Source organism: Enterobacter cloacae complex sp. 394F7, from assembly GCF_057320385.1.
Map to the genome: position 1 here is coordinate 1 of NZ_JBXWCS010000002.1, position 57671 is coordinate 57671.

The window sequence follows — 57671 nt, forward strand, 5'->3', positions numbered from 1 at the left end:
ATGCGTAAGCTGGCGCAGGTGGCGTATGGCGTCCTGAAATCAGGACGCCCGTTCGATGCCACACTGCACGAGAAAAATGCTTGCGTGGCATAACAGTATCTACCTGGCGTACCGTAGGCCCGGTAAGCGCAGCGCCACCGGGCACACAATCAGTTCAGCTTCGCTTTTGAGAAATCACTGCCCATCAGGCTCACGCTGTAACCCGTGACGTTGCTGCGGGTTGCATAGAACGTTTTGCCGTTTGCCAGCGCAATCCACGGCGCCTGGTGATAGAAAATCTCCTGCGCCTGGCTATACAGCTTCGCACGATCGTCCGGGTTGCTGGTCAGTTTGGCTTTCTGCACCAGGGCATCATAATCCTTATTACACCAGCGTGCAGCGTTGGAGCCGGTTTTGATGCTATTGCAGCCCAGCAGGACATCGGCAAAGTTATCCGGGTCGCCGTTATCCGACATCCAGCCGAACAGCGCGGAGTCATGCTCGCCTTTACGCATTCCGGAAAGATACTCTCCCCACTCGTAAGAGACGATTTTGGCCTTCACGCCCACTTTCGCCCAGTCGCTCTGGATCATCTCGGCAATACGGCGGGAGTTCGGGTTGTACGGACGCTGTACCGGCATTGACCACAGCGTGACCTCCGCGCCCTTCTCCAGTCCGGCCTGCTTCAGCAGGGCTTTCGCTTTTTCCGGGTCGTAGCTGTAATCCTTCAGATCTTTATTAAAGCCCATCATATTTGGCGGAATTGGAGATTTCGCGACCGTACCGGAGCCCATAAAGACGGCGTTAACGATGGCCTTTTTGTCGGTGGCGTAGTTCAGCGCCTGGCGCACCAGCACGTTATCAAACGGCTTTTTCTCGGTATTGAACGCCAGATACCCCACGTTCAGCGCATCGACGGAGTGCAGCGTCAGGTTTTTGTTGTTCTTAATGACGTCAAACTGCACCGGAGATGGCGCAGGAATGATCTGGCACTCATTGGTTTGCAGTTTCGCCAGACGGGTCTCCACGTTTGGCGTGATGGAGAAGATCAGGTGTTTGGTCGGGACCGGGCCTTCCCAGTAGTTCGGGTTAGCCACATAGCGGATCAGAGAATCCACTTTGTACTGCTGGAGTACATAGGGGCCGGTTCCAATTGGCCAGGTATCGACGTTCTCAGGCGTGCCTTTTTTCAGCATCGCATCCGCATATTCGGCAGACAAAATGGAGGCAAAATCCATGCCCCAGTCGGCCAGGAAAGCGGCGTTCGGTTCACTGAGGGTGAACTGAACATGATAATCATCGACCTTTTTAACGTCCTGGATCAGCTTATCGAGGCCGACGTCGTTAAAGTATTCGTAATTGCCCTGCGACACATTGTGATACGGGTGTTTAGGGTCTTTCTGACGCATGACCGAGAAAATAACGTCATCGGCATTAAAGTCGCGCGTAGGTTTGAAATATTTGTTGCTGTTGAACTTCACCCCTTTACGCAGCGTAAAGGTATAGGTCTTGCCGTCCGGTGAAATCGTCCAGGATTCCGCCAGAGACGGAACCGGGGTGTTTTTCACCGGGTCGAAATTGATCAGGCGGTTATAGAGTACCTGAGAGCTGGCGACGAATGACGGGCCTGAGCTGGCAATTTGCGGGTTGAACGACTCGGGGGACGCTTCAGAACAGTAAATAAGGGTGTCGTTGTTTGCCGCCCATGCGGCACCGGCTGGTAAAATAGCGCTCAGCGCAAGGGCGAGTAGTGTTTTCCCTGTAGACATGGTTATAACCCTGACAGTTTTATTATATAGGACAGTAATAACAGCACAGCCGCTATAACCTGGCAAATAACGAAACACTATCAGGTTATTCTAAAGCCGCGTTTTTCGCTGGTTTTACAGCCAGTGCCGAAAAAGGTGATTTGTCTTAAGTTCCATTATCCGTCAAGCACAACCGTCACGATCTATGCCGCAAGAAATCGGCGCTTTTAGCGTCTCTTCCTCCGTTTGTTTGCTTTCCGGTTTCGTTAAAGTAACGGTGTGAAGAAGTATATGGGATCAAATCGTGGCAAAAACTCTTTTACGCAGCGGTAATCTGGATGATTTTCAGGCCGTTGGCGGCGGCGGACAAGCCGTTTTTGAATCAGCGTTGCAAATACGTGAAGCACTCCGGTTGCGCAAACAGCAGGCCATTGTCGACTGTCTGGCCATTCCACAGGTCAACGACGGCGGTGACCGCGTGGACTGGTACTCCCCGGTGGAAGGTAGCGTCACCAGCTGGAAAACGGCCAATGAAGATGACCGTTTTCGCGCCCTGCGCTATCTGGAAAATACCCTTGCCAGCGTTGAATCGCTGAGTAAGAAATGCCTCCAGTCGCCTAAAACCGCACAACAGCTTTTTGGCTCCTTGTTGTCGAAAGCCTTCCAGTTCCCGAGCGAAAATTTCCTTTATCTGGTCGACGGTAAACCGGTCATTGCGTTCTGGGGATTTGTAAACCTGAACGAAAATGCACGCGATGACGTACTCGACTGCCTGCGCGAATCGCTGATCCCTGAGCCCGCGCCGGTGGTGATTGAAGATCCTGAACCGGAACCAGAACCGACCCCGGCCGTCACCTTTGAACACGCTGACGAACCTTTGATCGCCCCGGCCACGGTAGTGCGCATTACGCCTGAAGCGCTGTATGAGCCCGAGCCCGCCCCCGCCGTTGCGCCGCCTGTTGAAGAGCCTGCTCCTGCGCCCGTCGTGAAAAAGCGTCGCGTGCCCTTATGGTCGCTGCCGGTTGCCGCTGTGATCGTTGCCGCCATTGCCGCCCCGCTGCTGTGGCCAAAACTGGCCCCTTCGGCAGAGCCCGCGCCAGCAGCCGCCCCGGCACCGCAACCCGTGGCGATTGCCCCAAAACCGATTAAAGCGGTTGAACCACTGGCGATGAACCTGCCGCTGCATCAGGCTGAGGTGGTAGAGAATAAAGCGAAGGAACCCGATCCCGCTCCGGTGTCTGGCCCGGTGGTGATTGCCGCGATCCCGAAAGATGCCATGGTCATGGAGGCCGGTCAGGTCAAAGCGGGCTCGACGCGTTTCCTGAACGGCACCTGGCGCGCCATTCTTGACGTAAAAGATCCGGTGACCGGCAAACCGCCGTCACTGCGCTATCAGATCCAGAACAACAAAGGCTTCGCCCGTGTTGTGCATGGCGATAACGTTGTGTGCCGCGTAGAGGTTTTCTCCGGCCTGCACAGCAATGGCGAGCTGATGATTAAGAGTCGCGGCAATGCACGCTGCACAGACGGTTCCCGCTACCCGATGCCGGAAGTCTCCTGTAAAGCAGGCACCAGCGATGTCGCCGAATGCAATGCCCGTTATGATGCAAAAACCGTCGTTCCACTGACGTTTAAGAAAGCAGGTGCCTGATCCTATGCTGGTAAATCTTTGCGACTATAAACAGAGCGTTACGCTTATTGCCAACAGCGGTGTACAGTTCCTCGATTTCGGCCTGACCCCGCAGGACACCGCCAGCAACGGGCGTTTCGTGCGTAAAACCGCGAACGGCCCGCTTTTGCGCCTTGATTTCGACCTGGTTAACGGGCGTTACACCCTGCCCGGCACCGACGGCGGCCAGCCTGAGGTGGTCAAGCCTGAGACAACCATCGCGCTGCATCAGTCCCTGGCCGTGCTGGATGGCGTCTGGCTCCCCGTTCCGTTCCTGCGCTTCAACCCGCCGCGAACCTTTGTTGACGGCCCGGACAACTGGGCGCGCGTTCAGGTCCGCAAGCTGGAGACGCCGGACACCGCAGGCAACACCCATCGCGTCACCCTCGCCCTCGACAGCCAGATTGCGGAGCATGCCACCTCCGCGCTGTCGCCAGTGGAAAACGATATTCTTAACGGGACCCGCTTCGCGCTGGCCTGGCGCGATGCCGAAGTAGAAAATTTCCTCGACCAGACGTGGATAGATGGCTGGCTGCGCGAAGCGTTCACGCAGTACGCCTCGGACGTTGAACACCGTTCAGAACGCGATCTGCAACAGGCCATGCGCAGCTTTGAGTATCAGGCACACTGGCTGAATGTGCTGACCATGCTTGGTGAACAGCTCACCGTGCCGGAAATCAAATTTGTCACCCATACGCTCAGCACGCCTGCCATTCCGGTCGATTTGATCCTCGACGTGGGCAACACCCATACCTGCGGCGTGATTATTGAAGATCACGGCGACGCCAACGACGGTCTGCGCCAGACGGCCGAGTTGCAGGTGCGCTCTTTAAGCGAGCCGCAGTTCCTCAATGAGCCCCTGTTTACCAGCCGCCTGGAGTTCTCGGAAGCACGCTTTGGCAAACAGCACTTCTCGGTTGAAAGCGGTCGCGAGGATGCCTTCGTCTGGCCTTCTATTGTCCGGGTTGGCGATGAGGCGCGTAAGCTGGCCATGCAGCGTCTGGGGACTGAAGGTAACAGCGGTATCTCCAGCCCGCGTCGCTACCTGTGGGATGAGACGCCGGTGGTGCAGGACTGGCGTTTCAGCCAGATGAACAGCAAAACCCAACGCGAGCCGCTGGCGACCGCGTTCCCGCTGATGAACCTGATGAATGATGACGGCGAACCGCTGTTTACGCTGCCCCAGGACGAGCGTCTGCCGGTTTTCTCCCCGCAGTACAGCCGCAGCACCCTGATGACCCATATGCTGTGCGAGCTGCTGGCACAGGCGCTGGGCCAGATCAACAGCGTCGCCACGCGCTTGCGTCTGGGCTTCCCGGCGTCTCCGCGCCAGCTGCGCACGCTGATCCTCACGCTGCCCTCGGCGATGCCGAAGCAGGAGCGCGAGATCTTCCGTCGCCGCATGTTTGAAGCGATTGCAATCGTCTGGAAAGCGATGGGATGGCATCCGCAGGATGAAGACTTTGCCACCCGCAAGCAGCAGGATAAAAGCGTGGTGCCGGTGCCTGAGATCCAGATGGAGTGGGATGAAGCGAGCTGCGGGCAACTGGTCTGGCTTTACAACGAAGCGATCTCCCGTTTTGGTGGTCAGACGGAAGCCTTCTTCGCCTCCCTCGCCCGCCCGGATCGTGAACCCGAGCCTGGTGTCCAGCCGGGTCGCGCGCTGCGCGTCGCTTCTATCGACATTGGCGGCGGCACCACAGATATGGCGATCACCCACTATCAGCTGGATGACGGCTCCGGGAATAACGTCAAAATCACGCCACAGCTTCTCTTCCGCGAAGGGTTTAAAGTGGCCGGCGACGACACGCTGCTGGACGTTATCCAGCGCTATGTGTTGCCAGCCCTGCAAACGCAGTTGCAGAAGTCCGGCATTGCGGACGCGTCTCTGCTGATGGCGTCGTTGTTCGGTGACTCCGGGCGTATTGATACCCAGGCGGTATTGCGCCAGCAGACCGCACTTCAGCTCTTTATGCCGATCGGTCATGCGATCCTTGCCGCGTGGGAATCCAGCGACATTGACGATCCGCTGGCCGGTTTGCATGCCACCTTTGGCGATCTGCTGCCGCAGAAGCCGACCCGCAACGTGATGAACTACCTGCAGCAGGCAGTCGACCACGCTCTGCCTGCTGGCTCTGAAGCCTTCGACCTGTTTGCCGTGCCGCTGCATGTGAATTTCCGCGAAATGCAGGATGCGATGCTGGCGGGTCAGTTCACCCTGGCCTCTCCGCTCCATGCGGTGTGCGAAGCGATCTCTTATTACAGCTGCGATATTTTGCTGATTACCGGTCGTCCGGGGTGCCTGCCGGGCGTGCAGGCACTGATCCGCCATCTCCAGCCCGTGCCGGTCAATCGCATCGTATGGCTGGATAAATACCAGGTTCATGAGTGGTATCCGTTCAGCCAGCAGGGTCGCATCGGCAACCCGAAATCGACCGCCGCCGTGGGGGCCATGCTCTGCAGCCTGGCGCTCGATTTGCGTCTGCCGCGCTTTAACTTTAAGGCGGCCGATATTGGCGCCTACTCCACCGTGCGCTATCTGGGCGTGCTGGATAACACCGTTAACACGCTGCGTGAGGAGAACGTCTGGTATCAGGATATCGACCTGGATAAACCTGGCGCAAAACTCGACGCCCGCCTGCATTTCCCGCTGCGTGGTAACGTCACGCTTGGCTTCCGCCAGCTGGCGAACGCACGCTGGCCGGCGACGCCGCTGTACACCCTGAGTATCAACTCGGCGGAACTGGCCAAAGCGATTGCTGGCGACGGCGTGCTGAACGTGCGGCTTAAGCTCTGCGGAGGCAGCAAGCACGAAGGCCCGGAATCTTTCGAGCTGAGCGACGCCTGGCTGCAGGATGGAACCCCTGTCCCACCTGACGCCTTAACCTTCAAACTGAATACCCTGGCCGATCGCCGTCATAGCGGTAGCCACTACTGGATCGACAGCGGGAGTGTATACCTGAAATGAGTGCAACGATGACCACCACGCAGGCCTTAATCGGGTGGATTAACGAGACGCGCCTGCACGCCCCGGTGCTGGATAACGATGCCGACGCTCTGCTGGCCCGTATCAATGCGGCGCAGGCGCGGGAGCAGGCCATTGAACAGGCCCTGACCCGGCGGAGCAGCATTGGTCTGTATGGCCACTCCCAAAGCGCCAAAGCGCATCTGTTGCTGTCCCTGTGCGGCAACGGTAACGGGCGGCTGAACGTCACCCCCGGGCAACGCACGTTTGACTACTTCTCACATATCAACCCGGGACATACCCTGACCAACATGGCACTGCGCTTCACCACTGAAAGCACAGCGGTGGACGATGAGGCTTTCCCGCTACGTCTGAGCCTGGTCACCGAGGCCGAGCTGGTGCAGCTGTTTATTGCCCGCACCACCTTACACCCGCAGATCCGCGCCGTGGATAAAGCCGTTATCGAGACGCGCCTTGAGAAGTGGCGCGGCCTGCGTCAGCCGCAGGGTGTACCGGGCATAACGGCGCAGGAAGTTGGCGCGATTGCCCGCTTCTGGCAGAGCACGGTACCTGCCGCCAGACAGCAAATTGATGATGTGCTGTGGCATCAGTTTGCGCAACTGGTGCCATCGCTTGATCTCACCACCCGGGCCAGCGTCTGGTCGCTTTTGTGGGGTGAGCAACAGGAACTGACCCAGCAGTGGTTAAAGCTCGCCCATGTTCTGCACCAGACCAGCCACGCCAGCGAACTTGCCGCCCCGCTTAGCCTGCTGGTGGATAACTTTGGTCTGCCTGGAGAAGGCTTCCTGACCCATGGCACCTTTACCCTACCGGACGCTCAGGAGACGCTGCTGCATCCCCTGAACAACGGCGAGATGCTTAATGCCATTAGCCTCCCCGTCGATGTACTGGCATTCCTGACGCGTGAACTGGTACTGCCTGTCGAGAGCAGCGCGCTGGATAACGTCGATATTATTGATATCCCGGTCTTTGCAGACAACAGCGCCGATCCGCTAAGCCAGGCCAAATGTCAGTGGCTGCTGGAACACTATCGCCAGCAGCTGCAGCCAGATGTGCTGGTGATCTGCAATGCGACCGCGCAGCACGACCAGACGGCAAAAAAAGCAAAGGTACTGATGAACTGGGTCAAAGAGACGCAGCCTGCGGAGGAATCAGCCCTGCCGGGTCTGGTGTGGGCGATTACGCCTCACGACGCGCGTTTTACCACCCGGCAAAATCTCGATGAAGCGGTCCAGCATCTGCTGGGTAAACCGGGCCTGCGCTGGGGCACGCTGCAGGCGCTGGACAGCCACAGCATGCAGCGCGTCATCGAGTGGCTGTCTCAGGCCACGTTACCTGCCCAGCGACAGAAACGTCTTAACACGCTGAAAACGGCGCTGCGCCAGGAGCTGTCGGCTTTAATGCACAGCTATCTGGCACCGCTGGTTGAGGAGCCTGCAGCAAGACGAACTCAGGCCGAGAACATGGTTCGTACCCTGCAAAGCAGCGCTGCCCGCCACGGCGAATTGCTCGAAGGGCTTCTGCCTCCGCTCAAAGCCTTCGAAACGCTTCTGGCCGTCCAGCAACCGCGCGAGGAGCAGGTCAACGGTCTGTTTACGGATACCATCGATCTGTTTGCCGATCATGCGCAGGAAAGTGCCGGCACGTTCCAGACAAAAGATAAAGCGCGCCTGGCGCATAAAGTGTGGATGAACCATTTGCGTCAGTGGAGTCGTAATGACGCAGCGGCCACACGCCTGGGTCTTGAGCCTGCGGTGTTACAGCAAATTGCCGAGGTTCTGGTGGTCGCCAGCTACCGTCTTAACCTGCCTCAGCAGCTTCAGCGTATTGTTGAAACCGACAAGAGCAGCGCCGCACAGCTGCATGCGGTGATAGGTAATTTCGTTGGCTGGCTGGGTTACGACCAGACGCCTGTTGCCGAACGTCCGGCAAGCCGTATCCGTAAGGGGCAGGCAATCTTTGTTACGCCCGTGGTTAGCTGCGCCGCGCCGCGCCTGACGCGCCTGGGGGAACAGCCTGTCCATGCGGCTACCGCATACGTTTACGACTGGCTGGTTGCCCTCTATAGCCGGGCAATAGAGAACATTGATTATCAGCACCCGCATGATGTTCAGCCTGACGCACGTCGGGCACTTCGGGCTTTAATCATGTAGCAGTCTTTGTTGCCGGGTGGCGCTGCGCTTACCCGGCCAACATTCCGCAACGATAATCACGCCGCCATACACTCCGCTAACGTCTGCGCCAGTGCCGACGGGTTTTCCCACGACATGGAGTGCCCCGCAGCAGGGATGATTTTGACCTCAACGCCCTTCTGCTTCAGGCGCTCCACATCGTCATCCGGCAAAGAGAGCTCGCCGAAAATCAACGTCACCGGGCAAGGCAGCGACAGAAATTGCGTTTCCCAGTCTGGCTCAACGCCCGCCACCAGGCTCGATGCGCCGCGCCAGACAGCATAAGGTGCATTACTTTGGAGGCACCCGGCCCACGCCGTTTTTTCTGCACAGAGCATGGCCTGATATCCCTGTTCCAGAAACTGCTGTTCCGTTTGTGCGGCAATCGAGCGGCTGAACATCCCACCCCCGGCATGAAAATTGGGTTCCGACACCATCAGCCCTTTAACACGCGATGCCAGCAGCCCCGCCGCTTCAATGGCGATGCTGCCGCCCATGCTGTGACCGTACAGCCAGAAGGCATCGAGCTTGAGATGATCCATCAGTTCAGCCACAACGCGGGCCTGATCGGTAGTTTTGTAGCTGTAGTGCTCAGGCTTATCGCTGTAACCGCTGCCGGGTAAATCGATGAGAATCGTTCTGCCCCCGCCAAACTGAGAGTCACGAACGACGCGGGGATATTCATAGGACGAGGCGCAGCCCAATCCGTGGATGAAGACGACGGGATCGCCGGTGCCGGGCAAATCATGCCAGCGGACGGTGCAACCCGCATGTTGCGAGTAAAAACTGTTCATAAGCACTCCTTTTACGATGCACTGTTTATTTATACAGTTATCGTAGCGGGAATGCCATGTTCATCGTTTAAAAATGGAAGCGTGCTTCAGAAAAGCGAGACCAGCAGCGCAACGGGGAAGCTCATCGGCCAGGTCGACCCTACCAGAAACGCGCTGAGCAGGCGGATGCGTTTACGATCTTTAGACAGGAACCAGGTGATTAATGCGCAGATAGAAGCCATGATTGCGTAAAAAACCAACATCTTTTGATACAACGTCATTCTGTATTCCAGAGCCGAAAAAATAACCGCACGCAATATGCGTCATATGTTGATACAGATCAAGTTTTTTCGTTACACAATAACCACTTAAATATTAAGGCTAATAACAAATGAGTATCTTACATAACAATCAATGAGGTCTGGCAATAACATTCATTAATAACATGTATTTTAAATGCACATTTTGACAAATTCCCTCTCACGATTAGGAGTCTAATAAAGACAGATATTCATGGGAGGCAACATGCTACGTATTCCACAGCGCTGTATTCATACCCGTTCCACCCCATTCTGGAATAAAGACACCGCCCCCGCCGGGATTTTTCAGCGTCATCTCGACACGGGTACCCGTCCGGGTATTTATCCTCGGCTGACCGTGATGCAGGGTGCCGTGCGTTACTTAGGCTATGCCGATGCGTTGACTCCCGAGCCTGACAGCACATTAATTATCGAGGCCGGGCATTTCGGTGTTTTTCCGCCTGAGAAATGGCATCACATCGAGGTGATGACCAACGACACGCTGTTTAATATCGAGTTTTTCGTCGAGCCAGAGGTGCTGAAATCGCTTTAAGCAAATGACATTTAAGAGGAAACCATTATGCTACGCATTCCTGAGAATTTTGTTCATACCCGCTCCACGCCATTCTGGAACAAAGACACCGCGCCCAAAGCCCTCTTCACCCACCATAATACGAAAGCCAGCGTATATGGCCGTTTGTCGGTGATGCAGGGGGCGGTGCGCTATTTTGGCTTCCCGGATGCAGACGCGACCAAACCGGATCTGGAGCTGGTGATTGAAGCCGGATCGTTTGGTATCTCACCGCCGGAAAAATGGCACCGTATTGAACTTTTGACTGACGATACGTATTTCAATATCGACTTTTTTGCCGACCCCGACGTTACGCTTCAGGGCGCAGGCATCGGTAAAGTGGTCAATACACATAAGGAGTAACGGCGTGGGCAAATCAACTTACACCGTGACCGTTACCAACAACAGTAACGGTGTCTCGGTGGATTATGAAACAGAAACCCCAATGGAGTTGCTCATTCCCGATGTCGCCGCAAACGTAGTGAAAGATCTGGTGAATACCGTTCGCGCATACGATACAGAAAATGAACATGACGTTTGTGGCTGGTAAAAAAACGCCCGGCAATAGAAGCTGCCGGGCATGACTTCCTAGTGTTTTATCATCACATGCCGGACAACGGTATAATCCTCAAGCCCATATACCGACATATCTTTCCCATAACCGGATAACTTCATGCCGCCGTGTGGCATTTCGCTTACCAGCATAAAATGGGTATTCACCCAGGTGCAGCCGTATTGCAGACGCGCACTCAGCCGGTGAGCTCGCCCCACATCCCGGGTCCAGACGGACGAGGCCAGGCCATATTGTGAATCGTTAGCCCAGGCCAGCACCTGGTCTTCGTCGTCAAATTCAGTGACGCTCACCACCGGGCCAAAGACTTCACGTTGCACAATGGCATCTTCCTGTTTTGCCCCGGCCAGCAGGGTTGGCTGGAAGTAATAACCCGCCCCCTCTTTTTTACTGCCACCCGTCACCACGCGGATATGGCTGAGCGCTTTGGCCTCCTCCACAGCCTGACAGACGCGTGACAGATGCGCTTGCGAGCTCAGTGGCCCCAGTTCGGTAGAGGCCTCTTCCGGCGCCCCCATCTTCAGGCTGGCCACCGCTGCGCCCAGTTTTTCCACCAGCGCAGCATAAATGCCCTTCTGGGCATAAATCCGGCAGGCCGCAGTGCAGTCCTGCCCGGCATTGTAGAAACCAAACGTCCGCACGCCCTCGACGACCGCATCCAGATCGGCGTCATCAAAGACGATAACCGGTGCCTTGCCGCCCAGCTCCATGTGGGTACGTTTTATGGATGAGGCGGTATGGCCAATGATGTGCTCCCCGGTAGCAATTGAGCCGGTGAGTGACACCATGCGCACTTTCTCATGCCCGGTCAGCGGATCGCCTACCGTTTTTCCGCGCCCGAACAGCACGTTCAGCACGCCAGCCGGGAAAAGATCCTTCGCCAGTTCGGCCAGTTTTAAGGCGGTCAGCGGCGTAATCTCAGAAGGCTTGATGACCACGCAGTTCCCGGCGGCCAGCGCAGGTGCCAGTTTCCACGCCGCCATCATCAGCGGGTAGTTCCAGGGGGCGATGGAGGCGACAACCCCGACCGGATCGCGGCGGATCATCGAAGTATGCCCGTCCAGATACTCACCCGCCGCCAGTCCGTTCAGGCAGCGGGCCGCGCCAGCAAAGAACCGAAACACATCGACCACCGCGGGGATCTCATCACCCAGCGCGCAGTGCAGCGGCTTACCGCAGTTCAGGGATTCGAGTCTGGCAAACTCGTCGGCATGCGCTTCAATAACGTCAGCCAGTTTCAGCAGGCATTCGGCACGCGTTTTGGGCGTGGTTTGCCCCCACTGTGCGAACGCCCGATCGGCTGCCTGCACGGCCGCGTCGACCTGCGCGGCAGATGCTTCAGCAATCTCCAGCAGAACCTCTCCGGTGGCAGGGTTATAGACCGGCTGTTTTTCCCCCTCGCCACTCACCAGTTCACCATTAATCAGCAGTCGTTTTTGCATAGCATTGTCCCGTTGAAATCAATGTTATTTCCCGCTCCCGGCGCTGTTCTCGCCGTCGCGGGTTAGCCACCAGGCTCCCAGAATGGGGAAGGTTGTCACCAGCATCACCAGCAGTGCGACCACGTTAGTGACCGGCACGTCACGCGGACGTCCGAGCTGGTTAAGCAACCACAGCGGTAACGTGCGCTCGTGTCCCGCGGTAAAGGTTGTGACGATAATTTCGTCAAACGACAGAGCAAACGCCAGCATGCCCCCGGCCAGCAGCGCTGACCCAAGATTGGGCAGGACCACGTAACGGAAGGTTTGCCAGCCATCAGCCCCTAAATCCATCGACGCTTCAACCAGGCTCCAGGAGGTGCGTCGGAACCGGGCAATCACATTGTTAAACACCACCACCACGCAGAACGTGGCGTGCCCGACAACGATGGTAAAAAAACCAGGCTCCAGATTGATGGTTTTGAAAGCGGTCAGCAGCGCCAGACCGGTGATGATGCCCGGCAGCGCTATCGGTAACAGCAGCAACAGCGAAATGGCGTTTTTGCCAAAAAACGCGCTACGCCACAGCGCCGCTGCAGCAAGCGTGCCAAGTACCAGGGCAATAGCCGTCGCTAACGTCGCAATTTTAAGTGACAACGTCACGGAATCGATGATGTCGCCACGCCCCGCCGCCACGCTAAACCACTTCAACGTCAGCCCCTGCGGCGGGAAGCTGAAGGCCGCGTCCTCAGTATTAAAAGCGTAGATGGCAATAATCAGCAGGGGGAAATGGAGGAAGATCACCCCGCCCCAGGCGGCCACTTTCAGGAACAACGGTGCGCGTTCAGAGTGCATCGAATGCTCCCAGACGTTTCACGAACGCCAGATAAAGCGAGATAAGCACAATCGGCACCAGGGTGAAGGCGGCAGCCATGGGCATATTGCCGATGGCGCCCTGCTGGGCATAGACCATATTGCCAATGAAATAGCCAGGCGGCCCTACCAGCTGTGGCACGATAAAATCACCCAGTGTCAGAGAGAAGGTAAATATCGAGCCCGCCGCGATACCCGGGATCGCCAGCGGCAGAACAACATAACGAAAGGTCTGACGCGGACGCGCGCCGAGATCGGCAGAGGCCTGCAACAACGAGGCAGGCAGCCGTTCCAGCGCCGCCTGCACGGGCAGGATCATAAACGGCAGCCAGATGTAGACAAAGACCATAAACCGCCCCAGCCCGGAGGTCGATAACGTGTTCCCGCCAATCGCCGGGAGCGTCAGAACAGAGACCAGGATCGGCTCCAGCCCCAGATGGCTGAGAAACCACTGCGCCACGCCATCTTTCGCCAGCAGTAGCGTCCACGCGTACGCTTTGACGATATAGCTCGCCCACATCGGTAGCATAACGGCAATATAGAAGAACGCTTTCCATTTGCCGCTGGTGTAACGCGCCATATACCAGGCCATCGGGAAGGCCAGAATGGCGCTGGCGAGGGTGACCGCAATCGCCATCACCAGCGTACGGATGATGATGTCGTAGTTTGCCGGGTTAAAAAGTGCCTGAATGTTCGCCAGCGTCAGGTCCGGCGTAACCGACATGGTGAAGTCATCAAAGGTATAAAAGCCCTGCCACAGCAGCGTAAGGAGCGATCCCAGATAGACGATGCCAAACCACATTAGCGGTGCCAGCAGCAGCAGGAATATCCCCAGCGACGGTTTGCGCCAGAAGTGCGCGGTCATGCGGCTTAGGGTACCGCGCGGTGCGGGAGGATGTAAGACGCTCATCGCCATTTCACCCTTCCTCATGCAGGCGGATCATGGCGTCGCGCGACCATGACGCCAGCACCGCCTGCCCCGGCTCAACACCGGTGTGCAGTGTGTCCGCGCTGAGATTGGCCTGGCTCACCAGCAGTTTTGCCCCCCCGGCAAGTTTCAGCTCCAGGCGCGTTGCCGCACCCTGATACTGGACAGCCTGCACCACGCCTTCAACCTGTACCTCACCGCTCTCATTGAGTCGGATATGTTCCGGTCGAAGCGAATAAGCGCCCTGCATGCCGCACACTTTCTGCGCCAGTGCCGCATCGAAAACGTTCGAGGTGCCGACAAAACTGGCCACGAACGGCGTACGCGGGCGCATGTATAGCTCACGCGGGGTATCCACCTGCTCAATGCGTCCGTTGTTGAAAACGGCGACCCGGTCGGACATTGACAGGGCTTCCCCCTGATCGTGGGTCACAAAAATGAAGGTGATCCCGAGTGCCTGTTGAAGCTTTTTCAGCTCGACCTGCATCTGTTCGCGCAGTTTCAGATCGAGCGCCCCCAGCGGTTCATCCAGCAACAGCACGCGGGGTTCATTGACCAGCGCACGCGCAATGGCAACGCGCTGACGCTGGCCGCCGGAAAGCTGCGACGGCTTGCGCGCAATGGCAAAGCTCAGCCCGACCTTTTCCAGCGCCTCCTGCGCCAGTGCATGGCGTTTTTTCTTGTCGATGCCTTTGACCATCAGCCCGTAAGCGACGTTATCGAGAATCGACATATGCGGAAACAGCGCGTAGTCCTGGAACACCGTATTGACGTCTCGCTCCCACGGAGGAAGCTCACTCGCTTCTTTACCGAAGATTGTGATTGTCCCGCCGGAGAGTTGTTCAAAACCGGCGATCAGCCGCAGGCAGGTGGTTTTGCCGGAGCCCGACGGCCCCAGCATGGAGAAAAACTCCCCGTCACGAATGGCAATGCTCACCCCATCCACCGCCCGTACGTCGCCGTACAGACGGGAAACGTCATTAAACTCTACCGCGTACGTCATGTTCTGCTCCCGGATGATTAACGGCCACCCATGATGGCGATGTAATCCTGCGTCCAGCGGCTGTAAGGCACATATTTGCCGCCTTCGGCGATCGGGGTTTTCCAGAACTTGATTTTGTCAAAAGCGTCGTAACCGTTGGTTTCACAGCCTTTCTCACCCAGCAGCGTACTGGCCTTACACCCTTGCGCCACCACCGGCAGAGAGCCAAACCACGCCGCCAGATCGCCCTGCACTTTTGGCGTCAGCGACCAGTTCATCCATTTGTAAGCACACATCGGGTGTTTTGCCTGAGCGTGAAGCATGGTGGTGTCTGCCCAGCCCGTGACGCCCTCTTTCGGGAAGACGGTCGCGATCGGCTGGTTTTCGGCTTTCAGGGCATTCGCCTGGTATGGCCAGGCGCTGGACGCCACCACGCCTTCATTCTTAAAGTCGCTCATCTGTACGGTGGTGTCATGCCAGTAGCGGTGGATCAGGGCGTGCTGATCGCGTAGCACTTTCAGAACCGCTGCGTACTGTTCTTCCGTCAGCTGGTAGGGGTCGTTAATACCCAACTGGGGTTGAGTGGCCTTCACAAACAGTGCCGCATCGGCAATGTAAATCGGCCCGTCATAGGCCTGCACGCGGCCCTGGTTGGTTTTACCGTCCGGTAAGTCCTGTTTTACAAACACCACGCTCCAGCTGTCCGGCGGTGTCGGGAAGGTTTTGGTGTTGTACATCAGCAGGTTTGGCCCCCACTGATACGGCGTGCCGTAGACGTTGCCGCCCACGTTAAACCATTCACCTTTAACGAGGCGCGGGTCGAGGGTTTTCCAGTTGGGGATGAGTTCCGGGTTAATCGGCTGAACGCGTTTGCCCATAATCAGACGGAGCGACGCATCTCCTGACGCGGTGACCAGGTCATACCCGCCTTTCGCCATCAGGCTCACCATCTCGTCCGACGTGGCGGCGGTTTTGACGTTTACCGCACAGCCGGTCTCTTTTTCAAACTGGGTTACCCAGTCATAATTTTTATCCGTTTGTCCCCGCTCGATGTAACCCGGCCAGGCAATAATATCCAGCCGACCCTCTCCGTCGCCAATCGCTTTCGGTGGCTCGGCGGCTTGCGCGGTCATTATGGCCATACCAAGCGCACACAGGCTGCTGCGGGCAAATTTTTTGCTCATAAACATTACTCCAGTCGCAATGAAAATTTAGCGGCAGCCGTGCCGTAAATATATCTCCCTCATTAAACGTAGACCGCGCAAATGCCCCGCACCGTGCGGCTTAAGGAAATTTCATCAAGGTGTGACCGAGGGCGCATTCCCCGTTAACTGGATTATAGACAAGGGGTTAGGCGTGAGAGGTGGTATGCAGATTTCGTATGATGCGACGCAGCAAAATGGTCGCCGCGGCGGCAAAAAGATAAGCAATGATTATTTAGCGAGAGACCGGAATCGTTATTTCAACATGCTGCTGATTAATTTCCCTAACTGAATAACGGCCTGCTCTTCCCGCTCTCCCCATGCCCAGGAGGTATTAAAACGGAAAAAAGGTGTCCAGACATCTGAGGTGGAAAACATCTTGCCTGGGGCAATACTGATGTGATGGCGTAACGCCTGTTCGCTTAACAGTCCTGCATCCAGCTGTGCCGGAAGCTCCAGCCACAAAAAGTAGCCGCTGTCGTTATGATGGATTTTGACGCCCGGCGGCATATGGCGCAAAAGTGACTGCCACGCCTGCTGTTTACGCTCGGCCAGCGTACGTCGCAGGCGGCGAAGATGGGCGTCGTAGCGTTTGGTCGCGAGGTAATCCACCAGCGCCAGCTGCATCGGGGAACTGGTAGAGAGCGTGCTCATCAGCTGAAGCTGCTGAATGCGCCGCGCATGTTTACCCGCCGCTACCCAGCCGATGCGAAAACCGGCCACCAGACATTTCGAAAACGAGGAGCAGTGCAGCGTCATGTCCTGACGATCCCATGCTTTCGCCGGGAGCGGCTTTTCACGGCCAAAATAGAGCTCGCTGTAGACATCATCTTCAATCAGCGTGACGTTGTGCCTCGTCAGCAGCGCCACAAGCTGCGCTTTTTTCTCCAGGCTGAGCGTAAAGCCAAGCGGATTTTGACTGTTGGTCATTATCCAGCAGGCCTTGACCGGGTAGTCATTCAGCGCCTGTTCAAGGGCATTGAGATCGATTCCCTCGCGCACGTCCGTCGCAATCGACAGGGCCTTCAACTTCAGGCGTTCCAGCGCCTGCAGCGCGCCGTAGAAACAGGGGTTTTCGACAATCACCCAGTCCCCTGGCTCGGTCACCGCCTGGAGACTCAAGTTCAGCGCTTCGAGCGCGCCTGCGGTGATCACGATCTCCTCCGGTGAGATATTCATCCCCTGCTGTGCATAGCGGCGGGCAATGGCGTGGCGCAAATCGACATTACCCGGCGGCAGGTTTTCAATCACGCTCATCGCCGTCGCGGTTTTGCTGACGTTCGCCAGCGAGCGGTTGAGTTGCTGAAGCGGGAAAAGACGCGGGTCGGGAAAGGCGGAAGCGAAAGGAACAACCGACGGGTCGCGGCTGGCCTGCAGAACGTCGAAGATATAGGTGTTGATGTCCACCGCTTCGTCGCGCATGACCTGTGCAGGTGGCGCTGGCTGTTGTGCGGTCGGGCGCGAGGCAACGTAATAGCCCGACTGCGGTCTGGCGACAATGCGCCCCTGACTTTCCAGCATCTGATACGCGTGGCCCACGGTCATAAAACTCATGCCGCTGCTCGCCACCTGCTCTCGCAGAGAAGGCAGCTTATCGCCCGGCAACCATACGCCAAGCTCAATCTGCGAGATAATTTGTTGCGCCAGACGCTGGTATTTTTTCATCAGATTCTCCTTAATGCCGACAGTGTATATCAGCAGGAGAAAAAGAGAAGATTTTGCTAACTGTTATGGTTTATGAAATGAATTACTTACGGTACTCGGTCACATGATTGTGTGCGAGACGCGCCGCGGCCAGATGGTCGAGTGTAATCATTGGCGATTTGCAAAAGATGCATTTTGCGCCGAAGGGATTTTTCTCAGACACATCAAAGGCTGAAGTACGGTACTGCGAGCCATGACAGCATGGGCAGCGAAAATGGATATAAGAAGTCATAGGATTCTCCTGTAAACGTAAAAACGTAAATTACTCATGAGCCGATCAGGCGATAATGGTTTGAAACAAAACTAATCGGAATGTAGATAAAGACCCAAGAGAGGCTGCGGAGAGGCACAACGTGATGAGAACTGCTTTATAAAACTACGTCAGATATTTATTTGGACTCAAAACCAGAAGACCATTAACGCACGGTGCCGACGACAAAGCAAGCGGTTTAATGCATAAAATTCATTAAAAAAATATTTTTATGCCCTATAAGTAAGTATATCAGATGGCAAAAGCGGGAGCTTTTTGCCAACTGTTATGGTTAAATTTCGCGTTTCTGCGTCTGATAGTCTGATCTGCGCCTCTGTACCATAACAGCACACCGTTTGACATTGAGGCTGTGCATGTTTGGTTTAGATGCTTTTCACCTTGCACGGATACAGTTTGCCTTTACCGTATCCTTCCACATTATTTTCCCGGCAATCACTATCGGCCTGGCAAGCTATCTTGCTGTGCTTGAAGGGCTGTGGCTGAAAACAAAAAATCCGGTCTGGCGATCGCTGTACCACTTCTGGTCCAGGATTTTTGCCGTTAACTTTGGCATGGGCGTGGTCTCCGGGCTGGTGATGGCGTATCAGTTTGGCACTAACTGGAGTGGATTTTCGCAGTTTGCGGGCAGCATTACCGGCCCGCTTCTGACCTATGAAGTGCTGACCGCCTTTTTCCTTGAGGCCGGATTCCTCGGCGTGATGCTGTTCGGCTGGAATAAAGTCGGGCCTGGGCTGCACTTCTTCGCCACCTGTATGGTAGCGCTGGGGACAATTATCTCCACCTTCTGGATCCTCTCCTCCAACAGCTGGATGCAGACCCCACAGGGCTATGAGATCGTCAACGGGCAGGTCGTTCCGGTAGACTGGTTTGCCGTGGTCTTTAACCCCTCCTTCCCTTATCGTCTGCTGCATATGTCGATAGCCGCCTTCCTCAGTAGCGCCCTGTTTGTTGGCGCATCGGCGGCATGGCATCTGCTGCGCGGAAACAATACGCCTGCCATCCGCGCTATGTTTTCTATGGCGCTGTGGATGACCCTGATTGTGGCCCCCATCCAGGCAATGGTCGGTGATATGCACGGGCTGAACACCTTAAAGCATCAGCCTGCCAAAATCGCCGCCATTGAGGGGCACTGGGAAAACCCACCGGGGGAACCTACCCCGCTACTGCTGTTTGGCTGGCCGGATATGGAACTGGAGCGCACCCGCTTTGGCCTTGAGATCCCCGCTCTTGGCAGCCTTATCCTGACGCACAGTCTGGATAAACAGGTTCCGGCGCTCAAGGAGTTCCCGAAGGAAGATCGTCCAAACTCCACCATTGTCTTCTGGTCGTTCCGCATTATGGCGGGCTTAGGCATGCTAATGCTGCTGCTCGGCGTGGTGGCGCTCTGGTTGCGCTATAAAAAGCGCGTTTACACCTCGCGCCCCTTCCTGTGGTTTGCCCTGCTGATGGGGCCTTCAGGGTTGATCGCCATACTGGCCGGATGGGTGACCACCGAGGTGGGACGCCAGCCGTGGGTCGTCTATGGGCTTCAACGTACCCGGGATGCGGTATCCGCTCATGGCGATCTGCATATGAGCGTCAGTTTGCTGGCTTTCTTCGTTGTTTACACCTCGGTCTTCGGCGTCGGTTACAGCTATATGGTGCGCCTGATTAAAAAAGGGCCTCAGCCTCACGAATCGTTCGCCACCGAGGCCGATGGACGTCCGGCACGCCCGCTTTCCGCAGTTACCACTGGCAATAAGGAGCAGCCATAATGGGTATCGATCTTTCCATTATCTGGTTTGTCATCATCGTCTTCGCGACGCTGATGTATATCGTGATGGACGGTTTTGATCTGGGGATCGGCATTCTGTTCCCGATGACGCAAAACCCGGACGATCGCGATGTGATGGTCAACAGCGTCGCCCCGGTCTGGGACGGGAATGAAACCTGGCTGGTGCTGGGTGGCGCTGCCCTCTTCGGTGCCTTTCCGCTGGCCTACGCGGTGATTATCGATGCCCTCACCATTCCGCTGACATTAATGCTGATCGGTCTTATTTTTCGTGGCGTGGCGTTTGAGTTTCGTTTTAAAGCAACGCCAGCGCACCGTCCGTTCTGGGATAAGGCCTTTATTGGCGGTTCACTTCTGGCGACGTTTACCCAGGGCGTGACGGTGGGTGCCGTCATAAACGGGTTTGCCGTCACCGGGCGTGCCTATACCGGCGGTCCCTTTGACTGGTTTACCGCGTTTAACCTGTTCTGTGGCGCGGGTCTGGTGGTGGCCTATGCGCTGCTGGGCGCCACCTGGCTGGTGATGAAAAGTGAAAATGCCCTGCAACAGCGGATGCGCGAAGTTTCTAAAATGCTCTTAATTGTGCTGCTGGCCGTTATCGCGGCGATCAGTCTCTGGACCCCGCTGGCGCACCCGGCCATCGCCGCGCGCTGGTTTACGCTACCTAATTTGTTTTACCTGTTGCCGGTTCCGGCTCTGGTCGTCCTGCTGAGTCTGTATCTGTGGCGCTGCCTGAATAATCGGCAAAGCCATAACCGGCCATTTATCCTGACGCTGGGGCTTATTTTTCTCGGCTTTAGCGGGCTTGGGATCAGCATCTGGCCGCATATTATTCCACCGTCGATCACCCTGTGGCAGGCGGCCGCGCCGACACAAAGTCAGGGCTTTATGCTGGTAGGTGCGTTGTTGATCATTCCCGTGATTCTGGTCTACACCTTCTGGAGTTACTACGTATTTCGCGGAAAAGTACAGCATGGGGAGGGTTATCACTGATGCAACAGCCTGTCTGGAAACGATTGCTGTGGCTGGCCATTATCTGGGGCGGCAGCGTACTGGCGCTGGCGGCTGTCAGTATGTTCTTCCGCATGCTGATGACGGCCGCCGGGTTTAAATCTCACTGATCTTGTCCCGGGCAACCGCTGCGTTGCCCGGTCTTCTTCCCGCACTTTCAGATAAACCCCATTAACGCACGCCAGCGTATCGTTAAACTGGTAAATGATTCACAGTATTTATAGTTCGAGAAGAAAAATGAAAAAACTCATTGCGTTAAGTGTTATCAGTCTTGTCCTCGCCGGCTGCGTTAATCCGGGTAAAGCGTCTGTTCAGCCGGAGCAGCTAAAGAACCACCGCTTTGTGCTGGAAAATGTGGACGGGAAAGCCGTGAAGGCCACGACAACGCAACCTGAGATCAGTTTTAGCGCGTTGCCCGATATCAGCCTGGTTAATAACATCAGCATTTCCGGCGTGATGTGTAACCGCTTCAACGGACAGGGAAAATTGTCCGAAGGGGAACTTAAGGTCAAAGGGCTGGCGATGACGCGCAAACTCTGTACCGAACCACAATTGAACGAGCTGGATCAGGCCATCGGCGACATGCTGCGCAAAGGGGCGCAGGTCGACCTGACTGAAGACCAGTTAACGCTGGCGACAGCCGACAAAACGCTGATGTTTAAACGCGCTGAATAATCAGTAGCTACCGCAGGATCCAACGGCAAGCGACTGTTCACTACAACGTTTGCCGTTTGGCAAGGCGCACATCCCGATCGCAGAGCCATCGAGCTGGCGGGCAACCGACAGTGAGCCACCAATCATCGCGCAGTTAGCTTGTCCAGAACTGGACATCGCGGCTTTCATTCCCGGCGTTACGTGTGCCGCCGTGGCCTGCTGAACAGGTTCGTTACTACAGGCCGACAGCAATAACGCGGCACACCCTACCCAAAACGCTGAACGCATGCTCTCTCTCCCATGAATAATGCGAAACCTATGCATAATAGGCATCACATCCCGTGCCGTCGAGAGCGGAAGTGCGTATTTATGCGCTGCTGAAACAATTTCTCGCAATTTTTTTGGATATTGTTGAACCTGAAGCTGTTGGCAGTATATTACTGCCTTACTCTTTGGGATTGCGTTAACAGGCTGGTTCATAAGGATAATAATCAATGCCGATTTACAATAAGTCGTTTTGCGTAGCCGTGCTCGCGCTGTGTTCTTTTCATGCCCGGGCTGAGCAGTGCTCACCCGAAAGCGTAAACAAAAATAAAACCAATAATTTCATTCTACTGCAACAGCAAATTAATGGAGCAATACCTAAAACGATTGAGACCAGGATTGAGAGTCCGGACGGTTACATCCGTACAACAATAAATGCGAGTTACAACCGCTGTGGCGAACTTCTTGGCGGCAGTATGCTGGAGGTAAAAACAGCAACCTATCCTCAATCTGTTCTTGTGATTACCAGTGCGATAAAACTCAGTAAAGCGGATTACGGCTGGCGCATCCTTGTCGATGGCAAAGGCATCGGAACGGACAAGCGCAACCAAAAATCGACACTGTTATTCCGTCATAATGTTGAAGGTATGTATTTGCTAAACAAAAAAGGGATTATCAGTAAAGCAGTTAACCGCGGCATCATTACTGCCACAACGCCGGGGGAGAAAGATCGAACCAGCATGGGCACCATTCTGTATACCCTCAATACAACAGGGGCTCTTACCCGTTCAGAAAACAAAAGTAACCTGGCGATTGAGAATTACCGCACGGAGTACGAGTACGACACGCATCATCGCCTGACAAAAAGGTACACACCTAACGTCGTGGATGAGTATGTTTACGATGATGCAGGTCGCCAGCTGACCTGGACGAACACCGAGACCTATTACACTATCGAAAAAACGGTGAATACCTGTAAGGAATGGGACACTAACGGGGAATGTATCCAGGCGGATATCGACATCACTATCTCCTCACCAGATAACGACAAAGGCAAGGCTTTTGAGTACAAACATAAAGCAGCCATGACAGCGACTTATGAATACTGGAACTGAATTATTTAAGATTTAGAAGGGTTTTTCGCCAAAAGTTTGATCTACTCATTGATGGTGAGAATACCGAGGACACAAATGCGAAAATCGCAAAATCCGGCCTTTGCTAAAATAAGGGAATAATATTCAGGGTCTGACCAGGTTTACGGACCCCTCTTTTTTTGCGCAATGTAAGGGTGTCGTCCTATGCAAACTATTGACGGTAATGGTGCAGTCGCGTCAGTCGCGTTTCGCACCAGCGAAGTTATCGCCATCTACCCGATTACGCCAAGTTCTACAATGGCCGAACAGGCAGATGCCTGGGCAGGAAACGGGTTAAAAAATGTCTGGGGCGATGTCCCGAGAGTCGTCGAAATGCAGTCCGAAGCGGGTGCGATTGCCGCGGTGCATGGTGCGCTGCAGACGGGGGCGCTCTCCACATCGTTTACCTCCTCGCAGGGATTGCTGCTGATGATCCCGACGCTGTACAAACTGGCCGGTCAACTTACCCCGTTTGTCCTGCACGTCGCGGCACGAACCGTTGCTACCCACGCGCTCTCCATTTTTGGCGATCACTCCGACGTGATGGCCGTGCGTCAGACCGGCTGCGCCATGCTGTGCGCCAGCAGCGTCCAGGAGGCCCAGGATTTCGCGTTAATTTCCCATATCGCGACGCTGAAAAGCCGCGTGCCGTTTATTCACTTCTTTGATGGTTTCCGCACCTCCCACGAAATCAACAAAATCGTGCCGCTGGCAGACGACACCCTTCTCTCGCTTCTGCCGCAGGCGGACATTGATGCCCATCGCGCCCGCGCACTCAACCCGGAACATCCGGTGATCCGCGGGACATCGGCCAACCCGGATACTTACTTCCAGTCCCGCGAGGCGACGAACCCGTGGTACAACGCGGTGTACAACCATGTGGAACAGGCGATGAACGATTTCGCTGCCGCCACCGGACGGGAATATAAACCGTTTGAATATTATGGCCATCCACAGGCGGAACGCGTGATTGTGCTGATGGGTTCAGCCATTGGCACCTGTGAAGAAGTCGTGGATGAACTGCTGACGCGCGGCGAGAAAGTTGGGGTGTTGAAAGTTCGCCTCTTCCGCCCGTTCTCAGCGAAACATCTGCTCTCTGCGCTGCCGGAGAGCGCACGAAGCGTGGCCGTGCTCGATCGTACCAAAGAGCCTGGCGCACACGCAGAACCGCTGTATCTGGACGTCATGACCGCACTGGCGGAAGCCTTCAGTAACGGCGAGCGCGAAACGCTGCCGCGTGTCATTGGCGGGCGTTATGGTTTGTCGTCCAAAGAGTTCGGTCCGGATTGCGTGCTGGCGGTGTTTAATGAGCTGAGTGAAACGAAGCCGAAGCCTCGCTTTACGGTCGGTATTTATGACGATGTCACTCATCTCTCACTGGCCTTGCCGGAAAACACCCTGCCCTCCGGCGCGAAACTTGAGGCACTGTTCTACGGTCTGGGCAGCGACGGCAGCGTTTCGGCAACCAAGAACAACATCAAGATCATCGGTAATTCCACACCGTGGTATGCACAGGGTTATTTCGTCTACGACTCCAAGAAAGCCGGCGGGCTGACCGTGTCCCATCTGCGCGTCAGCGAACACCCTATCCGCTCCGCGTATCTCATTTCGCAGGCTGATTTTGTCGGCTGTCACCAGCTGCAGTTTATCGATAAATACCAGATGGCCGAACGTCTCAAACCTGGCGGTATTTTCCTGCTCAACACACCGTACAGTGCGGATGAAGTCTGGGCGCGCCTGCCGCAGGAAGTGCAGGCGGTGCTTAATCAGAAAAAAGCGCGGCTTTTTGTCATTAACGCGGCGAAGATCGCCCGCGAATGTGGTCTTGCCGCGCGCATCAACACCGTCATGCAGATGGCGTTCTTCCACCTGACAAACATTCTGCCGGGCGACAGCGCCTTAATGGAACTGCAGGGCGCGATCGCCAAAAGTTACAGCAGTAAAGGCCAGGAATTGGTTGAACGCAACTGGCAAGCCCTGGCGCTGGCGCGCGAGTCGCTGTCTGAAGTACCGCTCCAGCCGGTGAATGCCAGCAGCCCGAACCGTCCTCCGGTGGTTTCTGATGCGGCTCCAGATTTTGTTAAAACCGTAACGGCGGCCATGCTGGCGGGGCTGGGCGATGCCCTTCCCGTCTCCGCCCTGCCGCCGGATGGCACCTGGCCGATGGGCACCACCCGCTGGGAAAAACGCAACATCGCCGAAGAGATCCCAATCTGGAAGGAAGAGCTGTGTACCCAGTGCAATCACTGTGTGGCAGCGTGCCCGCACTCTGCCATCCGGGCCAAAGTCGTTTCTCCGGACGCGATGGAATCGGCCCCATCCAGCCTGCATTCGCTGGATGTGAAATCCCGCGATATGCGCGGACAGAAATACGTTCTGCAGGTTGCACCAGAAGATTGCACCGGCTGTAACCTCTGCGTTGAGGTCTGCCCGGCCAAAGACCGACAGAACCCGGAAATCAAAGCCATCAATATGATGTCGCGGCTGGAACACGTGGAAGAAGAGAAAGTGAATTATGACTTCTTCCTGAACCTGCCGGAAATCGATCGGAGCAAGCTGGAGCGTATTGATATCCGTACCTCACAGCTGATCACGCCGCTGTTCGAATACTCTGGCGCCTGCTCCGGCTGCGGGGAAACACCGTACATCAAACTGCTGACGCAGCTGTACGGTGACCGGATGCTGATCGCCAACGCGACCGGCTGTTCGTCTATTTATGGCGGTAACCTGCCGTCCACCCCATACACCACCGACGCCAACGGTCGCGGCCCGGCATGGGCGAATTCGCTGTTTGAGGATAACGCCGAATTTGGTCTTGGCTTCCGCTTAACGGTGGATCAGCACCGCGCACGCGTGATGCGCCTGCTGGATCAGTTTGCCGATAACATCCCTGCCGACCTGCACGCTGCGCTGCACGCTGAAGCCACCCCTGAGGTTCGTCGCGAACAGGTTACGGCGCTTCGTAATGCCCTTCAGGGCGTTGACGGCGCAGAACAACTGGTGACCGACGCTGACGCCCTGGTTGAAAAATCGATCTGGCTGATTGGCGGCGATGGCTGGGCGTATGACATTGGCTTTGGCGGGCTGGATCATGTGTTGAGCCTGACCGAGAACGTGAACATCCTGGTGCTGGATACCCAGTGTTATTCCAATACCGGCGGACAAGCATCAAAAGCCACGCCGTTAGGAGCGGTAACAAAATTTGGCGAACACGGGAAACGCAAGGCGCGTAAAGATCTCGGCGTCAGCATGATGATGTATGGCCACGTGTACGTTGCGCAAATCTCACTCGGCGCGCAGCTTAACCAGACGGTGAAAGCGATTCAGGAGGCGGAAGCGTATCCGGGCCCATCGCTTATCATCGCCTACAGCCCTTGCGAAGAGCATGGTTACGATCTGGCGCTCAGCCACGACCAGATGCGTCAGTTGACCGCCACGGGCTTCTGGCCGCTGTACCGCTTTGATCCTCGCCGGGCAGAGGAAGGCAAGCTGCCGCTGGCGCTCGATTCACGCCCTCCGTCAGATGCCCTGGCTGAGACACTGCTGCAGGAGCAACGCTTCCGTCGCCTCAATGCGCAACAGCCAGAGGTGGCTGAGCAGTTGTGGAAAGATGCCGCCGCCGATCTGCAAAAACGGTACGACTTCCTGGCGCAAATGGCCGGGAAAGCGGAAAAATCCACCAGCGAATAATCCCCATGCCCGGCTTGTCCGGGCATTTTTATGCCATAAAAAAAGCCCGGTGTATTCACACCGGGCCAGACCAAATAATCCCTGAGCATCACGTTAAATGAATAAATGATATTCATGAAAATTATGGATAATAATCTTAAAGGCATATAACGGGGCAGACATTACCTGATTTACTGCATGATTAATAATTTTAATTTATTATGTTTTTCACTAAAACATTCATCAAACAAATTAACATTACCGCAGAAGAATTCCCTTTAGATTTTACTCACTTCGTAACAATTATAATTTATTACTCTTTCAGCGGAGTGATTTAGCATGTGACAACTCTCCGCAAAGGAAAGTTCAACAGGTAATTAAATAAAAACAACCGCAAAGGAATACCATAATGCAAAGAAAAGTACTGGCCCTGATGATTCCGGCTCTGTTAATGGCTGGCGCTGCGCATGCAGCAGAGATTTATAATAAGGATGGCAATAAATTAGATCTGTACGGAAAAGTAGATGGTTTGCACTACTTCTCTGATGACACGTCTAAAGACGGCGATCAGACCTATATGCGTTTGGGTTTCAAGGGCGAGACCCAGATCAACGACATGATGACCGGCTACGCACAGTGGGAATACAACATTCAGGCAAATAACACCGAAGGGTCTGACAACCAGTCCTGGACACGTCTGGCCTTCGCCGGTGTGAAAGTGGGTGACTACGGTTCCTTTGACTACGGCCGTAACTATGGCGTTCTGTACGACGTGGAAGGCTGGACCGATATGCTGCCAGAGTTCGGCGGCGACTCTTACACCTATGCCGATAACTTTATGACCGGTCGTGCCAATGGCGTAGCAACCTACCGCAACACCGATTTCTATGGTCTGGTGCCGGGTCTGAACTTTGCTCTGCAGTATCAGGGTAATAACGAAGATGCCAGCAATAACCAGGAAGGGACCAATAATGGTCGCGACACGCGTCATGAGAACGGTGACGGCTTCGGTATTTCTACCACCTATGATTTCGGTATGGGAATTTCAGCGGGGGCGGCCTATACCTCTTCTGACCGTACCAACGATCAGGTGAGAAATACCACCGCGGGCGGGGATAAAGCGGATGCCTGGACCGCGGGTCTGAAATATGACGCCAACAATATCTATCTGGCGGCCATGTATTCTGAAACCCGCAATATGACCCCTTACGGCGACAATGAAAGCGCCGTGGCGAATAAAACCCAGAACTTTGAAGTTACCGCACAATACCAGTTCGATTTTGGTCTGCGTCCGGCAATTTCCTACCTGCAGTCGAAAGGTAAAGACCTGGGCAACGGTCAGGGCGATCAGGACCTGGTTAAATATGCCGACGTAGGCGCAACCTATTACTTCAACAAAAACATGTCCACCTATGTGGATTATAAAATCAACCTGCTGGATGAAGATGACAGCTTCTACAAAAACAACGGTATCGGTACCGATGATGTCGTTGCATTAGGCCTGGTTTACCAGTTCTGATGATCAGAGCCCGCAGCATCATGCGGGCTCACCTTTTTTGAGGTTAGTCGCACAACAGCACGCTATCGCGAGATTGTTGAGGATAAGTTGAAAGACTGCGGGTTAGACTGCGCAGATATCCCCCTCATCATTAAGGATAACTGTGTTGTTTGGTCGTGTATCCCTTGCCCTACTGGCTCTTTTAGCGTGTTTGTGGATGGCGTTAATTTTCGATTTCCGCGATATTGTTGGGCACCTCGGCACGCTCTTAAATCATCTCGACAGGCATTAACAGTGAGCCTTTGAAAACAAAAAGCCACCAGCAGTGCCGGTGGCCGTGATACCCTTCGTGAATGCTATTTTTTCACGGGCTGAGGCTTTTTATCCCCTGATTCAGGCGCCTCACGTGGGTCGTCTTTTTCAACACTAAGCATAATGTCTCCTCTTTAAGATACCCACTTCCCACTATAGCCAGCGTTAGCACAATGTGGCCAGGCGGCTAGGACGCTTGTGTTGGCGCGCGTTTGCGAAAAGAGAGATAGCCAAAGACCCCACTTTCGCCATCCGCAGGATGGTTAACCCCATCCATCACCGTCACTTCCGCGAAATCGAACGGAGAGACGTTTTCAAAACAGGCGACATTTACACCGTATTCATTGGGATTGGAACGCCGCTGATGGAAGGTATAAATCCCGCAGACCGAGCAGAAGAAATGCCGGGCTGTACCGGTGTTAAAGCGGTACTCCGTAAGTTTATCCTCGCCTTTGGTGACGGTAATACCAGTTAACGGTGCAGAGACCACAACCGCCCCTCTCATCCGACAAAACGAACAGCTACAGCGACGGGCGGTATTTAACCCATCGGTTAACGCAACGGTGAATGCCACTGCACCACAATGGCATTGGGCATGACGGATTTCTGCCATCGTTTACACCCCTTTTCTTACCAGTTCAGCGGCCTTGACGAACACCTCATCCTCTACGCCGTCACCCTTTTGCCTGCCGAGTCTTAGCAGTTCATCAACAATGCTGTTACGATCGATCGGTTTCTGTGCCGAAACAAGCCCGATAACGGCAGCACCAATCGCCAGCCCAACTAACCCGGTTTGTTCATCTTTGTTCTTCATGTTCATGCTCCTGATACCACAAACAAGCGTAGCAGGATTTTAAAAACGCGGTGTCAGACCGTATTTCGGCGATTTGATATTTGCGGCCCAAATCTTGATATCGTTTTGCAGGAGAAGGGTGAAATCTGAATTCAGATGCGTCACCAGGGCATTGACGCTGGTTGCATCGACCACTGAAAAATGTTCAATTCTGTTCGACCCAACCTGAACACAGTAATATCTGGCGGGCAGCACTTTACCATTCACATTAAGCGGCAGCGTATTTTTTCCGCATTGACCTTCGGTGATGTATGAAACCACCAGATTAGCGGATTTTTTCCCGGGCTGAGATACGCTGACCATTACCGGAAAACCTTCCGACGTCTGCGTCATGTCATAAAGAACGGCATTTTTTATATACCAGGTATTATATTCCCGCTCCTGAAACGTCGACCAGCCAGGCGCTGAATAAAACATCAGCGCTGCCAGCATAATACATTTTATTTTCATGAGATGCTGTCGTCCGTGTTGTTGCACGTATTATTCAGAACGGACAAAAAACAGCAACCCACCAGGATTTGGCCTACTACTATTGGCAGTAATGATGCTCAATAGCGAACAACAAAACCAAAATGATACAGCGCCAACGTGGCCAAGATGCTCACGACCACAGACATCAAAAACCAGGTTTTGAACGGCTGCTTTTGCGTTTTATGGCGAAAGATCTGTTGACCCATAATGGCGCCGGGCCACCCGCCCACAACGCCGAAGACCAGTAAGGTTACTTCAGGTATTCTGCGCATTCCTTTCCGTGCTGCCATTTTATCGGCGCCGTAAATAACCATAGTCAGGACGTTAATGAGCAGGAACCATATGGCTACGGGCCAGGCGGAAAAGAGACTGCCGATAGCAGTACAGAGCAGCAGAAAAAAACAAAATTTATTCAATGTGTTAGGTCCAATCACAGGATATGTAAGCGTATTCAGAGAAGGCATTATACGGTATCTTGCGCATGAATCAGGTTTGGGTGACATTACGGGATACCCCGCTTTTGCAAGCGGGGTAAAAGCGTGAATGTGACTTAATTGTTTGACGCACCGAATTGCATTTTGTGAAGCTGTGCGTACACCCCATTGTGAGTCACCAATTCCGCATGGCTTCCGCGTTCAACGATAACGCCATCTTCAACAACAATGATTTCGTCAGCTTTTTCGACAGTCGACAGACGATGCGCAATCACCAGTGACGTACGGTTCTTTTGCAGTTCCTCGAGTGCAGACTGTATAGCGCGTTCCGATTCCGTATCCAGGGCTGACGTTGCTTCATCAAGGATGAGTATTGGACTGTCCCGCAACAGTGCGCGTGCAATAGCGATACGTTGCCGTTGCCCACCAGAAAGCAGTACCCCGTTTTCACCGATGATGGTATCAAGACCGTTATCCATCTTGTTGATAAAGTCCATCGCATTTGCCATACGCGCGGCATTCTCGATCTGGTCACGGGTGTACTGCTCCTTACGACCGTAGGCGATGTTGTTGGCAACCGTGTCGTTGAACAGGTGGACATTTTGCGAAACCAGCGCCACCTGGTTACGAAGCGACTGAAGGGTATATTCTCGCAGGTCGTGGCCGTCCAGCAGAATTTCACCTTCATCAATATCATAAAATCGCGTCATCAGGCTGGCGATGGTTGATTTACCCGAGCCGGAACGTCCGACAAGGGCAACGGTCTTACCGGCAGGTATGTTCAGGCTGATATTGCGTAGCGCTGGGGCCTCACGTCCCGGATAGGTAAACGTCACATTGCGAAACGCCACGTCCGCTTTTGCGCGTTCAAGTACACGCTTACCTTCATCTTTTTCCTGTTCGGAATCAAGAATAGTGAACAGCGTCTGGCAAGCGGCCATCCCGCGCTGGAACTGTGCGTTCACATTGGTCAGGGATTTAAGAGGCCGCATCAATGCAATCATCGATGTGAAAACGACGCTAATCGTTCCCGCCGTCAGGGTCGCCATAACACTCGGGAAGCTGGCAGCATAAAGAACAAACGCAAGTGCCAGGGAAGCAATAAGCTGAATAACAGGATCGGAGATTGACGATGCGGACATCATTTTCATTCCCTGCAAACGCATCTTATTGCTGACCTTATCAAAGCGTTTTGTTTCAACGTCCTGACCGCCGAAAATCAATACTTCTTTATGGCCTTTAAGCATCTGCTCAGCACTCGCCGTGACCTGCCCCATCGTATTCTGCATGCTTTTACTGATAGTGCGAAAGCGTTTGGACACCATACGAATAGTCACGGATATAACAGGTGCCAGTACAATCAGGATGATTGAGAGCTGCCAGCTATAGTAGAACATCATGGCGAACAAGCCGATAATTGACGCGCCCTCACGGATGACCGTTATCAGCGTACCTGATGACGAAGATGCGACTTGTTCGGAATCATAGGTAATACGCGACAGCAACGTCCCGGTTGACTGTTTGTCAAAAAACGACACAGGCATGCCCATCAAATGGCGGAACAATTTCCGGCGCACATCCATCACCACTTTGCCCGAGACCCAGGAAACGCAATAGCTGGAGATGAAGCTGGTAATACCGCGTAGCGTCATCAATCCGATAACCACAACCGACATCCATAACATGACAGAGCGGTCCATTTTGCCCACGCCATCATCCATTAACGGCTTTAGCAAAGACAGCATAAAAGGATCGCAGGCGGCATTTATCATTAATGCTAATGCCGCAACCAATAGCCCTTTCTTAAAAGGCGATATTATAGGCCAAAGACGGCGAAACGTGAGCCAGGTGGAAAGGTCTTTGTCAGTTTGCATACGGGAGCCTTAATAATGAGAGCCGTTGAGCATAACGTACAGTTTTAAAGGAACCACTGCACAACGGTATTAAGGGTATGTTGTGTTACTTCAACGAATATCTAACCACTCGCGAAAAATATTTTTTTGCCCTGTTCCGTTCATTATGTTTATTTTATTTTTAACTTTATTCCACCCTGTTATCCAACCATCCGTTAACATATCCCAACCCACAAAGAAATGAATAAAACAGAAGCAGATAAATCTTAATATTTACTGATTGCAGTTTCTTTCAACGCATATAAGTTTTCGCTTTGTGCATGTTGAACATTTGTTATAGTTACGACTAAAAGTAGCCACACTGTATATACGTGCTCCAGTTAAAAGACTGACAATCAGTAGCATTTTCAACCTGACGCACGTGAAACACTTCTCCTGCCGTATCTTTTATGCATGCTTCCTTCATTGATGTAAAAAGATGAAGATATAAGACACAACCCGCCAGGAAGCACCCAACTAAAAGACATACTTTTAAAACAGCCATCACCGTTTCCCTCCTGCTTTGTACGGGGAAAACAGCTTAATAGCCTGAAGATGAATAGACTCTCAACACAGTGCAGTTTAAGTGGCTATTCGTGCAGGTCACGCTAAAACTACGTATCAGCATGCAGGACCCCATCGTGAGGTCCTGGGTTGTTATCTACTACTTATGAAATCGCTGCGCTATGCAGCCTGAAGATGATAAGCAGAAATCAATAACGCCTGGTCGTGGTGACCGGTGCTCTGTCTGTCCAGTCGGGACGTTCACCAGCCATGATCGCCCGTTGCTGAGACGGTGTTACAGATTGCGTTATATCAGGCATTGGCTTATAAACCGGTTTTTCCGCAGGAGTGATAACCACATCAGAACTACACCCTGAGCACAATAAAATCATAAAACCAAAAGTACTTAAATTAAACACTTTCAACCCTTCCAGTGGGATATCATCTTAAGGGAATCGTTCGCCAGTGATTGTCTAATCCTAGCTGCCAGCACGTCAGTAAAGTCGCATGCGAGCTTCACATTCCCATACGCTAAAACGCAAGATAATAAGCAGCGATACAAGTTAAATCAATACTGATGCGAATGAAGAGCAACGGAAATAGTCATAAAGGATTACATCTATAAATAAGACGGATTTCAAAAAGTAGCACAAGATTAAACGCCACATATACGGGTACGCTGTGGCCGTTTATTGCTCTTTTTTTCTTTAAATGGAAATTCCCTTTCGTTGACGAAGCGTTGCAATTCACTGTTGTTAAATAATGCTGCATTAAAACGATTGTAACTATAAAGTTAATTAGAGGTTAATATGAAGGGTGGTATTTTTGCATTTTTGGCATTAGGTGTCGCGTTAGCAATAACAGGGTGCTCAAGTGATTATGTTATATCGACCAAAGATGGAAATATGATGACCACACATGGAAAACCAGAGCGAGATAAAGACACCGGTTTAATTTCATACGAAGATGCAGATGGCAGCATTCATCAGATCCATCAATCGGATGTGAAAGAGATTGTAGAAAAGTAACCACCTGATCTGTCCTTCCGTTTTACTGGCTCCGCCATTTTACTGAGCGGAGCTTGCCTGCCCTTACCCGCCGTATGTTATCTGTTTTAACGACCACGTCTCGCTGATGGCGAACAGAAAGCCGATTACGCTTTACCGCAAGTCGGCACAAGATCCTTCATCGCTGTAAAACGTGCTGGTATTCGCCGCCGGAATCCGTACCATACGCGACATACTTTTGCCCGCTGGCATTGACTGCCGGCGTTAACCCATCTTTCATAGCCAGACAGTTGCGGCATAGAATGCGTGGAAAATGAATGGCGAACAGGTGCTGATGCTTAACGCTAAGCTGGCACACTGAAAACTTTTGCCCCTGCTGGCTCCGAAGGTAGCAATAAATGCAAGACAATCAATCAAATACAAAGAAAGAACAATACAACCTGAACAAGCTGCAGAAGCGGCTGCGCCGTAATGTGGGCGAAGCCATTGCAGACTTCAATATGATTGAAGAAGGCGACCGCATCATGGTTTGCCTGTCGGGGGGTAAAGACAGCTACACCATGCTGGAGATCCTGCGTAATCTTCAACAGAGCGCGCCGGTGAAATTCTCCCTGGTGGCCGTAAACCTTGACCAGAAACAGCCGGGTTTCCCTGAGCATATCCTGCCGGAATATCTCGAAAAGCTGGGCGTTGAGTACAAAATCGTCGAAGAAAACACCTACGGTATCGTAAAAGAGAAGATCCCGGAGGGCAAAACCACCTGCTCTCTCTGCTCTCGTCTGCGTCGTGGCATTCTGTACCGGACTGCGACGGAGCTGGGCGCCACCAAAATTGCGCTGGGTCATCACCGCGACGATATCCTGCAAACGCTGTTCCTGAACATGTTCTACGGCGGAAAGATGAAAGGCATGCCGCCTAAGCTGATGAGCGATGACGGCAAACATATTGTCATCCGCCCTCTCGCCTATTGCCGCGAGAAGGACATTGAACGCTTCTCCCAGGCGAAAGCTTTCCCGATTATCCCATGCAACCTGTGTGGCTCTCAGCCGAACCTGCAGCGCCAGGTCATTGGTGACATGCTGCGTGACTGGGATAAACGTTATCCAGGGCGCATCGAAACCATGTTCAGCGCAATGCAGAACGTGGTGCCTTCTCACCTTGCGGATGTTGAGCTGTTCGACTTCAAAGGCATCAACCATGATTCAGAAGTGGTGAATGGCGGCGATCTGGCGTTTGATCGGGAAGAGATCCCCATGCAGCCTGCAGGCTGGCAGCCGGAAGAGGATGATAATCAGTTTGACGAGCTGCGCCTGAACGTACTTGAAGTGAAATAATCCTGTCGCGTCTCAGAGTCCGTCTGAGACGCGTTTTTTCTGCCGCTTATTTCAGCAATCTGACCCGGCAGGTTTTGCCTTTAATTTTCCCGTTTTGCAGCTGCTTCCATGCCTTATGCGCAACCGCCTGGCGGATTGCCACATATACGTGTGCCGGATGAACGGTAATCTTGCCGATATCGGCGCCATCCATTCCCATGTCCCCTGTCAGCGCGCCTAATACGTCGCCTGGACGCATCTTGGCTTTTTTGCCGCCATCAATGCACAGCGTTGCCATTTCGGCTTCGAGTGGCACAACGCGAACGTTCCCCGGAGTGTTCACCCAGTTAAGCTTTATCTGCAGCATTTCAGACAAGATATTGGCGCGCTGCGCCTCTTCCGGCGCGCAGAAGCTAATGGCCAGCCCGCTGTTTCCGGCACGTGCGGTACGCCCAATGCGGTGAACGTGTACTTCTGGATCCCAGGCCAGCTCGTAGTTAACAACCAGCTCCAGCGATTTAATGTCCAGCCCGCGTGCGGCGACATCGGTTGCAACCAGCACACGGGCGCTGCCGTTCGCGAAGCGAACCAGCGTCTGGTCACGATCGCGCTGTTCCAGATCGCCATGCAATGACAGCGCGCTTTGCCCGGCGGCATTCAGGGCATCACACACCGCCTGGCAATCTTTTTTGGTATTACAAAACACCACGCAGGAGGCAGGCTGGTGCTGGCTCAGCAATTTCTGCAGAAGCGGGATTTTGCCCTGCTGCGAGGTTTCAAAGAACTGCTGCTCGATGGCAGGCAGCGCATCCACGCTGTCGATTTCAATCGTCAGCGGATTTTTTTGTACACGACCGCTGATCGCAGCGATGGCGTCAGGCCAGGTCGCAGAGAATAACAATGTCTGACGATCTTCCGGCGCGAAGCGGATCACTTCGTCGATCGCGTCGCTGAAGCCCATGTCCAGCATACGGTCCGCTTCATCCATCACCAGCGTTTGCAGGGCATCCAGTGAAACGGTGCCTTTTTGCAGATGATCCAGCAGACGGCCAGGTGTCGCGACAATAATATGAGGCGCATGCTGGAGCGAATCACGCTGCGCCCCGAACGGCTGTCCGCCGCAGAGGGTTAAGATCTTGGTGTTGGGCAGGAAACGCGCCAGACGACGCAACTCACCCGCGACCTGGTCAGCCAGTTCGCGGGTCGGGCACAGAACCAGAGACTGGGTCTGGAACAGGGTGGCATCTATATGCTGTAACAGTCCAAGACCGAACGCTGCCGTTTTCCCACTGCCGGTTTTTGCCTGTACGCGAACATCGCGCCCCTCAAGAATGGCGGGTAATGCGGCCGCCTGAACAGGTGTCATCGTGAGGTATCCCAACTCGTTGAGGTTATCGAGTTGGGCGGCAGGCAGAACATTCAGGGTAGAAAAAGCGGTCACAATAGTCTCTCGTGGTCATCTTTGCGGTCAGATGGCGCGTATCCTCGCAGATCTCGGGGTTCGATGCGACAATTTAATCGGTTCTTCATCGGGCGGCGGGTCGGGCATAGGTTGCGGACGCGGAATGGGATCGGGCATAGGCGTTGGGTCGGTCGGGACCGGATCGGACTGCCGTGAATGAAGCAGTTGCAGCGCGAGTAGATGGTTCATCTTTCCCTCCAGTTTTTTGGATTGACCCTTTTAGGGTAGACCCTGAGAAACGGGAGGCAAAAAAAAGCCGACTATTAAAGTCGGCGTCGTACGAATCAATTGTGCTATGCAGTAATTCAAAAAAGGAAGTAAGACAATATGGAGCGCAACGCCCATCGCTTGACGTTGCATTCACCTGCGGGAGTAATAATGCACCTTACACGGTTTCTGTTTATTGACTTTGCTCAATTAAAAGAGCGTTTTGATCCGCGCAAAAGGTGGAAAAAGCGTAAATTTACAACCATTTACTACGATGCAACCACCATGCAACACCGCCAATCAAAGCAGCTAACATGACGCAAAACGCGGTAAAGCCGTAGCGATAAGCACCGCCGGGAATGCCGCCCAGGTTTACGCCAAACAGACCGGTCAGAAAGGTACTGGGTAAAAAGACCATTGCCATCAGCGACATCGTGTAGGTTCTTCTGGCCAGCGACTCCTGCATCACCTGTGCTATCTCATCGGCCATTACTGCGGTTCTGGCAATACAGGAATCAATTTCATCCAGCCCGCGCCCCAGCCTGTCAGCAATGTCCTGCATTCTACGGCGCTGGTCGTCATTCATCCAGCTGAGACGCTCGCTGGCCAGACGGGCATATACATCACGTTGTGGCGTCATGTAGCGGCGCATCACAATCAGTTGCTTGCGCAGTAACGCCAAGAAACCGCGCGGCGGTATCTGCTGATCGAGCAGGTTATCTTCCAGATCGATAATTTTATCGTGCAACTCTTCGATAAACTCGCTCGCGTGATCGGTAAGCGCATCGCAGACATCCACCAGCCAGCTTCCGCAGTCGGTCGGCCCGGTGCCCTCTTTCAGATCGTTTACCACGTCATCCAGCGCCAGCACTTTACGCTGCCGAGTGGAAACAATAAGCCCATCATCCATATAGACGCGCATCGCCACCAACTGATCCGGACGTTCATCCGTGCTGCCGTTAATACAGCGAAGCGTGATCAACGTACCGTCCCCCATCCGGCTCACGCGTGGCCGCAGGCTTTCCCCTGCCAGCGCATCACGCACGTTGTTTGGCAGCAATGGGGTGGATGCCAGCCAGTCAGCGCTGTCCGGATGGGTATAGTTCAGGTGTAACCAGCAGGGATGCGCGTGATCGATCACGTCGTTGTCTTCCAGCGGCCGGGCACCGCCTTTACCGTCAAACACCCACGCAAACACTGCGTCAGGAACGTTCAGTTCAGACCCTTTTATGCTCTCCACAACGCCTCCACCTTTTAGCTTTTCGTTGTCAGTCTAGCTTTCGGCAGAGGTTACGCAACCACTATGTTCCGCATGGCGCTGAAATCGCTCGGGAATTGTACGGGTAACGGCGGTGTCCCTTCAGGCGGAATGTCCTTGTCGCTGCGGGAACGCCAGCGGAACAACCGGTGCAGTTAACGAACTATCAGCCGCGTATCCCCCGTCGAGCCGGAAATTGCGTGTCCGTGACTGCAGTTCGATAACCTGATTGCGCAGCACGTCGGAGGATCCGTTAAGTTCCTCCGCCATCGCCACATTGCTTTGCGTAACCCTTTCCAGCTCTGATAATGCCAGCGTAATCTGTGAAATTCCCTTCTCCTGCTCGGATGTGGAACTGGAAATTTCATCCATCAGACGGCTGACATTGCCGGATCCGGCCACAATCTCACGCATGTTTTTTTCCGCTTCTGACACTACCGTCACGCCCTGTGTAACGTTATTGCTGGTGACTTCAATCAGCGTTTTGATGTTCTTCGCCGCTTCCGCGCTGCGGTGTGCCAGATTTCGCACCTCCTCCGCGACCACAGAGAAGCCTTTTCCGTGGTCTCCCGCCCTTGCCGCCTCAACGGCCGCGTTAAGCGCAAGGATATTGGTCTGGAAGGCAATCCCGTCGATCATCGAGATGATTTCCGTCATTTGCTGTGCGCATTCGGTGATCGATTGCATATTGTGAGCAACCTGCCCCATCAGCTCGCCCCCCTTACGCGCCTGAAGCGTTGCCTGATTGGCCTGTTCACTGGCGAGTCGGGTGTTATCAGCATTGTTTTTGGTGCTCGCAGCCATCTGCTCCATGCTGGCTGCGGTTTGCACCAGCGAAGCCGATTGCTGCTCCGTTTTCACTGATAGCTGCGCGCTGCGTGCGGAGAGTTGATCCGATAAGGTCATGGCGGTTTGTGACGACGCCCTGATTTCCCGGACCAGTGTTGCAATATTGCCCGAAAGGCTGTTAATCCCGGGAATTAAACGCCCTGCGCAGTTGTTGCCAAACTCGGGGATTGTCACGCCAAGATTCCCTGCCGTGACTTCTTCAATACTTTTTTTCACAGTATTGATCGGTGTCACAAGATATTGGGTCATGTAAATCCAGAGTAAAAAAAGAGCAATCACATTTATTACATTGAGCGTTATTAAGAGTGACGATGCGCCGGTAAATAGAAAGACGACAGCTGCGTTTAGCAAAAAAAGAGACAAAAGGAAATAGACAATGAAGGTTCTGACACTAATATTTTTTAGCATGATTATTCCCACAACTTAATATTTTGGTCGGCATTAAGGTTTATAGCATTCGTACTGGCGTTTGTCCTCACGAATAGCGGTACTTTGTCGTTTCGCAGTTAGTAACCTGCAATTTAACTTAAGTGAGATAAAAAAAGCGTATTGTGGGAAATATTGTGCCATGGATACTGTGATACTGGTCTGACACGAACTTAAGCGATACCATCACCTGCGGCTAAATGGGTTAATCACCACCCTATTTTAGAGACTTTGTTGCAATTAACTGTCCTTGTTTAGCTGTGCTTAACAAGTTAGAACTGAGAATATATTTTATATTGCTTACAGTTTTGCGTTTTAATAGTGCGGGCCGTTTTACGTACCCTATAACTAATATTGTTTGAACTCGCCTGCACGCAGCCAGATAAAGATCTGTCCCGGTTGGCGAAATCAGTAACCCCTTTGGCGTGGGATTGCATAATGCTCAATGTATCGTGGGACCCAGTGTTAATAGCCATCTCTTATCTTGTGGCCTTTATCGCCTCGTTTGTGGCCCTGGAGAATGCCGGGAAAATCCCGCTTTCCAGCGGGAAGGCCGCTCTGTTCTGGCGTTTTGCCGGAGGGCTTACGCTGGGCGTCGGGATCTGGTCGATGCATTTCATTGGTATGTTAGCGATGAAAATGCCCATGATCATGAGCTACAACCTCTGGTTAACCCTCGCCTCAATGGGCGTCGCGGTGGTGGCGTCTATGCTGGCAATGAATATTGCCGTGACGGGCGCTCGCCTTTCGCCCTTCAGACTGCTTCTCTCTACCTTAATTCTGAGCGCAGGCGTGGTGTCAATGCACTATATCGGTATGGCCGCACTGATGCTGGACAGCCCCATCATCTGGGATCACCCCATCATCGGTTTATCCGTATTGATTGCCGTAATGGCCTCCGGTGCCGCGCTCTGGTTGGCCTTTCACCTGCGGCATCAGCGAAAAGGGATCTTTATCAATCGCATTCTCGCCGCTTTAGTTCTGGGCGCTGCCATCTGTGCCATGCACTACACCGGCATGCGGGCCGCTCAGTTCAGTGATATGGCTCATCCCCTACCCGGCGGTATCAGCGAACTGGGATTATCGATAGGGGTGTCGGTCACCACGCTGTGCCTGCTCGGCATGATGTTGATTATCTCACTCATTGATTCCCACTGGCGTACCAACCGGCTCACGGACAACCTTCAGGCGCTCAATCGACAGCTTGAACTACAGGCACGGTTTGATGCCCTTACCGGCCTTGCTAATCGCCACCAGATGGACCTGCGCATGCAGGATTGCCTGCGCAGCGCGTTGCTTAGCAATAAACAATTTGCCGTGATCTTCCTCGACGTTGATCACTTTAAACAGGTTAATGACACCTGGGGACATAACGTTGGGGATGAGTTGTTAATCACCATTGCGCAGCGCATCACGGCGAGGCTTACCCGTGAGATGACCCTGGCAAGATTGGGGGGCGATGCTTTTATTCTGCTGGTTCCAGAATGTGATGACGACAAACTCCAGTCCCTCCTCTCAACGCTGCTCGACGATGTGCGCCGCCCGCTTTCCGTATGCGGGCATACGCTGAGTACAACGCTCAGCGCTGGCGTCAGTCGTTATCCGCAGGATGGCGAAACGCTGCATGAGTTAAAGCTAAAAGCAGATGCGGCAATGCAGTACGTTAAAAAGCAAGGCCAAAACGACTGGGCGGTCTACCGGACAGAGATGTCGACGGCGATCCCGGCTAACCCCGGTTTTTTGCAGGAACTCACGCAGGCGCTTGAGCGCGATCAGTTTGAGCTGTGGTATCAACCCACCTGGCACGCTGAAGAGAGAACTATCCACGGCTTTGAGGCGCTTCTTCGCTGGCGACATCCCGAACAAGGCGTGCTACTGCCGAATCTGTTTTTACCTTCGCTTGAACAGACGGGTTTAATTATTCCCGTGGGTAACTGGGCGATTGAGGCCGCATGCCGTCAGCTGTATTTCTGGACTGAACAAGGTTTTGCCCACTGGACGTTGTCTTTTAACTTATCCTCTATTCAGTTTGAACAGCCGGATATCTTTCAGACCGTATCGTCTCTGTTGCAGAAATATAATCTTTCTCCTTCCCGGCTCATCCTTGAGGTGACGGAGAGCACTGCCCTTAAAAATCTCGACCGCAGTATCGAATTACTGAGTGCATTCAACCAGGCCGGGATCACCGTCTCTATTGATGATTTTGGCACCGGTTATTCTAATCTGCTTATGCTCAGCGTGCTTCCGGCAAAAGAGCTCAAAATCGACAAAAGCTTTGTGACGTCAATGCTGGAAAATGAGAAAAGCCGCAAGCTGGTGGAGACCATTATTAATATTGCCCGGACCATGGAGATGTATGTTGTTGCCGAAGGGATCGAAACAGAAGAGCAACGAGCGGTGTTAACAGAACTCGGGTGTGATTATTTGCAGGGTTTTCTGTTCGCCAGACCTTTGCCTGCCGAACAGATCCCGTGGCTACTGCTGCAGATTAATTCACAGAAACAGATTATACCAATTGGTAAAATTCATTCGGAATCCGCTTTTGTTTCACAAAAAAATCATGCTACACAGGGTTAACTGGAGTATGGTTCAGAGGAGTCCACGCGAGTCGATTCCGTCGTGATCGTCAGGCATATTGTGCCGATGTACAGGAATTCCTTATGTCGCAAAATTATTTTGATGCGCTGAATGTCATTAAAACTCCCGTGTGGCTGGTCTCCCCCGTTTCTGGCCATATTATTTTTGCGAATACGGCCGCGGTTCAGGTGATGGGGGATAAAACGGTGGATGATCTGCGAAAAGGCGCTTTCTCAGCCAATGCGCAAGACGTGCTGTCGATGTATATCCCTGAGTTGAAAACGGACCAGGAGATTGTCGAGATCTGGACAGTCTGGCGCGACGGGCATGAAATCGCGTTGAGCTGTCGTCTTTCGCTGACCCACCATGCGCCGTACGGCGACATTATCGTTTTTGAAGGGATTTCACATCCGGCACCGACCGGGCGTAAAGCGAGCCGCTCCGCTACTTACCAGCGAAAAAAGCAAGGATTCTATGCTCGCTTTTTTCTGACAAACAGCGCCCCGATGTTACTGATCGACCCTGCTCGCGACGGCCAAATTGTTGATGCCAATCTCGCCGCGCTTAACTTTTATGGCTACTCGCACGAGGAGATGTGCAGCAAGCATACCTGGGAGATCAACACTCTGGGGCGCGATGTGATCCCAGTGATGAGCGAAATCGCCGCTCTGCCGGGTGGGCATAAGCCACTCAACTTTGTGCACCGCCTTGCCGATGGATCAACCCGCCATGTTCAGACCTATGCCGGACCAATTGAGATCTACGGGGATAAACTGATGTTGTGCATTATCCATGACATCACCGAGCAAAAAAGGCTGGAGCTTGAGCTGGAACATGCCGCGTTACAGGATGCCATGACAGGCCTGCTCAACCGGCGACAGTTCTATATTATCGCTGAGCAAATGAATCTCACGCACCTGCCTCTACAGCAGCAATTCAGTTTACTGCTGGTGGATACCGATCACTTTAAGAATATCAACGACGTTTTTGGTCATCTGAAGGGGGATGAAGTGCTCATCGCACTTTCACGTACCCTGGAGGCCTGTAGCCGGAAAGAGGATTTCGTGTTCCGCTGGGGATGCGAGGAGTTTGTCATTCTGCTGCCACGCACCTCTCTCGATACTGCAATACAAATCGCCGAAACGATCCGGGCAGCGGTTGCCCGCATCTCGATCCCCGGCCTGCCGCGATTTACGGTCAGTATTGGCGTGGCGCGGCACAACCAGGATGAGAGTATCGACGATCTCTTTAAACGGGTAGATGACGCGCTTTATCGCGCCAAGAATGATGGCCGAAATAAAGTCCTGGCGGCATGAAACTGGTGTATTGGATAAAGCCCCGCTACAATGCCCATCTTGATGAAAAAGACTATGGGTGGGTATCGTCTGCAATGGGAAGAACAGAAATAATCCTCACCATAATTATTTTAATGCTTATTATTTTCGGATTCTGGTTTATCTTCAGCGGCGAGATCTGGTTAGTGGCGGAATATATTGAAAACAGCATTTACCCCACTTTCGACGCGCTGTAACGCACGTTTAATCCGTTGTTTCACCTACCGAAATTATCAGGTATCGGCCAACTCAACAGGCGCGTAAGATATGCGCCGTTATCCTCCATTATGTTGGTAACGAATTGCTAAATCACTTGCTTATTTTGCCCGTGCTCTGACGGGCTTTTTTATTTCCGACATTTGCGCTACACCAGGCTATATCTAAAACGTCGTTATCAATAAAAGTGAGAAAATGATGAGCAAGAAAATCCTGATGCTGGTGGGCGATTACGCCGAAGATTACGAAACCATGGTCCCTTTTCAGGCCTTACAGATGATTGGCCATCAGGTTGACGCCGTCTGCCCGGATAAAGCGAAGGGTGACTATATCATGACCGCTATCCATGATTTCGACGGTGCTCAGACCTATAGCGAAAAACCGGGTCACCGTTTTATCCTCAATGCCGATTTTTCCGCCGTTAACGAGCAGGACTATCACGCCCTGCTGATCCCTGGCGGCAGAGCGCCTGAATACCTGCGGTTAAATGATGACGTACTGAAGCTGGTGCAGGCATTTGATGCCGCGCACAAACCGATTGCGGCCGTGTGCCATGGCCCACAGTTGCTGGCCGCCGCCGGGATCTTAAAAGGACGAACCTGTAGCGCCTACCCGGCCTGTGCGCCTGAAGTGCGACTCAGCGGCGGCGAGTACGCCGATATCGGTATCGATCAGTCTCACGTTGACGGTAACCTGGTCACCGCGCCGGCCTGGCCTGCGCATCCGCAGTGGCTGGCGAAATTTGCGAAGTTGTTGGAATAAATCATCCATGCTCCCGTCAACGGCAACGAGGCGGGAGCTACTTCAGTGTGTCAGTACCTGCTTCAGTACTATCGCCGCCAGCGCTACGGTCTCATCATTCTGACACCGACCATGCAAGCCTATGCGGTGTGGACGGCAGCATTATGGCAGTCTGATTCACTGCCATGAGACAGGGATTGTCTCACCTGCTCGACAATTTTGCGCTGGCTCTCTTCATTCACTGGATTAAAAACGACCATGCTCAGATCGGGTCGCCCCTCTACCATAAAGGTCGAAAATTCGAGATCTATCGCCCCGGCCTGCGGATGATTAATGCGTTTTGCCCCTTCAGCATGGCTGGTGACATCATTGCTGCGCCACCAGGCGTCAAATTCAGGGCTGCGATGAGAAAGTTCAGTAACGAGATTGTTGCTTTCTACGGATTGACCTGCCCGTGCCACATCCGCGCGAAAGGCGTTAACGACCAGTTTTGCCATCGTCTGCCAGTCTCCCTGTGCGCGACGTAACTCAGGATCGGTAAACATGCGGCGCATAACATTACGCTCCGCAAGCGGCAGTTTGCTGTAATCAGTTAATACACAGGCCGAGGCACGGTTCCAGGCAACTACATCCCAGGTTACGGTTTTAACAATTGCCGGAACGGTGAACGCGTCAAGGACTCGCTGCAGACGTGGCGCAATATCGACTGAAATGGTGATTTGCGTCTCAGGTGGATGGCCGAACGCCAGAATGAACAGGTGTTCGCGCTCCGTCGGGGTCAGACGCAGCCCGCTGGCGATGCGGTTAAGCACTTCCCGCGACGGCGACCCGCCGCGGCCCTGCTCCAGCCACGTGTACCAGACAGGACTGATATTGGCGAGTTGCGCAACCTCTTCACGACGCAAACCTGTCGTGCGCCGTCTGCCCTCTTCAAAACCAAACGCGGTAGGATCGAGGCGCAAACGCCGCGCCCGCAGGAAGTCACCCAGTGACTGCATTGCCGTTTGCATCGTCGTTATCCTGTTAAGTTGTATACCCTGATAATGTCACTACTTTTATCGCATGACTATAGCGTTACTCTGTTACGGAACCCTTATCTGGAGGTGCGTTATGCGAGTATTTCTTACCGGAGCCAGCGGCTTTATCGGCTCCCAAATTCTGACGGAATTGCTGACTGCCGGGCATAAGGTCACCGGGCTTGCCCGCTCTGACAGCAGTGCACAGGCGCTCAAAAAAGCAGGGGCCGATGTTCATCGCGGTACACTCGAACGGCCAGATTCAATCGTGTCCGCTGTTCAGCATGCCGATGCGGTGATCCATACCGCGTTTGACCATGATTTTCACCATTTTGTCGAAAATTGTAAAAAAGACCAACGCGTTATCCACGCCATCGGCCAGGCGCTAAAAGGCAGCGATCGGCCATTTATTATCACCTCCGGTACCGGTATTGGCGATGAAGGCGACGCGGCCCTGGCCCGGGAAGATCAGTTTAACGCTGCAAGCATGAACCCCAGGGTTGCGTCTGAAATTGCGGGCAACGCCCTGATCGCTGACGGTGTGAATCTGCGGGTGGTACGTCTGCCGCAGGTACACGATACCTCCCGTCAGGGATTCGTCAGCCTGTACATACAAAACGCGATAGAAAAAGGTGCAGTTGCCTGTATCGGTGAGGGCAATAACTGCTGGTCTGCGGCACATGTCAGCGACGTAGCAAGATTGTACCGACTGGTGCTTGAACAGGGTGAGCGCGCCCAGCGCTATCATGCGGTTGCAGAAGAAGGCGTTCCCCTCCGGCATATTGCGCATGTGATTGCCCGTAAATGCGACCTGCCTTTGATATCACTTTCACCTGCAGAAGCTGAAGCGCATTTTGGCTGGTTTGCTCTGTTTGCAGGCATGAATCTACGCGCAACATCAGCGTGGACTCGCCAACAGTTAAACTGGCATCCCACAGGGCCTAACCTGCTCGATGATCTGGAGAATATGGATTACGCCTCCCTGTTATCGTCCTGATTGCAATTAAACGGGTGAATGCTACGCCCGTTTTTTTGAGCATTGAACGGTAGAGCACAGTCCAACAGCGTGTTTAATCATCGGTTGCCGGTTGCTGTAAAACCGCCCGGCTCCAGGCATAAAATACGCGTACCGAAGGCGGAAGATATCGGTTTTGCGGATAAACCAGTGAAAGTGGTAAATCGAACGAGAAGCTCTCCATGCAGGCAACCAGCGCCCCACTCCGCAGATAGGGCGCAACCAGATAACTGGCCACGCGAATCAATCCCAGCCCTTGAATCCCGGCCTGAATGTACGCGTCCGTATCATCAACGACCAGGGTCTCTCTCATACGTATCGCGTAATCTTCTTCATCCCGCGTAAAGAACCAGTCGATGGTACGCCCGGTACGGTGGTTCAGGTAGCCGACAGCCTGATGCTGTTGCAGATCCTCTAAACACTGCGGCCTGCCATGCGCAGCAATGTAGGTCGGAGAAGCCACCACCATCCAGGAAAAATTCGCCAGAGGACGAGCGACCAGGGTTGTTGAATCCTCGATCCTGCCGGTACGAATCACACAGTCATACCCTTCCTGAATGATATCTTCGACGTTATCGCTGGAACAGAGTACCAACTCCAGTTCGGGATACTCTCGCAGAAATGCCGGGAGTTGGGGCAGAATGTAATGTCGGGCGAGAGACTGCGGCATCCCGACTTTAAAACGACCTTTAGGCTGTGCAGTTCGGCCAGGAAATGAAGACTCCATTGCAGCAATAGCCGCCAGAATATTTCTGCATTCGTCGTAGTAACGCAGGCCATCTGCGGTCACGCTAAGTTTGCGCGTGTTACGCTGTAATAGTTGAATTCCCAGGTAAGCTTCCAGTTCCTTAATGACCCGGGATACCGTTGAGCGCGGCAATCCCAGCACTTCTGCTGCCCTGGCGAAACTATGGGCATCCACCACGCAAACATAGACCTGCATTGATTCCAGCTTATCCATATTTCCCCTGCCTGGATGATTTAATTATCCCATTATCACGAACAGTCTAACCTGAGTTCATGGTCTTAATGAATGTGTTCTGCTGACATAATCTTGCTCTGTACACAGAAAAATAAACGGTTTAACAAAGTGAGACTTAGCATGAAAGAACATGATTTTAAGACCGGTGAAAAGGTATTAGTGCTTGGTGCAGGACAATTGGGCGCTGCCGTGTTGGATTCTCTGGTGCCGGCAGTAACACAGCGCGATGGAGCTATCTCTGTTATCGTATCGCCCGGTTCATGGGACAACAAGGGTAAACTGCGGTCTGAAATTCATCAAAATCTGGCTGATGCAGGGGTAACATTCCTCGCTGTCGATGTCGCTGAAAGTTCAGCTGAAACGTTAAAAATTCACTTTAGGGATTTTGATACCGTGATCAACTGCATGGGCTTTGTTGCTGGCGCTGGCACACAGTTAAAAATTACCCGCGCGGTGCTGGAAGCAGGGGTACAACGCTATTTTCCCTGGCAGTTTGGCGTGAACTACGATGTGGTCGGCAAAGGGAGCGGCCAACCCGTATGGGATGAGCAGTATGACGTTAGGGTATTATTGCGTGAACAGAACACAACGGAATGGGTGATCGTTTCGACCGGCATGTTTACCAGCTTTCTCTTCGAGCCTGCATTTGATGTTGTGAATCTAGCAAATAAAACCATCAATGCCCTCGGCGGATGGGAAACGCAGGTTACCGTCACCTCTCCTGCGGATATCGGCAGGCTGACCACCGCGATTTATTTACATCAGCCGCGCATTGCTAATGAGATCATCTTTGTCGCAGGGGAAACTACATCCTATGGAAAACTGGCGGAAACCGTTGAGCGTGTTATTCAACAACCCTTTATCAAAAGGGTATTATCCCTACCCGCCCTGGAGGATGCACTGCGTTTAAATCCGGATGATCATATGCTTCGCTATCGTGCGGCCTTCGCGCGTGGCGACGGTATGTGGTGGCCGATGAATAAAACCTGGAATGCCCGGAATAATATTCCGACCCAGGATATCGAATCCTGGCTTAAAACGATTATTTAATTCATTCCTTTCTTCCGAAGGTAAAAAGAATGAGGAACTGGCGGTGCTAATCACGCCAGTTCATTATTTTCGAGGATTACCTGCGGTTATCGCATTAGTGCTTCACAATATACATCGTACGGCTGTACGCCACGTCTTCAGGGTTATTGATCGGATATCCCTTCACCCAGGGTTTAATCAGACGTCCGTTGGTGTACTGGTAGATCGGCGCAATTGGCGCTTTTTCCGTGAGGATCTTCTCCGCACGATTGTAATCCGCATTACGGGCTTCCGCGGTGGTTTCAAGCGTCGCCTGATTGATGATCTTATCGTATGCCGGGTCGTTAAAGCGGGAGATATTGCCGCTGTGGGTTGATGTCAGCAGCGACAGGAAGGTCGATGGCTCGTTGTAGTCCCCGACCCAGGACGCGCGGATCACATCAAAATTCCCTGTGTTTCGGCTATCGATATAGGTTTTCCACTCCTGGTTTTGCAGTTTGACGTCTACTCCCAGGTTCTTCTTCCACATCGAAGCCACCGCAATCGCGATTTTCTGATGGTTCTCTGAAGTGTTATACAACAGGGTCAGCTTCAGTGGACGCTGAGGGCCATACCCCGCCGCCTGAAGCAAGGTTTTGGCCTGCGCGTTTAGCTCCTGCTGCGACATCTGCTCAAATGGCGATGTCTCTGGCGTGAAACCTGCCGTCACATCAGGCGTGAAATGCCAGGCTGGTTTTTCTCCCGTACCTAACACTTTCTCCGCCATAATCCGGCGATCGATGGTCATACTCAGCGCCAGACGCACGCGGGAATCGGCGGTCGGGCCCTTTTGCGTGTTAAATGCATAGTAATACGTTCCCAGCTGCGGTGGCGTGTATACCTGTCCAGGAATATCCTTGAGCAATTTCTGATAAAGGTTTTTCGGGAACGACTCGGTGATATCAATATCGCCTGCCAGGTAGCGTTTGGTGGCGGAAGACTCCTGGTTGATCGGAATAAACGTCACTTTTTGAAGAACAGTTTTCGCGTTATCCCAGTAGTGGGTATTCGGCACAACGACCAGCTTCTCATTCACCACACGATCTTTCAGCACATAGGCACCATTGCCCACCAGGGAGCCCGGACGCGTCCACTCTTTACCGCTTTCGACGTTCGCTTTCTGAACCGGATAGAACGCGAAGTTTGCCGTCAGGTTGCTGAACCACGGCAGCGGTTTATCGAGCTGAACGCGTAACGTTCTGGCATCCACCGCCGCTACCCCCAGCGTATCGGGCGCGGCTTTGCCATCAATAATCGCCTGAGCGTTGTTAATGCCTGCCAGAGCAGCAAACCAGGCAAACGGCGAGGTGGTTTTCGGGTCAACCAGACGCTGCCAGCTGTAAACAAAATCCTGCGCCGTGACCGGCGTGCCGTCAGACCATTTTGCATCATCACGCAGGGTAAATGTCCAGATGCGGTTATCGTTACTCTGCCAGCGCGTCGCCACGCCCGGCGTCAACTCCCCTTTCTCATTCTGATTAACCAGGCCTTCAAACAGATCGCGAATCACCTGAATCTCGGGTAGCCCCACGGCCTTGGCCGGGTCCAGTGACGCGGGTTCGTCTTTGATGTGTCTGACCAGCTCCTGTTTTTGCGCCAGCACCGTCCCCTTTGGCACATCAGCAGCGTAAGAAAATGACGATAGCCCGCAAAGGCACAGTGCAGAAAAAAGCAGCGAAACAGGATGCTTCATGAGATCCCCTTTAGAAATCGGTAATACGCGAATGCGTAATTATTTGTTTCGAAACGGCGAAATGCAAATACCTTAAGCCGGAAAGGTGATATCTGGCAATCTTCATCCTTCGATGAAACTATTTGATTAAACGTGGGTTTTGCACAACACTGCCAGTAAGCACTTCTTTATCAGGATTTCCTATGGCAGTTACCCGACCAAGAACGGAACGTGGCGCTTTCCCGCCAGGCACCGAACATTATGGCCAGTCTTTCTTAGGTGCACCGCTGATCTGGTTTCCCGCACCGGATGCCGATCGTCATAGCGGCCTGATTATTGCGGGAACGCACGGCGATGAGAACTCCTCGATCGTCACCCTCTCCTGCGCGTTACGCACCCTTGCACCGACACTACGCCGACATCATGTGATCCTGACCGTCAACCCGGATGGCTGTCAGCTTGGGCTGCGGGCGAATGCGAGAGGGATAGACTTAAACCGCAACTTCCCGGCGGCCAACTGGCGCGCCGGTGAAACGGTATACCGCTGGAACAGCTCGGCTGAAGAGCGTGACGTGGTGTTACTGACGGGAGAAAAACCCGGCTCAGAGCCAGAAACACAAGCGCTCTGCCAGTTAATCCACAAGATCCACCCCGCGTGGGTTGTCTCATTTCACGATCCGCTGGCCTGTATTGAGGATCCCCGTCACTCCGCGCTGGGGCAGTGGCTTGCCGATGCCTTTGCCCTGCCTCTGGTCAGCAGCGTCGGCTATGAAACACCGGGGTCATTTGGTAGCTGGTGCGCCGATCTGGATTTGCACTGCATCACCGCTGAATTCCCCCCGATATCTTCCGACGAAGCCAGCGAAAAATACCTGAAAGCGATGGTAGATCTTCTGCGCTGGCAGCCTCAGAGATGAAGCACTCCGCTGGTGAAGGTGAGCGCAGGCGAAACGTCAACCGCCAGCCAGGTCGGGCCATCGAGATCGGCAAACCGGACCTGATTCACCAGCGGTAGCGCCGCATTAATCGCCCGGGAAGTACAGAGCATACATCCCAGCATCAACGCAAACCCCTTCGCCTGTGCCTGCGACGCCAGCGCCAGCGCCTCGGTCAGCCCACCGGTTTTATCGAGTTTGATATTCACCATCTCATAGCAGCCCGCTAAACCGTCGAGACTCTCGCGGGTATGGCAGCTTTCATCGGCGCAGATCGGCAATGGGTGGATAAAGTTCTTCAATGCCGCATCATCCTGTACGGGAAGCGGTTGCTCCAGCATAGCCACACCCAGATCGGCCAGCAGCTGGCAGCGCGCGGCCAGCCCTTCCGGGTGCCATGACTCGTTGGCGTCGACAATCAGCGTTGCGTCCGGCACCGCCGCGCGAATGGCGACCATGCGTTCACTGATCAAACGATCGTCGAGTTTCACCTTCAGCAGCGTGGCGCCAGCCTCAAAGAGCGCTTTTGCGCTGGCAGCCATCTGCTCCGGCTCGCCAATCACCACCGTTTGCGCGGTCACCACTTTCTCCGGAAGCGTCACGCCGACCAGTGACGGTAAGGATATCTGCTGCCTCGCCGCCTCAAGACTCCACAGCGCACAGTCAATTGCATTACGGGCCGCCCCGGCAGGTAAACGCTGCTGTAACGCCTCACGCGTCAACCCGGTTTGCAGGTCAGGTACCAGGGTCATAATTTGCGCCATCACCGAGGCAAGGCTTTCTCCGTAGCGAGGATACGGCGTGCATTCACCAACCCCTTTAACCCCTTCTTCTTCTATTTCGACCACTACCACGCAGGCCTCACTTCGGCTGCCACGGGAGATCACAAACGGGGAATGCAATGGCCAGGCTTCTTCATAGACCTTAACGCTTCTCATCACTGACTCCTTGCAGCCCGGTAAGGCGAAAAAATTGGTTTGCCGTGTTATCCGCTGATGGCATACACTAGCCTCGACGTTAACTATATGTAAACAGGAAGATATCTATGTCACAACTCGTTCATTTCCAGGGCAACCCGGTTGCTGTAGCAGGTTCCATTCCTCAGGCTGGCAGCAAAGCGCAGGCTTTTACTCTGGTGGCTAAAGATCTGTCTGACGTCACACTGAGCCAGTTTGCTGGCAAACGCAAAGTACTGAACATTTTCCCAAGCATTGATACCGGCGTCTGTGCCGCATCCGTGCGCAAATTCAACCAGTTGGCCACTGAAATGGACAACACCGTAGTGTTGTGCGTTTCAGCAGACCTGCCATTCGCGCAGTCCCGTTTCTGCGGTGCTGAAGGTCTAAGCAACGTCATTACCCTTTCAACTCTGCGCAGCCCGGATTTCCTGGAAAAATACGGCGTTGGCATTGCTGAAGGCCCACTGAAAGGCCTGGCGGCGCGTGCCGTGCTGGTAATCGATGAAAACGATAACGTCGTGTTCAGCGAACTGGTCAACGAAATCACCACCGAACCTGACTACACCGCTGCGCTGGAATCACTGAAAGCCTGATTATTTACAGGCATTTTATAAAGCTTAGCAATGTAATGAAATAAAAGGTTTATTTAAGAATAGACCTTGCGTTCCAAACCTCGCCGATGCGGGGTTTTTTATTGCCTCAATAACTGAATCGTTAAAGCAAAAACGTTCTAAAATCACATACATCATGAAATAAAAACGTTCCATTCTCACCATAATGAGATCGCTCACGCATAATAAAGGTTTAAAAACCGCAATTTCTCCGCCAGTGAAGCCCGTCACATTTCCCTTCTCGCCTAAACATTAGATTTGCTTACGTGATTAAAAAATCGTTTCAGCAAAAGGGATTAAATATGAAGATTAAACTGGCTTTTACGGTCCTTGCGGTACTGATATCTGGACATGCCGCCGCTAAAACCTGGGTGCTGACAAGCGCTGAAAGCAGCGTGGATAAAGGAAACTGGAAAATTTCCAGCGATGAGCTGAAGTTTCAGGGACAGCCTTTCAGCATCGAGCAAAAAGTCCTGCATGGTGGCAAGCAGGAAGGCAGCAAGGTAATCGTTATCAGCAGCAAAAATGGTCTGACAATTACCCTCAGCCCGACGCGTGGGATGAATCTGCTGCATGTCGAAGGCTTTGGTACCCGAATGGGGTGGGATTCTCCTGTCAAAGAGGTGGTGAATCCGGCCTATATCAATCTGGAAAGTCGAAACGGACTTGGCTGGCTGGAAGGTTTCAACGAAATGATGGTTCGTTGCGGCTATGAATGGACAGGCCACCCGGTCACGGCTGACGGTCAGATTTATACCCTGCACGGCAAGGCGGGAAATACGCCTGCGTCGCAGGTGGAAGTCGATGTTGCTGATGCCGCACCGCATGAAATTCGTATTCGCGGATTAATCAAAGAGAGCACGTTTAAAAAAGCAGATCTGCAGACGATGACCGAACTGCGTTACGTACCGGGCAGCAACCAGTTCAGCCTGCATGATGTTCTGACTAACCATGCTGATTATCCTCATGATTATCAGATTATCTATCACAGCAACTTTGGTACGCCAATCCTCGAAGAAGGTGCCCGCTTCCTTGCGCCGGCCGCCAGCATTGGTCCTTTCAATGACTATGCCAAAGCGGGTCTGGATAACTGGCAAACCTACGCCGGCCCCACTCAGGGCTTTGATGAAATGGTCTTCAATATCAAACCGCTCGCGGATAATAATCATGAAACCCTGGCGGCAGTGGTCAATAAAGCGGGAGACAAAGGTGCGTCAATTCAGTTCGACACGCGGCAACTGCCTGTCCTGACCTTATGGAAAAATACCGATACGCTCAAACAGGGCTATGTCACGGGTATTGAGCCGGGAACCAGCTACGCCTATCCCGTCACCATTGAACGCGAGCAGAAACGCGTTAAGCAGCTACAACCTGGCGCCAGCACGCAGTTCGACCTGACCTATACCCTGCTTCACAGCAAGGAACAGGTGAAAGAGGTTGAACAGAAAATTGCGGGGATTCAGGGAGAAACAAAAGTCGAGGTAGTTACCACGCCTCTGGCGAAAGAGTAAGTGCAAAAAAAAGCCTCTTTACAGAGGCTTTTATCGTTATTCGTCACCCTTCTTGTGGTTGAGTCCATATTCACGAAGCTTATTCGCAATCGCGGTATGGGATACCCCCAGGCGTTTTGCCAGCTTACGCGTGCTTGGGTAGCTGCGATAAAGCTGTGTCAGCACGGAACGTTCGAAACGGCTGGTAATATCATCCAGCGAGCCTTCCATCGCCTCTTCGCCCACCGATACCGTTCCGGCATCGTAATCCGGCAACAGGATATCCTGTGGACGCAACTCGTACCCTTCCAGCTGCGTCAGCGCACGATAGACGGCGTTTTTCAGCTGACGAATATTTCCCGGCCAGCCGTAGCGCGTCAGCACCGTACCCAGATCGGCTGACAGTTTCGGACGCGGTACCCCCTGCTCGTCGGCGAAGCGTGCCACAAACAGCTCCGTCAGCGGAATGATATCTTGCGGACAATCGCGCAGCGGCGGAATGTTTAGCGTCAACACGTTCAGTCGATAGTAGAGATCTTCCCGGAACATCCCTTTCTGTACCAGCTCAACGAGGTTTTTCTGGGTGGCACAAATCACGCGCACATCCACGTGAACTTCGTGATCCTCCCCTACGCGACGGAAGGTCCCATCGTTCAGGAAGCGCAGCAGTTTGGCCTGCATGCGCGGCGACATTTCGCCAATTTCGTCCAGCAGCACGGAACCGCCGTTCGCCTGCTCGAAGAAGCCTTTTTTGCCTTCCGGGGCGTGGCCAAACAGCTCGCTTTCGACGGCATCCTCAGGAATAGAGGCACAGTTCAGCGCCAGATACGGTTTTGCCGCGCGTGGGCTGGCAAGATGCACGGCGTGGGCCAGCAGATCCTTCCCGGTCCCGGTATCGCCGGTAATCAGCAGCGGCGCGGTCAGGCTGGCGAGCTTGCGGGCCTGATCGACCACATGACGCATTTTCGGGCTGACGGCAATGATCTGGCTGAACGCTCCCACATCCTGGCTGGAGAGATTTTGCAACTGACGGCCCATCCGCACGGTAGAGCGCAGCATGATAACGGCCCCGGTCAGAACGCGAGTGTCGTTCTCTCCTTTCAGGTACACCGGCGTAATCTCCATCAGGAAATTCTGCCCGTTGATCACCACATGCTCGCTATGCGTATTTTGCGGGTTGCTGTCCAGCCAGCGCTGGAAATTAAACCCCGGGATCAGCTGCGCGGCATGGTGATGAGTGAGCTTGTCCTGGCTCTGGGCGAACAGCTGGCAACTCGCATGGTTTACCCGCTCAACTTTGCTTTTCAAATCCAGTGACAGGAAAGGCTCTGGCATGGCTTCAAGCAAGGCGCTCAATGCGAGGTGCTCACGCTCAGACGGCATCCAGGGAATGGTGCGTACATCCGTAACGCCAGCGATACGGCGGATTTCAGCCATCAGGCTGCTAAAAGTATTAAATTCAATTTCGGCAAAATTGAGGTAAATTCGCCCGACAGGATCAATCTCAATGCCACGTAAATCAATGCTACGTAAAACAAGGAGATCGAGTAACTCGCGGGTCAGACCGAGACGGTCTTCACAGAAGACTTCAAGACGCATGGGAAATTCACCGTTTTAAGCCAATAACCTTAAAATGATATGTCAGAACACGGTGATGCGGAAGATGGCTGTCAAGAAAGATTGACAGCCAGCACGATAAGTAAACAAACCGGTTACTGAACCGGTTTTTTATTGAGCGTCTCTTTGAGCTGCCCAATCAATTCACGACGAAAATCGCCCAGGCGCGGCTTATCTCCGTCGATCCATGGCAGTGGTCGGCAGACTTCCATCGCTTTAATGCCCAGACGTGCGGTTAACAACCCTGCCCCAATCCCCTGCGCGGCACGCGCTGAGAGACGGGCCGCCAGATCCTGCGACATCCAGTCCATGCCGACTTCGCGCACCAGCTCACTGGCACCTGCAAAGGCGATGTTCAGCAACACCAATTTAAAGAGCCGCAGCCGGCTGTAGTAGCCAAGCTCAATACCGTAAAGACTGGCGATACGGTTTATCAGGCGCAGGTTACGCCAGGCGATGAACGCCATATCCACCAGCGCCAGCGGACTGACCGCGATCATCAGCGTTGATTCCGCCGCAGAGCGGCTAATCTCGCGCCGCGCCTGAGCATCCAGCACAGGCTGCACCATATGCGAGTAGAGCGTCACCACCTCCCGGTCATTTTGCGTTTCGTGAATGGCGGCATACCAGCGCTGCAGTGCCGGGTGCGACTGGTCAATCCCCGCCTGCGCCGCCAGCTTTTCGCAGAATGCCCGGCCTTTTCCGGTACCGTGGCTGTGCAGCAGATCGCGTGCTTCATCTCGTTCATGCGCACGCTGCCTCAGACGCCACAGTCGACGCCACTCGGTGACAACCGACCCTACGCCAGCCCCCACGATCAACGCCCCCGCAGCACAACCGCCCAGCGCCACCCAGTCCTGGGTTTGCCAGGCGTTGATACCCCATTGCACGCCTTGTCCCACCACGCTTACGCCGAAGAGCGCCAGCCCGGCCGTGACCATCTTACGCCACAGGCTACGTTTCGGACGTAAAGCAGCCTCAACGACCGCTTCCGCCTGGCCCTCCTCAACGGACGGCTCGTCAGTCAGGGCCGGCGCAAAATGTTCTGCCTGCTCGCCGCTGAACGTCTGCGCCGTTTTAAAGGCCTCCTGCTGCGCCTGCTCAAGCGTCCCGGTAAAGTCAATGCGGGGTTTTAACGGTTCCGTCATCGCAATTTATCTCCAATCAAAAACTCCAGCGCCGCATCCAGACGAATGTGCGGTAATGGCTGATCGACGGTCATGACCTGTGGGCGGAAGGCTTCAAACTGGAAGCCCTGACTCTGCCAGAATGCCTGCCCCGGAAGGCGTGCAGGCACTTCGCCCGGATACACGGTCAGCGGTTCGCCGTCGCTGAGGCGATTCCCGCGCAGGGCCGGGATTTTCTCGCCGTTAAGATCAATCAGCCCACTTTGCGTCGCCTGTACGGAAGCCAGCCCAAGACAATCCATGCTGATCCCTTCGAACGCCGCATTTTGCCAGGCGTCCTGCACCAGTTGCTGTAACAGCGACACCATGTTGGCATGCTGATCAACCGTTACGTGATCGGCCTTGGTGGCCGCAAACAGCAGTTTGTCGATCACCGGGGAAAAGAGGCGGCGAAACAGCGTACGCTGTCCGTAGTGAAAACTTTGCATCAGTTGCGTCAGCGCCAGGCGCATATCGTTGAAAGCCTGCGGCCCGCTGTTGAGTGGTTGCAGGCAGTCCACCAGTACAATCTGACGATCGAAACGTAAAAAGTGGTTTTTATAAAAACCTTTCACCACTTTTTCACAGTAGTAGTTGTAGCGCTCGCGCAGCATCCCGGCGTTGGTGTGCTTGTCTGCCTGCGCCAGCTTTGCCTCTCCCACGCCATCCACGTCGGGCCACGGGAAGAACTGCAGCGCAGGCGCACCCGCCAGGTCGCCCGGCAAAACAAACCGTCCTGGCTGGATGAAGTGCAGCCCTTCCTGTTTACACTGATGCAGATAATCCGTCCAGGCTTCGGCAATCGCCGCCAGGCGGTTCTCATCTGCGGGTGCCAGCGGATCTAATCCTGCGCTTAACTGCCGCCATTTTGCCGACCACTCCGCGCGGTGACCCTGTAACAAACCGGTCATTTGTCGCGACCAGCTGAGATAATCTTGCGCCAGCATGGGTAAATCGAGCAGCCATTCGCCTGGGTAATCCACAATCTCCAGATAGAGCGTGGAGGTATCCTTGAAGTGGCGCATCAATGATTCATTGGAACGAAAACGCAGCGCGAGACGGATTTCACTCACCCCTCTCGTGGGTGTCGGCCACGCGGGTGGGTCACCGTAAAGCTGTGCCAGCCCTTCATCATAGGT

General features: G+C 53.7%; 52 protein-coding genes and 1 pseudogene (1 of these 53 running past the window's edge). 25 read left to right on the top strand and 28 right to left on the bottom strand.

The window, feature by feature from the left end:
- Positions 1-149: 149 nt before the first annotated feature.
- Positions 150-1748, bottom strand: coding sequence for an ABC transporter substrate-binding protein (locus AC2FAK_RS02485; RefSeq protein ID WP_095454478.1), 1599 nt, complete (start codon positions 1746-1748; stop codon positions 150-152).
- 283 nt (positions 1749-2031) lie between these two features.
- Here AC2FAK_RS02485 and AC2FAK_RS02490 point away from each other — a divergent pair, with 283 nt between their 5' ends.
- Genes AC2FAK_RS02490 through AC2FAK_RS02500 form a run of 3 tightly spaced genes read left to right on the top strand, consistent with a single transcriptional unit; the run spans position 2032 to position 8535 of the window.
- On the top strand, positions 2032-3378 hold the full coding sequence (locus AC2FAK_RS02490; RefSeq protein WP_095454479.1) for an SrfA family protein: 1347 nt from the start codon (positions 2032-2034) through the stop codon (positions 3376-3378).
- A 4-nt stretch (positions 3379-3382) separates the two neighbouring features.
- Positions 3383-6364 carry a virulence factor SrfB gene (locus AC2FAK_RS02495; protein WP_095454480.1) on the top strand — a complete coding sequence of 994 codons (2982 nt, stop codon included), beginning with the start codon at positions 3383-3385 and terminating at the stop codon, positions 6362-6364.
- Positions 6361-8535 carry a virulence factor SrfC family protein gene (locus AC2FAK_RS02500; RefSeq protein ID WP_095454481.1) on the top strand — a complete coding sequence of 725 codons (2175 nt, stop codon included), beginning with the start codon at positions 6361-6363 and terminating at the stop codon, positions 8533-8535. The genes AC2FAK_RS02495 and AC2FAK_RS02500 overlap by 4 nt, the downstream gene beginning before the upstream one ends.
- A 56-nt stretch (positions 8536-8591) precedes the next feature.
- Here AC2FAK_RS02500 and AC2FAK_RS02505 read toward each other — a convergent pair whose 3' ends face one another.
- Together AC2FAK_RS02505 and AC2FAK_RS02510 are read right to left on the bottom strand one after the other, a co-directional pair.
- A complete protein-coding gene (locus AC2FAK_RS02505) occupies positions 8592-9347 on the bottom strand; it encodes an alpha/beta fold hydrolase (protein ID WP_095454482.1) in 756 nt (251 codons plus the stop codon).
- Between the two features lie 86 nt (positions 9348-9433).
- Entirely contained in the window at positions 9434-9607 is a 174-nt protein-coding gene (locus tag AC2FAK_RS02510) for a GhoT/OrtT family toxin (protein WP_013096478.1), read from the bottom strand.
- A 244-nt stretch (positions 9608-9851) separates the two neighbouring features.
- Here AC2FAK_RS02510 and AC2FAK_RS02515 point away from each other — a divergent pair, with 244 nt between their 5' ends.
- The 3 genes from AC2FAK_RS02515 to AC2FAK_RS02525 are packed head-to-tail and all read left to right on the top strand — an operon-like array spanning position 9852 to position 10746.
- Positions 9852-10178, top strand: a complete 327-nt coding sequence (locus AC2FAK_RS02515) for a TehB family protein (RefSeq protein ID WP_057072295.1) — start codon at positions 9852-9854, stop codon at positions 10176-10178.
- A gap of 27 nt (positions 10179-10205) precedes the next feature.
- Positions 10206-10559, top strand: a complete 354-nt coding sequence (locus AC2FAK_RS02520; protein ID WP_057072294.1) for a TehB family protein — start codon at positions 10206-10208, stop codon at positions 10557-10559.
- 4 nt (positions 10560-10563) lie between these two features.
- A complete protein-coding gene (locus tag AC2FAK_RS02525) occupies positions 10564-10746 on the top strand; it encodes a DUF1869 domain-containing protein (protein ID WP_023621263.1) in 183 nt (60 codons plus the stop codon).
- 38 nt (positions 10747-10784) lie between these two features.
- On the opposite strand, the gene patD is transcribed toward AC2FAK_RS02525, so the two are convergent.
- From patD to ymcF, 7 genes are all read right to left on the bottom strand, one after another.
- Positions 10785-12209 carry an aminobutyraldehyde dehydrogenase gene (patD, locus tag AC2FAK_RS02530; protein WP_095439507.1) on the bottom strand — a complete coding sequence of 475 codons (1425 nt, stop codon included), beginning with the start codon at positions 12207-12209 and terminating at the stop codon, positions 10785-10787.
- Between the two features lie 24 nt (positions 12210-12233).
- On the bottom strand, positions 12234-13040 hold the full coding sequence (locus AC2FAK_RS02535; RefSeq protein WP_029882932.1) for an ABC transporter permease: 807 nt from the start codon (positions 13038-13040) through the stop codon (positions 12234-12236).
- Entirely contained in the window at positions 13030-13974 is a 945-nt protein-coding gene (locus AC2FAK_RS02540) for an ABC transporter permease (protein ID WP_058679483.1), read from the bottom strand. Before AC2FAK_RS02540 ends, AC2FAK_RS02535 begins: the two co-directional genes overlap by 11 nt.
- 1 nt (position 13975) lies before the next feature.
- Positions 13976-14989, bottom strand: a complete 1014-nt coding sequence (locus tag AC2FAK_RS02545) for an ABC transporter ATP-binding protein (protein WP_020689182.1) — start codon at positions 14987-14989, stop codon at positions 13976-13978.
- Between the two features lie 17 nt (positions 14990-15006).
- The gene (gene ydcS, locus AC2FAK_RS02550) at positions 15007-16152 is read right to left on the bottom strand and encodes a putative ABC transporter substrate-binding protein YdcS (RefSeq protein ID WP_014832084.1); all 1146 of its coding nucleotides are present in this window, start codon (positions 16150-16152) and stop codon (positions 15007-15009) included.
- 273 nt (positions 16153-16425) lie between these two features.
- Positions 16426-17835, bottom strand: a complete 1410-nt coding sequence (locus AC2FAK_RS02555; RefSeq protein WP_023621162.1) for an aminotransferase-like domain-containing protein — start codon at positions 17833-17835, stop codon at positions 16426-16428.
- Between the two features lie 82 nt (positions 17836-17917).
- Complete coding sequence (gene ymcF / locus AC2FAK_RS02560) at positions 17918-18106, bottom strand: cold shock small protein YmcF (protein WP_020689184.1); 189 nt, start codon at positions 18104-18106, stop codon at positions 17918-17920.
- A 392-nt stretch (positions 18107-18498) separates the two neighbouring features.
- Between ymcF and AC2FAK_RS02565 the strand changes: the two genes are divergently transcribed.
- From AC2FAK_RS02565 to hslJ, 4 genes are all read left to right on the top strand, one after another.
- A complete protein-coding gene (locus AC2FAK_RS02565; RefSeq protein WP_038419538.1) occupies positions 18499-19899 on the top strand; it encodes a cytochrome ubiquinol oxidase subunit I in 1401 nt (466 codons plus the stop codon).
- Positions 19899-20909 carry a cytochrome d ubiquinol oxidase subunit II gene (cydB, locus tag AC2FAK_RS02570; protein ID WP_038419539.1) on the top strand — a complete coding sequence of 337 codons (1011 nt, stop codon included), beginning with the start codon at positions 19899-19901 and terminating at the stop codon, positions 20907-20909. Before AC2FAK_RS02565 ends, cydB begins: the two co-directional genes overlap by 1 nt.
- Positions 20909-21037 (top strand): DUF2474 domain-containing protein, encoded by a 129-nt coding sequence (locus tag AC2FAK_RS02575; protein WP_013096467.1) that lies wholly within the window; start codon positions 20909-20911, stop codon positions 21035-21037. Before cydB ends, AC2FAK_RS02575 begins: the two co-directional genes overlap by 1 nt.
- A gap of 127 nt (positions 21038-21164) precedes the next feature.
- Complete coding sequence (gene hslJ / locus AC2FAK_RS02580; RefSeq protein ID WP_095454483.1) at positions 21165-21602, top strand: heat shock protein HslJ; 438 nt, start codon at positions 21165-21167, stop codon at positions 21600-21602.
- On the opposite strand, the gene AC2FAK_RS02585 is transcribed toward hslJ, so the two are convergent.
- The gene (locus AC2FAK_RS02585) at positions 21603-21869 is read right to left on the bottom strand and encodes a putative hemolysin (RefSeq protein ID WP_013096465.1); all 267 of its coding nucleotides are present in this window, start codon (positions 21867-21869) and stop codon (positions 21603-21605) included.
- 206 nt (positions 21870-22075) lie between these two features.
- On the opposite strand from AC2FAK_RS02585, the gene AC2FAK_RS02590 reads away from it, so the two are divergent.
- From AC2FAK_RS02590 to ompC, 3 genes are all read left to right on the top strand, one after another.
- Positions 22076-22960 (top strand): hypothetical protein, encoded by an 885-nt coding sequence (locus AC2FAK_RS02590; protein ID WP_014832090.1) that lies wholly within the window; start codon positions 22076-22078, stop codon positions 22958-22960.
- Positions 22961-23143: 183 nt separating this feature from the next.
- On the top strand, positions 23144-26668 hold the full coding sequence (gene nifJ / locus AC2FAK_RS02595) for a pyruvate:ferredoxin (flavodoxin) oxidoreductase (protein WP_095454484.1): 3525 nt from the start codon (positions 23144-23146) through the stop codon (positions 26666-26668).
- A 388-nt stretch (positions 26669-27056) separates the two neighbouring features.
- Positions 27057-28166 (top strand): porin OmpC, encoded by a 1110-nt coding sequence (gene ompC / locus AC2FAK_RS02600; RefSeq protein ID WP_013096462.1) that lies wholly within the window; start codon positions 27057-27059, stop codon positions 28164-28166.
- A 335-nt stretch (positions 28167-28501) separates the two neighbouring features.
- Here ompC and AC2FAK_RS02605 read toward each other — a convergent pair whose 3' ends face one another.
- The 6 genes from AC2FAK_RS02605 to msbA form a co-directional block, all read right to left on the bottom strand.
- Positions 28502-28579 (bottom strand): hypothetical protein, encoded by a 78-nt coding sequence (locus AC2FAK_RS02605; protein ID WP_223232805.1) that lies wholly within the window; start codon positions 28577-28579, stop codon positions 28502-28504.
- Between the two features lie 65 nt (positions 28580-28644).
- On the bottom strand, positions 28645-29070 hold the full coding sequence (locus AC2FAK_RS02610) for a GFA family protein (protein WP_095439512.1): 426 nt from the start codon (positions 29068-29070) through the stop codon (positions 28645-28647).
- Positions 29071-29073: 3 nt separating this feature from the next.
- The gene (locus AC2FAK_RS02615) at positions 29074-29271 is read right to left on the bottom strand and encodes a hypothetical protein (protein ID WP_013096459.1); all 198 of its coding nucleotides are present in this window, start codon (positions 29269-29271) and stop codon (positions 29074-29076) included.
- A 39-nt stretch (positions 29272-29310) separates the two neighbouring features.
- A complete protein-coding gene (locus tag AC2FAK_RS02620; RefSeq protein ID WP_048972251.1) occupies positions 29311-29760 on the bottom strand; it encodes a hypothetical protein in 450 nt (149 codons plus the stop codon).
- A gap of 98 nt (positions 29761-29858) precedes the next feature.
- Entirely contained in the window at positions 29859-30245 is a 387-nt protein-coding gene (locus AC2FAK_RS02625) for a DUF1294 domain-containing protein (protein ID WP_048972250.1), read from the bottom strand.
- 86 nt (positions 30246-30331) lie between these two features.
- Positions 30332-32089: a lipid A ABC transporter ATP-binding protein/permease MsbA gene (msbA, locus tag AC2FAK_RS02630; protein ID WP_095454485.1), complete on the bottom strand. Its 1758-nt coding sequence runs from the start codon at positions 32087-32089 to the stop codon at positions 30332-30334.
- Between the two features lie 1331 nt (positions 32090-33420).
- On the opposite strand from msbA, the gene AC2FAK_RS02635 reads away from it, so the two are divergent.
- The 3 genes and pseudogenes from AC2FAK_RS02635 (at position 33421) to ttcA (ending at position 34952) form a co-directional block, all read left to right on the top strand.
- A complete protein-coding gene (locus AC2FAK_RS02635) occupies positions 33421-33639 on the top strand; it encodes a YgdI/YgdR family lipoprotein (protein ID WP_095454486.1) in 219 nt (72 codons plus the stop codon).
- 93 nt (positions 33640-33732) lie between these two features.
- A pseudogene (locus AC2FAK_RS02640) lies at positions 33733-33979 on the top strand (site-specific integrase); the annotation flags it as partial.
- A gap of 37 nt (positions 33980-34016) precedes the next feature.
- Positions 34017-34952: a tRNA 2-thiocytidine(32) synthetase TtcA gene (gene ttcA / locus AC2FAK_RS02645; protein ID WP_094084697.1), complete on the top strand. Its 936-nt coding sequence runs from the start codon at positions 34017-34019 to the stop codon at positions 34950-34952.
- Positions 34953-34998: 46 nt separating this feature from the next.
- On the opposite strand, the gene dbpA is transcribed toward ttcA, so the two are convergent.
- From dbpA to AC2FAK_RS02665, 4 genes are all read right to left on the bottom strand, one after another.
- Entirely contained in the window at positions 34999-36372 is a 1374-nt protein-coding gene (gene dbpA, locus AC2FAK_RS02650; protein WP_095454487.1) for an ATP-dependent RNA helicase DbpA, read from the bottom strand.
- A 27-nt stretch (positions 36373-36399) separates the two neighbouring features.
- Positions 36400-36582: a proline-rich small protein YnaL gene (gene ynaL / locus AC2FAK_RS02655; protein WP_071841849.1), complete on the bottom strand. Its 183-nt coding sequence runs from the start codon at positions 36580-36582 to the stop codon at positions 36400-36402.
- Positions 36583-36856: 274 nt separating this feature from the next.
- On the bottom strand, positions 36857-37840 hold the full coding sequence (gene zntB, locus AC2FAK_RS02660; RefSeq protein WP_047023108.1) for a zinc transporter ZntB: 984 nt from the start codon (positions 37838-37840) through the stop codon (positions 36857-36859).
- A gap of 120 nt (positions 37841-37960) precedes the next feature.
- A complete protein-coding gene (locus AC2FAK_RS02665) occupies positions 37961-39115 on the bottom strand; it encodes a methyl-accepting chemotaxis protein (RefSeq protein WP_065242442.1) in 1155 nt (384 codons plus the stop codon).
- Positions 39116-39571: 456 nt separating this feature from the next.
- On the opposite strand from AC2FAK_RS02665, the gene AC2FAK_RS02670 reads away from it, so the two are divergent.
- The 4 genes from AC2FAK_RS02670 to AC2FAK_RS02685 all read left to right on the top strand — a co-directional run bounded on the left by AC2FAK_RS02670 (position 39572) and on the right by AC2FAK_RS02685 (position 44022).
- Positions 39572-41710, top strand: coding sequence for a putative bifunctional diguanylate cyclase/phosphodiesterase (locus AC2FAK_RS02670; protein ID WP_095454488.1), 2139 nt, complete (start codon positions 39572-39574; stop codon positions 41708-41710).
- 83 nt (positions 41711-41793) lie between these two features.
- Positions 41794-43026, top strand: a complete 1233-nt coding sequence (locus AC2FAK_RS02675) for a sensor domain-containing diguanylate cyclase (RefSeq protein WP_095454489.1) — start codon at positions 41794-41796, stop codon at positions 43024-43026.
- Positions 43023-43241, top strand: a complete 219-nt coding sequence (locus tag AC2FAK_RS02680; RefSeq protein WP_047023104.1) for an Ecr family regulatory small membrane protein — start codon at positions 43023-43025, stop codon at positions 43239-43241. The genes AC2FAK_RS02675 and AC2FAK_RS02680 overlap by 4 nt, the downstream gene beginning before the upstream one ends.
- 217 nt (positions 43242-43458) lie before the next feature.
- Complete coding sequence (locus AC2FAK_RS02685; RefSeq protein WP_095454490.1) at positions 43459-44022, top strand: DJ-1/PfpI family protein; 564 nt, start codon at positions 43459-43461, stop codon at positions 44020-44022.
- 119 nt (positions 44023-44141) lie between these two features.
- On the opposite strand, the gene AC2FAK_RS02690 is transcribed toward AC2FAK_RS02685, so the two are convergent.
- Positions 44142-45011, bottom strand: a complete 870-nt coding sequence (locus AC2FAK_RS02690; RefSeq protein WP_094915362.1) for a helix-turn-helix transcriptional regulator — start codon at positions 45009-45011, stop codon at positions 44142-44144.
- A 100-nt stretch (positions 45012-45111) separates the two neighbouring features.
- Here AC2FAK_RS02690 and AC2FAK_RS02695 point away from each other — a divergent pair, with 100 nt between their 5' ends.
- Positions 45112-46014, top strand: coding sequence for an SDR family oxidoreductase (locus AC2FAK_RS02695; RefSeq protein WP_095454491.1), 903 nt, complete (start codon positions 45112-45114; stop codon positions 46012-46014).
- 73 nt (positions 46015-46087) lie between these two features.
- On the opposite strand, the gene AC2FAK_RS02700 is transcribed toward AC2FAK_RS02695, so the two are convergent.
- Entirely contained in the window at positions 46088-46993 is a 906-nt protein-coding gene (locus AC2FAK_RS02700; RefSeq protein ID WP_095454492.1) for a LysR family transcriptional regulator, read from the bottom strand.
- A gap of 141 nt (positions 46994-47134) precedes the next feature.
- On the opposite strand from AC2FAK_RS02700, the gene AC2FAK_RS02705 reads away from it, so the two are divergent.
- Positions 47135-48064: an aromatic alcohol reductase gene (locus AC2FAK_RS02705; protein WP_095454493.1), complete on the top strand. Its 930-nt coding sequence runs from the start codon at positions 47135-47137 to the stop codon at positions 48062-48064.
- A 94-nt stretch (positions 48065-48158) separates the two neighbouring features.
- Here AC2FAK_RS02705 and AC2FAK_RS02710 read toward each other — a convergent pair whose 3' ends face one another.
- Complete coding sequence (locus AC2FAK_RS02710; RefSeq protein WP_095454494.1) at positions 48159-49775, bottom strand: peptide ABC transporter substrate-binding protein; 1617 nt, start codon at positions 49773-49775, stop codon at positions 48159-48161.
- Positions 49776-49957: 182 nt separating this feature from the next.
- Between AC2FAK_RS02710 and mpaA the strand changes: the two genes are divergently transcribed.
- Positions 49958-50671, top strand: coding sequence for a murein tripeptide amidase MpaA (gene mpaA, locus AC2FAK_RS02715; RefSeq protein ID WP_013096425.1), 714 nt, complete (start codon positions 49958-49960; stop codon positions 50669-50671).
- Here mpaA and ycjG read toward each other — a convergent pair.
- Complete coding sequence (gene ycjG / locus AC2FAK_RS02720) at positions 50662-51627, bottom strand: L-Ala-D/L-Glu epimerase (RefSeq protein WP_048970881.1); 966 nt, start codon at positions 51625-51627, stop codon at positions 50662-50664. The genes mpaA and ycjG overlap by 10 nt on opposite strands.
- Before the next feature lie 107 nt (positions 51628-51734).
- Here ycjG and tpx point away from each other — a divergent pair, with 107 nt between their 5' ends.
- Together tpx and AC2FAK_RS02730 are read left to right on the top strand one after the other, a co-directional pair.
- Positions 51735-52241 (top strand): thiol peroxidase, encoded by a 507-nt coding sequence (tpx, locus tag AC2FAK_RS02725; protein WP_013096423.1) that lies wholly within the window; start codon positions 51735-51737, stop codon positions 52239-52241.
- 320 nt (positions 52242-52561) lie between these two features.
- Entirely contained in the window at positions 52562-53770 is a 1209-nt protein-coding gene (locus AC2FAK_RS02730) for an aldose 1-epimerase family protein (protein WP_095454495.1), read from the top strand.
- A gap of 36 nt (positions 53771-53806) precedes the next feature.
- On the opposite strand, the gene tyrR is transcribed toward AC2FAK_RS02730, so the two are convergent.
- The 3 genes from tyrR to AC2FAK_RS02745 all read right to left on the bottom strand — a co-directional run.
- Positions 53807-55348 (bottom strand): transcriptional regulator TyrR, encoded by a 1542-nt coding sequence (gene tyrR / locus AC2FAK_RS02735; RefSeq protein WP_013096421.1) that lies wholly within the window; start codon positions 55346-55348, stop codon positions 53807-53809.
- A gap of 113 nt (positions 55349-55461) precedes the next feature.
- Entirely contained in the window at positions 55462-56514 is a 1053-nt protein-coding gene (locus AC2FAK_RS02740; RefSeq protein ID WP_020689208.1) for a YcjF family protein, read from the bottom strand.
- Positions 56511-57671, bottom strand: partial view of a YcjX family GTP-binding protein gene (locus tag AC2FAK_RS02745; RefSeq protein ID WP_095454496.1) — the 3' portion only. Its footprint extends 237 nt past the window's final position; the window shows 1161 of its 1398 coding nt (coding positions 238-1398); its start codon lies beyond the right edge, outside the window; the stop codon is at positions 56511-56513. Before AC2FAK_RS02745 ends, AC2FAK_RS02740 begins: the two co-directional genes overlap by 4 nt.

Excerpts from the sequence above, each read along its gene's own strand:
- ymcF (WP_020689184.1), bottom strand. The coding sequence starts at position 18,106 with ATGACTTCTTATATCCATTTTCGCTGCCCATGCTGTCATGGCTCGCAG.
- ttcA (WP_094084697.1), top strand. The coding sequence starts at position 34,017 with ATGCAAGACAATCAATCAAATACAAAGAAAGAACAATACAACCTGAAC.
- tpx (WP_013096423.1), top strand. The coding sequence starts at position 51,735 with ATGTCACAACTCGTTCATTTCCAGGGCAACCCGGTTGCTGTAGCAGGT.
- AC2FAK_RS02520 (WP_057072294.1), top strand. The coding sequence starts at position 10,206 with ATGCTACGCATTCCTGAGAATTTTGTTCATACCCGCTCCACGCCATTC.
- AC2FAK_RS02615 (WP_013096459.1), bottom strand. The coding sequence starts at position 29,271 with ATGAAGAACAAAGATGAACAAACCGGGTTAGTTGGGCTGGCGATTGGT.
- AC2FAK_RS02710 (WP_095454494.1), bottom strand. The coding sequence starts at position 49,775 with ATGAAGCATCCTGTTTCGCTGCTTTTTTCTGCACTGTGCCTTTGCGGG.
- tyrR (WP_013096421.1), bottom strand. The coding sequence starts at position 55,348 with ATGCGTCTTGAAGTCTTCTGTGAAGACCGTCTCGGTCTGACCCGCGAG.
- AC2FAK_RS02670 (WP_095454488.1), top strand. The coding sequence starts at position 39,572 with ATGCTCAATGTATCGTGGGACCCAGTGTTAATAGCCATCTCTTATCTT.
- AC2FAK_RS02540 (WP_058679483.1), bottom strand. The coding sequence starts at position 13,974 with ATGGCGATGAGCGTCTTACATCCTCCCGCACCGCGCGGTACCCTAAGC.
- ydcS (WP_014832084.1), bottom strand. The coding sequence starts at position 16,152 with ATGAGCAAAAAATTTGCCCGCAGCAGCCTGTGTGCGCTTGGTATGGCC.
- AC2FAK_RS02515 (WP_057072295.1), top strand. The coding sequence starts at position 9,852 with ATGCTACGTATTCCACAGCGCTGTATTCATACCCGTTCCACCCCATTC.
- AC2FAK_RS02675 (WP_095454489.1), top strand. The coding sequence starts at position 41,794 with ATGTCGCAAAATTATTTTGATGCGCTGAATGTCATTAAAACTCCCGTG.
- AC2FAK_RS02620 (WP_048972251.1), bottom strand. The coding sequence starts at position 29,760 with ATGAAAATAAAATGTATTATGCTGGCAGCGCTGATGTTTTATTCAGCG.
- msbA (WP_095454485.1), bottom strand. The coding sequence starts at position 32,089 with ATGCAAACTGACAAAGACCTTTCCACCTGGCTCACGTTTCGCCGTCTT.
- AC2FAK_RS02740 (WP_020689208.1), bottom strand. The coding sequence starts at position 56,514 with ATGACGGAACCGTTAAAACCCCGCATTGACTTTACCGGGACGCTTGAG.
- AC2FAK_RS02685 (WP_095454490.1), top strand. The coding sequence starts at position 43,459 with ATGAGCAAGAAAATCCTGATGCTGGTGGGCGATTACGCCGAAGATTAC.
- AC2FAK_RS02510 (WP_013096478.1), bottom strand. The coding sequence starts at position 9,607 with ATGACGTTGTATCAAAAGATGTTGGTTTTTTACGCAATCATGGCTTCT.
- ycjG (WP_048970881.1), bottom strand. The coding sequence starts at position 51,627 with ATGAGAAGCGTTAAGGTCTATGAAGAAGCCTGGCCATTGCATTCCCCG.
- AC2FAK_RS02625 (WP_048972250.1), bottom strand. The coding sequence starts at position 30,245 with ATGCCTTCTCTGAATACGCTTACATATCCTGTGATTGGACCTAACACA.
- ompC (WP_013096462.1), top strand. The coding sequence starts at position 27,057 with ATGCAAAGAAAAGTACTGGCCCTGATGATTCCGGCTCTGTTAATGGCT.
- AC2FAK_RS02665 (WP_065242442.1), bottom strand. The coding sequence starts at position 39,115 with ATGCTAAAAAATATTAGTGTCAGAACCTTCATTGTCTATTTCCTTTTG.
- AC2FAK_RS02535 (WP_029882932.1), bottom strand. The coding sequence starts at position 13,040 with ATGCACTCTGAACGCGCACCGTTGTTCCTGAAAGTGGCCGCCTGGGGC.
- AC2FAK_RS02505 (WP_095454482.1), bottom strand. The coding sequence starts at position 9,347 with ATGAACAGTTTTTACTCGCAACATGCGGGTTGCACCGTCCGCTGGCAT.
- mpaA (WP_013096425.1), top strand. The coding sequence starts at position 49,958 with ATGGCAGTTACCCGACCAAGAACGGAACGTGGCGCTTTCCCGCCAGGC.
- nifJ (WP_095454484.1), top strand. The coding sequence starts at position 23,144 with ATGCAAACTATTGACGGTAATGGTGCAGTCGCGTCAGTCGCGTTTCGC.
- AC2FAK_RS02545 (WP_020689182.1), bottom strand. The coding sequence starts at position 14,989 with ATGACGTACGCGGTAGAGTTTAATGACGTTTCCCGTCTGTACGGCGAC.
- AC2FAK_RS02590 (WP_014832090.1), top strand. The coding sequence starts at position 22,076 with ATGCCGATTTACAATAAGTCGTTTTGCGTAGCCGTGCTCGCGCTGTGT.
- hslJ (WP_095454483.1), top strand. The coding sequence starts at position 21,165 with ATGAAAAAACTCATTGCGTTAAGTGTTATCAGTCTTGTCCTCGCCGGC.
- AC2FAK_RS02565 (WP_038419538.1), top strand. The coding sequence starts at position 18,499 with ATGTTTGGTTTAGATGCTTTTCACCTTGCACGGATACAGTTTGCCTTT.
- AC2FAK_RS02485 (WP_095454478.1), bottom strand. The coding sequence starts at position 1,748 with ATGTCTACAGGGAAAACACTACTCGCCCTTGCGCTGAGCGCTATTTTA.
- AC2FAK_RS02700 (WP_095454492.1), bottom strand. The coding sequence starts at position 46,993 with ATGGATAAGCTGGAATCAATGCAGGTCTATGTTTGCGTGGTGGATGCC.
- AC2FAK_RS02690 (WP_094915362.1), bottom strand. The coding sequence starts at position 45,011 with ATGCAAACGGCAATGCAGTCACTGGGTGACTTCCTGCGGGCGCGGCGT.
- AC2FAK_RS02575 (WP_013096467.1), top strand. The coding sequence starts at position 20,909 with ATGCAACAGCCTGTCTGGAAACGATTGCTGTGGCTGGCCATTATCTGG.
- ynaL (WP_071841849.1), bottom strand. The coding sequence starts at position 36,582 with ATGAACCATCTACTCGCGCTGCAACTGCTTCATTCACGGCAGTCCGAT.
- AC2FAK_RS02555 (WP_023621162.1), bottom strand. The coding sequence starts at position 17,835 with ATGAAAAAATACCAGCGTCTGGCGCAACAAATTATCTCGCAGATTGAG.
- AC2FAK_RS02705 (WP_095454493.1), top strand. The coding sequence starts at position 47,135 with ATGAAAGAACATGATTTTAAGACCGGTGAAAAGGTATTAGTGCTTGGT.
- AC2FAK_RS02680 (WP_047023104.1), top strand. The coding sequence starts at position 43,023 with ATGAAACTGGTGTATTGGATAAAGCCCCGCTACAATGCCCATCTTGAT.
- AC2FAK_RS02585 (WP_013096465.1), bottom strand. The coding sequence starts at position 21,869 with ATGCGTTCAGCGTTTTGGGTAGGGTGTGCCGCGTTATTGCTGTCGGCC.
- AC2FAK_RS02495 (WP_095454480.1), top strand. The coding sequence starts at position 3,383 with ATGCTGGTAAATCTTTGCGACTATAAACAGAGCGTTACGCTTATTGCC.
- AC2FAK_RS02730 (WP_095454495.1), top strand. The coding sequence starts at position 52,562 with ATGAAGATTAAACTGGCTTTTACGGTCCTTGCGGTACTGATATCTGGA.
- AC2FAK_RS02500 (WP_095454481.1), top strand. The coding sequence starts at position 6,361 with ATGAGTGCAACGATGACCACCACGCAGGCCTTAATCGGGTGGATTAAC.
- AC2FAK_RS02695 (WP_095454491.1), top strand. The coding sequence starts at position 45,112 with ATGCGAGTATTTCTTACCGGAGCCAGCGGCTTTATCGGCTCCCAAATT.
- AC2FAK_RS02635 (WP_095454486.1), top strand. The coding sequence starts at position 33,421 with ATGAAGGGTGGTATTTTTGCATTTTTGGCATTAGGTGTCGCGTTAGCA.
- cydB (WP_038419539.1), top strand. The coding sequence starts at position 19,899 with ATGGGTATCGATCTTTCCATTATCTGGTTTGTCATCATCGTCTTCGCG.
- AC2FAK_RS02610 (WP_095439512.1), bottom strand. The coding sequence starts at position 29,070 with ATGGCAGAAATCCGTCATGCCCAATGCCATTGTGGTGCAGTGGCATTC.
- patD (WP_095439507.1), bottom strand. The coding sequence starts at position 12,209 with ATGCAAAAACGACTGCTGATTAATGGTGAACTGGTGAGTGGCGAGGGG.
- AC2FAK_RS02605 (WP_223232805.1), bottom strand. The coding sequence starts at position 28,579 with ATGCTTAGTGTTGAAAAAGACGACCCACGTGAGGCGCCTGAATCAGGG.